The organism is Pseudonocardia hispaniensis, from assembly GCF_042658695.1.
Classification (GTDB): Bacteria; Actinomycetota; Actinomycetes; order Mycobacteriales; family Pseudonocardiaceae; genus Pseudonocardia; species Pseudonocardia hispaniensis.
This window is the reverse complement of the sequence record NZ_JBHSQW010000025.1, coordinates 101724-146960: the sequence shown is the minus strand read 5'-3', so window position 1 is coordinate 146960 and position 45237 is coordinate 101724. Positions and strand designations below refer to the sequence as shown.

The following is a 45237-nucleotide window of genomic DNA, read 5'->3' as shown; positions in this document are numbered from 1 at the left end:
GCGGGTGTTGCGGACGTTGATCGCGGAGCGGCGGCGGGCGGATCGGCGGCGGGCGGAGTTGCTGGCCGCGGCCCGCCGGCACCGCAACCACCCCGCGCCCGGGCTCCGGCGGCCCGCCGAGACACCGACCAGGTGAGGGGCGGCGCACCGGCACTTGTCATGTGCCGACCGGGCGGATCGTGCGGCAGCGGCCGGGGGACAAGCGGACGGCGGTCCGGCCGGTGCCGGGCGGCGGCACGCGGTGGCAGGACCGCTCGCCCGATGCCGGCTGCACGCCTTATGGAGCCATGATGTGCTGGGGGCTGGCCTGCGGAGCGCGTTATGGAGCCACGATGCGGTCCTTCGCGTCCGGGCCGACCTCGATCTTCTCGCCGATTGGGTGCCCGAACCCATATCGCCGGTAGATCTCGGCGCCGTCCCTGCAGAGGAACTCAATGAACGCGCCCGCCGCCTCGGCATGGCGCGCCTTGCGCGTCACGGCCGCGCTGTAGCGCCCGGTCACGTTGTGCTCCGGCGGAATCGGAACGATCTCCACAGCGGCGCCTCGCTCCTGGTGGTAGCGCGCCTCCGTGGTCCACAGCGGGCAGACATCCACCTGGCCGGACTCGAGCCAGAGCATGCTCTCGCGGTGATGAATCCGGGTCATCCGCGTCGTGCCCGCGGTGACCTTCCGCTCCATCACCTCACCCCGCAGGCCTACGCCGCCTGCGCGTTCGAGCGCCTGTGCGATCAGCTCGCCCACGCCTTCGGTCACCGGATTGGGCATGGCCACGCGGACCTCCGGACGGGCCAGGTCGGCCAGGCCGGTCACCCCGACCGGGTTTCCGGACGCGACCATGATCGCCAGGTCGTTGCTCGCGTAGACCCTGGGCGTCTCGATCAGGCCGTCGCGGTGCAGCGGCGCCAGGGCCGACGGACCGGCCGCGACGACGTCGGGGCGCACGCTCAGTACCAGCTCGCCCATCCGCAAGGCCCCGCATCGCGTCTGTTCGAGCAGCACGCCGGGTGGAATCGTCTCATAGAACACGCCGCCCACCTGCGGATGTGCTGCGCGGAACGCGGAGACGAGCTCCGGCATCACCATGAACTGGTTGCCGTTCATGAACAGCACGAGTTCCGCGGTGAGCGGATCACCGTGCAGGTCGGCGATCGCGTCCATCGGCGGCACCGTCAGCTCGACCGCGGCCTCAGACCCTGACATAAGCCCACCCCTGTTCCTGTCGCCGGACCAGCTCGCCGATGCCTGCGGAGACCGTGCCGACTCCCGCCCGCAGCGCGTTCTCCGCGACCCCGAGCCGTTTCATGGTGTTGCGGCAAGCCAGGACCTCGACGCCGGCGGCGGCCAGCTCCTCCACGCCTGCACCGAAACCCGTCTCGCCGGTGAGCAACCGCAGACCCGGGCCGTGTGCAACGAGACAGACCGCCGCGCCGGGCAGGTCATCCATGGTGTTGCGGACATTGCGCAGCGCCGTCTCATGCCCGAGCGGTTCGCCATCTGCCACGTGGAAGACCACTCTGCTACCGGCCATCCTCATCCTCTCGATCATCGGCGCGGGCGCTCGCGGCCCGCACCGGCAGGCTCGCCGAGGCCGGCGTTCAGACGCAATAAACACCCTGCACAAGTCCGCTACGCAGGTCGGACCTCAGGCTCGTCGGCCGGCTGCGCCTCGGCCTCCTGCGCACGGAGCCAGTCGACGGCGTCGGAGCGGCTCTGGACCCCGAGCTTGCGCGTCGCGTTGGAGATGTGCACCCGGACGGTGCCCTGTGAGAGGAACAGTTGCTTGGCGATGGCCCGGTCGGAATGACCGTCGCGCAGCAGCCGCAGCACCTCCATCTCGCGAGCGCTGAGCGGACCCGGTGAGCCGCGGCGCACGGTGATCTCCGCGGCGAGGCGGCGCGCGATCTCGGTCCCCGCCGCGGGATGCCGGCACGCGAGGTCGACGAGCTCACGAAGGTCCTTGTGGTGTGCGGCGCGGGTGGACCGGCCGGACTCCGCGAGCACGGCCTCGACCGTGCCACGCAACAGCCCGGCGAGCAGCCTCCGATCGCGTTCGGCGTCGTCGCGCCGCCGCTCGGCGAGCCGCAGGGCGCTGGCGGCGGTTACCAGCAGGCCGGTCAGGGCGGCCATGACCGCGATCAGCCAGACTCGGGGTTCGAGCCCGAACTGCTGGGCCCGGTGGGCCGCGCGGGCGCCGATCCCGACGGCGAGCGCGCCGAGCGCGAGCGTGATCCCGGGAAGGCCGTGTTTGAGTGCGAGTTCGAACGCCAGTAGCGGCAGGAGGAAGACCGCCGGACTGGACTCGGTGGTTCCGAGCGCCATCACGACGCCGATCCCCGCGATCGTGTCGGCCGCGCTGGTCCACAGCCCGAGGCGGGCGGCAGGTTCCCGCCGCAGGACAACTGCAGCGGCCGCGGACACCGCGAGGAGGTACAGCCCCGCGGCGACGGCGACGGGGTGGGGAAGATCGGACACCACCGGAACTACGACGGCCAGCCCGAGCCCGACGGCGGCTCTTGGCAGAACCAGGAGACGCTCGAGGCGATTCGTCATCGGATCCTGGGGAATGCGGCCCACCCTCGATCTCCTCTCCGCTCCTTCGCGAAGCAAGTTTTGCGACGACAGTGTGCGGGTCGGCGCGGCGGGTGTCGAAGGAGACGGCGGGCGGGGCGTTCAACTTGAATGCTGAACGCCCTGCATATTGCGGCTGCACGACAGTCGAAACGACCGTGTTCTGGATCACATGTCGAGTGCAGGTAGCGGACGCACGGGCGTCGGATCCGGAGGCTCAAGCATGGTAACCGTTGTCAGTAAGCCGGGCGCGCCCATTCGCGGCGAGGCCGGCAAGGAAGCACGAATCGACTTTCCGATCGGCAAGGCGGTCGGTCTCCTCCTGGCGTTCGGGGTCATGCTCGCGGCACGTTTCGGCCCGGCGTTGCCCGGACTCTCGGCGGAGGGTCAGGTCATCCTCGGGGTCTTCCTGTGGTTCGTCATCTGCCTCGCGACGGACGCCCTCCCGCAGGCCGTTGTCGGTGTCGGGGCGCCACTGTTCGCCGTCGTGCTGGGCGGCGTCCCGATCCCGATGGCGTTCGGCGCGTTTTCGGGGGACGTGTTCTTCCTTGCCTTCGGGGCATTCGTGCTCGTCGCGGCCATGATCGGATCCGGTCTGGGGAAGCGGATCGCGTTCGGGATCGTCGCGTTCGTCCGCTCGACCCGGGCGTCGCGCATTCTGGGTTCGCTGATGGGCGCGGGGACGCTGCTGCACGCGGTGCTGCCCACCGTCAGCGAGACCGCGCTCTTTCTGCCCATTTCACGTTGTCTCGGCGAGATTTCCGACGGCCAACGTTCCCGCCCGCTCGACCGTGCGCACTCCGCGACCGTGCTGACCGTTGCCGGGTTGGTGCCACTGTTCGCCGGTGTCTTCTTCCTCACCGCCGGGGTTCCGAACCTGGTGCTGACCGGACTCTTGAAGTCTTCGTACGGGATCGAGGTCACCTGGCTGGACTGGCTGGTCTTCAACCTGCCTCTGTGGGGTTTGATCCCGATCCTGTTCTTCATCATCCGGCGGTGGTTCCGCATGTCGGAGGTGGAGGTCCCGAACGCCACGACGCGGCTGCCGCAGATGCGCGCCGAACTCGGGCCCTTCAGCCGTCCCGAGATCTGGACCCTGGTGACCGTTGCGGTCGGCTTCGTGCTGTGGGTGACGGAGCCGCTGCACCACATCTCGACCGGCATGGTTTCGGTGATCATGGCGCTGCTGCTGCTCGCTCCGTGGACCGGGATCTCATTCCAGCAGCACGGCAAGCACATGATGTGGCAGGTTCTGTTCCTCATCGGTGGCGCAATCTCGATGGGGGACCTGCTCTACAAGACCGGCGGGGTCACCTGGCTCGCCGACTTCCTGGTCGGGCCGATCACACGGTCCGGCCTGCATCATCCAGTGCTGGTGGTGCTCGTGCTGGCGTTCGCGCTGCATATCGCCCGGGCCGGGGTGCTGAGCGGGGGAGCGATGGCCGCCGCGTTCGTGCCGCTGGCCATCGCGCTTGCACCCGCGCTCGATCTCAGCGTTCTGCCGTTCTCGTTGATTCTCGTGAACGCGCTGAACTTCGCGATCTTCGTGCCGATCTCGGCGGTGGCCGTCCTCGTCGCGTTCGAGGCTTCGGGGCTGAAATGGGGGGAGATGATGCGGCTTGGCGCCCTGATCTCGATCGTGGCGAACGTCTACCTCGTTCTCACTCAGAGCCTGTGGATGGACCTGCTCGGCTACCCGCTGCGATGAGACGGCGCTGTGGGCTGCGGGCGCGTTATGGCTCCATCACGCGTGGCAGGCGGGCTGGGGCCGGGATCGCCGCGGGGTGGGAACTTTTCATCCTATGTTGAACTTCGGGTCGGGCGGCGTTACCGTCAACCATGGTCAGCGCGGAGTCGCCCGTCGTCGCTGCAGCTCGCCCGCTGGTCCTGGATCTCGCCCACGTCACCGCCGCGTCGTGGGCTCAGGTCGGTGGCAAGGCCGCTCATCTCGGCGAGCTGCTCGCGGCGGGGCTGGCGGTGCCGCCCGGCTTCTGCATCACCACCGACGCGTACGCCCAGGTCGCTGACGTGGCCGGACTGAGCGAGCGGCTCGCCGGACCGATCACCGCCGGCCAGGCCACCGCGCTGCGCGAGCGGTTGCTCGCCGCGCCGATCCCGTCGCGGGTTCGCGCACAGGTTGCGGCCGCCTACGCCGGCCTCGGCCCCGACGTCCCGGTCGCCGTCCGTTCCTCGGCGACCGCGGAGGACCTGCCCGAGGCGAGCTTCGCCGGACAGCAGGACACCTCGCTCAACATCGTGGGCACGGCCGCGCTGCTCGAGGCGGTGCGGTCCTGCTGGGCATCGCTGTGGACCGAGCGGGCCGTCAGCTACCGCGCCACGGCCGGGATCGACCAGGCCGCGGTCCGGCTCGCCGTCGTCGTTCAGGTGATGGTCGACGCCCAGGTCGCCGGGGTGCTGTTCACGGCCGACCCGGTCGCGGGCACCCGCACCCGCACCGTGATCGACGCGAGCCCCGGGCTGGGCGAGGCCGTGGTCTCCGGTGCGGTCAACCCCGACCAGTTCGTGGTCGACACGCCGACCGGGCGGATCGTGCGGCAGCGGCTGGGGGACAAGCGGACAGCGGTCCGGCCGGTGCCGGGCGGCGGCACGCGGTGGCAGCACCGCTCGCCCGATACCGGACCCTGTCTCACGCCGGCGCAGATCGGGCAGCTCGTCGCGCTCGGTGTCCGGGTCCAGGAGCACTACGGTGCGCCGCAGGATCTCGAATGGGCGATCGACGCCTCCGGTGCGCTCTGGCTCACCCAGGCCCGGCCGATCACGACGCTGTTCCCGCTGCCCGAGCCCGTTCGCCCCGATCGCGTGTACTTCTGCCTCAGTCTGGCCCAGGGACTGGTCCGGCCGGTGACCCCGATGGGGATCTCGGCCGTGCGGGTCGTCGCCTCGATCGGCGCGCACCACATGTTCGGCACCCCGATCGGAGACGCCCGGCGCGGCCCCGCCGGCATCGTGACGGCGGGCGAGCGGCTGTTCGTCGATATCACCCCGGCGCTGCGCAGCCGGGCCGGGCGGGCGCTGGTACCGCGGGTGTTGGGGGTCATGGAAGCACGGTCGGCCGTGGTGCTGCGAGGGCTGTTCGGCGACCCCACCTACGCCGTCGAGCGGACCGCGTGGTGGCCCTTCCTGCGACGTGCGGCGCGGCTGTGGATGCAGTTCCGGATCCCCCTGCACCTGGTGCAGGCGCTCGCCTCGCCCGCGGCGGCCCGGCGCCGGATCCGACGAGTGGAGGCCGCCCTCGCCGCCATGGCGGAGGTTCCGCCCGGGCTCACCTCGGCCCAGCGGCTCGCGCAGGTCGAGCGGTTGTTGCGCGGGGTGTACCCGCTGGTCTTCACGGTCGTCCCGGTCCCCGCGGCCGGATTCGCCATGCTCGGGGTCGCGCGCCTGCTGGCGGGTCGGGACCTCGCGCCCGATGACGTCCACGAGGTGCTCCGGTCACTGCCGCACAACGTCACCACCCAGATGGACCTGCGGCTGTGGGCGCTGGCGGTGCGGATCCGGGTGGATGCCGAAGCGGCGGCTGCGGTCCGCGACAGGACGCCCGGTGAGCTGGCCGACCGGTATCGCCGCGGTGCGCTGCCCGCGGTCCTGCAAGAGGGTGTCGCAGAGTTTCTGCGGGCGCACGGACACCATGCGGTCGCGGAGATCGATCTCGGCATGCCGCGCTGGTCGGACGACCCGGGCTACCTGTTCGGCGTGCTGGCCGGCTATCTGCGACCGGCCGCCGATCCGGGTCTCGCCCCGGACGCCCGGTTCGCCCGGGGGGAACGAGCCGCCATCGCGGCCGTCGCGTCGGTGGTCGACCGGGTCCGGCGGCGCTCGCGGCTGCGGGCCACCGCCGTCGGCTTCGCCCTGGGCAGGGTGCGGGCGCTGGCCGGGATCCGCGAAACGCACAAGGACCTGCTGATCCGCCTGTTCGCCGCGGCCCGTGCCCAGCTGGTTCTGGTGGGCCGGGAACTGGCGGACCGGGGGTTGCTCGACGATCCGGCCGACATCGTCTACCTCGACCTGGTGCAGGCCGCCGCCGCGGTGGCGGGGGCGGACCTGCGACCGCAGGTCGAACGCCGGCGCGCCGCCTACGACCGGGAGCTGCGCCGCAGGCGGGTGCCGCGGGTGCTGCTCTCCGACGGGACCGAGCCCGAGGCGCTCCGTTCTCCACCGGCCGAGGGCGTCGGCACCCTGGTCGGCAGCCCGGCCTCGGCCGGGACCGTGACCGCCCCGGCCAGGGTGGTGCTCGACCCCGCAGACGCCGGGTTGCGGCCGGGCGAGATCCTCGTCGCGCCCTCCACCGACCCCGGTTGGACGCCGCTGTTTCTCACCGCGGGAGGCCTGGTCATGGAGATGGGCGGGGCCAACTCGCACGGTGCGGTGGTGGCCAGGGAGTACGGCATCCCCGCGGTCGTCGGTGTCCCGGACGCGACGGCGCTGCTGGCGACCGGGGAGATGATCACTGTTGATGGCGCGGCCGGGAGCGTCGCGCGCGTACCACCGCAACGCTGAGTGGATACCGGACGCACCTCACCGCCATTCCCGTGTGCTGTGAGGTCCGGTTCCGACCGCCCGCCGTCGATATCTCAGAGTATTCGCAAGCGAATGAATAAATGGTTCTCAACGATGCGCGCAACGACCGGATCCGGCTCAATGCGGCCACGGCGGTATTCGTCCGCTCGCATGTCCGAATGCCCGCTGGTGGAACCCTTCTCGTCAATGATCTTCCGGGCCGGCGCGGCCGGTGGACGGGACAGTCGGCAATGCCCCGGAGGCGCTCATGCCGTTCGGCACCGCGCCACCGCAGGTCGGAGCGCCCGCCGGACGGGAGCGCATCCGCGACGCGGCGGGCGGCGGACCGATCCCGTGGCGCAGCGCCGAGACAACGACGCCGTCCCGGACCCTTCATGCAGGAAGCGCCTGGTGGCCAGTTCGGATGCCGGCCCGAATGGATCGGTCGATGGTTCGGATCAGATGGTGAACGTGCGCCATCTGGTCGTCGGACCGCGCGGGCCCGCGCGGGCGCCTTCGGGACCGCCCGTTCCGGCGCCGCGCCGGATCGCCCGTCGTCGATATTTCACCGGAAATACGCGTACAAAATCGGCACCAGGGCATGGCGACCGGCGGCGGCAGCGGTACCACGCCGGTCAAGACCGACATCTCCCAGAGAAGGCCGACTCGGTCATTGATGGCTACTATTCTTCCCATGGCGGGCGGGCCCACGGCACGGCGGCGAGAGCGGGTAGAAGCGGCCGATTCCGTACGTGCAGCAGGGGTCGGTGGCGAACGGCCAAGTCTGCGGTCGGTCGCGGATCTTCTCGCCGACCGGCAGGCCCCCGGGGAAACGGTCGACCTGCAGGCGCTGACCACGGTCGCCAACATCCAGCGGACCGCGATGCGAATCCGGCACCACCTCGAGCAGGGTGTGCTGAAGCAGAGCGAGCTGACCTGGACCGGTTTCGTCGTGCTCTGGGTGCTCTGGCTGCACGGCGAGTTGCAGACTCGCCACCTGGCCGAAGAGGTCGGGGTCAACCGCAGCACCCTCAGCGGTGTGCTCGCCACCCTGGAGCGCCGAGGACTGCTGACCCGCCGCGCGCACGAGACCGAGGGCAGGCTCGTCATCGTCGAGCTCACCGACCGGGGCGGTCAGCTCGTCGAGGAACTGTTTCCACGGTTCAACGCCGAGGAGAGCTTCGTGGTCTCACCGCTCAGCGCCGACGCGATGCGTAGGTTGGGCAACTCGTTGCGCACCATCGGGGAGCGGCTCGACTCCGCGGAGGGGCAGCAGCGGCGCGCCCGTGGGCCGCGCGACCGCTGAGTGGGCGCCCCACCTCAGGGAGCCGGTTCGAGCAGCCGCGCAACGGCCGCGGCCATCCGCAGCGAGCCCACACCGGTGGGATGGAACGGGTGCGCAGCCGCGAGCCCCTGCAGATCGGGGCCCAGCGTGTCACCCGCCGATCCGGTGCACAGCGGGGCCAGTCCCGGCCGGGCGACGTCGAACCCGTATTTCTCGGCGCCGCTGCGCAGGATGGAGTTCAGCGCGGCGTTGCGGGCGGTCAGCAGCTCGAGTTCGTCCCGGTTGAGCCCGGCGACGCCGGGGGGACCGTGCGCGTCCGGACAGTCGGCGTCGGGGGCGAACACGTCGTACGAGGTCATGATCACGATCTGGGGCTGCCCGGGCAGCTCGGCGAGGTCCTGCAGCAGGTTGCCGTACTCGCGGTCGAACGCGGCGAGCCGGTAGTCGAACTCCCCCTGGGTGAGGTTGTCCGTGCAGTCGGGCACGCCGTAGCAGTAGGCCAGGAAGTCGGCCCAGCCCAGATCGTTGGGGCCGATCGCGACGACGACGAAGCGCACCCCGTCGACCTGCTTGAGCAGGCCGATCTGGGCGGGCACCGTCAGGTCCCCGCGCTGCTGCGGCCCGAGCAGACCCTCGGTGATCGTCGCGCCCGAGCAGGCGAGGGTGCGGACCTGGGCGGCGAGCAACCGGCCGAGCTCGTGGCCCAGCGAGTCGGCGCTGCGCTCGCAGGCGAGATCGGGCGGCGTGGCATCGGGGATCGGGGGCCCGCCCACCCGTGCCACCCGGGAGTCGCCGACCACGGCGCCGGTATAGCCGAACACCGTGGGCCCGACCGGGGCGGGCGAGACGTGGTGGGTGCCGACGAGATCGGAGAGGGAATGGACGTCGGCGAGTCCGCGCATGGTGCCCCGGTAAGCCAGTACCCCGCACGCCACCCAGGCCAGCGTGGACACGGTCAGCGCCAGCACGGTCATCCGCCCGAGTGCCCCCGCGCTGCGGTGCCAGATCTCGGTGCCGGTCAGGTGCCCGCCGCCGATCCGGCTCTGCCGCCGCAGCAGGGCCAGGATCCGGATACAGCCGACGGCGGCACTGGCCGCGAGGGTGATGGCGACCAGGCCGAGCGCGCCGAACGCGTACCAGCGCAGGAACCCGTTGATCAGCGTCGCCCGGGCGTCCTCGCGGGCCTGCCGGGTGCGGTCGGGGTCGAGCACCTCCGCTGCGGCCGCGTTCCGCTGCACCGGACCCAGCACGAGCTGCGGGCGCAGTGGGCCGTATACCTGCAGGCGCGGGATGTCGAGCTCGGTGTTGCCGATCTGGACCAGCTGCGCAGGTCCCGACACCGACGGCGTCGGCGTGCGGGCGCCGACGCTGATGTGCTGGCCGAGCGCGACGACCTGCTGGTTCGGGGTCAGCATGATCGCGGCCGGAACGCCGGCGAACAGGCACAACCCGATCAGCAGCAGCGTCGGCCAGGAACGAAGCTCGCGCAGGAGGGCGGCCGTACGCCGGAACCGACGGTGCGCACGCGACCGGCGCGGCGGCGGATCGGGATGCGGCTGCGTGGTCCTCAGCATCGGGCCGGCCCTGGAACGGCATCGGCGCGCATCACCCGACCCAGCCTCTCACGGCCGGCGGCGCCGGCTGCGCTCGTTGGCCAGGACGACGGCGACCCAGGGCAGCGGACCGGTCACGATCAAGATCGCCAGCCCGGCCCAGGGCGCCTGGAAGTACAGCACCGCGCCGATCAGCAGGCCGAGGAGGTGGACGGCCATCAGCGCTGCGTAGACCCGTTCCCGATGCCGCCGTTCCTCGGCCGGAGACATCGGCGCGTCGGTGATGACCGGTGCCCGGTGCCGCCGGAACCGCTGTCCGTGAGGGCCGTCGCATCCCACCAGCCATCCGCCTGCCGTGAGCCGCATCTCGGGTTGTGACCAGGAAAGCACAGCCCGGGGCGGAATGGGACATCGCGGCGGGTCGGACCTGCGAATCGGAGGCACCGGCCGGATCGTCGGGTGCGTGCGGACCTCGTGGTGCCTCTGCCCGCCAGGGTGCGCCACGCCGCGGCGGTCGCGTCGGCGGGTCAGCTCCACAGGGTCACGAACACCGGAGGCCGAAACCGCGACGGCGGGACCCCGGCGCCCGGAGCCCGCAACAGCTTCATCGCCTCCGGCGTGTCGAGGAAGCGGCGCAGCGCTCCGGCGGCCACCGAACGCCGGTCGGCCGCCAGGGTGGTCGCGTACCAGCTCAGCCCGACGGGGGTGCCGGCCAGCTCCACGACCTGAAGCTCCCGGCGGCGCAGCTGGTGGGTGGCCAGATGCGCGATCCCCGGTGCGACACCGCCGCCCCGGGCCGCGGCATCCCACGCCGCGGTCTGGTTCGGGTAGACACTGACCCTCGACTCCGGGATCCCGAGCGTGCGCAGCAGCCGCCCGACGTCGGTGCCGGGGTCGGTGCCGGACGGATCGACCAGCCATCGCCACTGCGTGGGGGTGCCGCGGGGCGGGTTCGCCGGCGCCGTGAGTACGACGAGCCAGCAGCGAAAGATCGGGTCGCTGACCAGGCCGAGGCCGGGGTCGGACCGCAGGGGCGGCCCGAGCGCGACGTCGGCGAGCCGCTGCGCGAGCAGCACCCCCATCTCCGCGACCCCCGCCACGCCGGAGGAGACCTCGACGCCGTTGCCGATCCGGGTGCCGAACGCCGCCGCGAGCGGGCCCGCGACGAACTCGACGATGTCGCTGGGCGCGATGAGCCGCAACTGATCGGGCGCGCCCTGCGCCGAGCGCACCGCGGCCTCGGCGTCGGCCCCCAGGCCCACCATCTGCGCGGCGATCGTGACCAGTCGCTTCCCGCCCTCGGTCAGCACCATGCCGTCCTCCCCGCGGATGACCAGGGGGTCGCCGAGGTGGCGGCGCAGGGCCGCGAGCGCCTGGGAGACCGCGGGCTCGCTCACCCCGAGCGCCGCCGCCGCCGCCCGGACCGAACCCAGCCGGGCGACGAGCACGAACGCGCTCAGCTGTGTCAACGTCACCCCGCACAGTGTGCTCGACCAGCGCATTAAGCGAAGGCTTATCCCGCTCTTGAACGCGCAGGTGTGCCGCATCACGATGACCTTGATTCGTCCAATCGGAGCACGGGAGGGCCCATGCAGGTGCCTGCCCAGTTCGAGTACGCGAGGGCGACCAGCGTCGAGCACGCCATCGACCTGCTGAGCCGCCACGGCCCGGAGTCCCGTCTCGTCGCGGGCGGGCACAGCCTCATCCCGATGATGAAGCTGCGGATCGCCAATCCCGAGACGCTGATCGACATCAACGACCTGACGGAGCTCACCCGGATCGGTGTGGACGCGGGATGGCTGCGGATCGGTGCGCTGGTCCGGCACGCCCACCTGCTGGACTCGCCGGTGGTCAGCGAGCATTTCGCGATCTTCCGGGACGCCGAGCGGGTCATCGCCGACCCGATCGTGCGCAACCGCGGAACCGTCGGTGGATCGTTGTGCCAGGCCGATCCGTCGGAGGACCTGTCGGCCGCGTTCAGCGCGGTCCGCGCCACCGCGGTCATCCGGGGCCCGCACGGCGAACGCACGGTGCCCGTCCGCGAGTTCCACGTCGGGCCGTACCAGACCGTCGTCGGCGACGCGGAGATCCTCACCGAGCTGCGGGTTCCGATCCGGCCGGGCGGTGGCAGCGCCTACACCAAGGTCGAACGCCGGGTGGGTGACTGGGCGGTGGCCGCAGCGGGCGCGGTGCTGTGGCTGGACGGGGACCTCGTCTCCGACGCCGGCATCGGGCTCACCGCCGTCGGCGCCGCCCATTTCGCCGCCGAGCAGGCCGAGGAGTTCCTGCGCGGCAGGCCGGCCACCGCGGAGACCTTCGCCGAGGCGGGCCGGATCGCCGCCGAGCACTGCCACCCGGTGGCCGACCAGCGCGGCCCGGTCGACTACAAGCGCCATCTGGCGGGGGAGCTGACCGCGCGGGCGTTGCGCCGGGCCGCCGCCCGCGCCGTCGGCGCCGCCGCCGAGACCGAGGGGGTCTGAGGATGCAGATCACGGTCACTGTGAACGGCACGCAGCACACCGCCGAGGTCGAGCCCCGGCTGCTGCTCGTGCACCTGCTGCGCGACCACCTCGGCCTGACCGGCACCCACTGGGGCTGCGACACCTCCAACTGCGGGACCTGCGTCGTCTGGCTCGACGGCACCCCGGTGAAGTCGTGCACCGTGCTGGCCGTGATGGCCGACGGGCACGAGGTCCGCACCGTCGAGGGCCTCGCGACCGCCGACGGGCTCGACCCCATCCAGCAGGCCTTCTCCGACCACCACGGCCTGCAGTGCGGGTTCTGCACCCCCGGGATGCTGATGACCGGCCGCTGGCTGCTCGACCACCACCCGGATCCGTCCGAGCAGCAGATCCGGGAGGCCATCTCCGGGCAGATCTGCCGCTGCACCGGCTACGAGAACATCGTCCGCTCGGTGCGCGCCGCGGCCGAGCTGTCGCAGGCGAAGGGAGCGCGGGCATGAGCGCGGAGATCGGGTCGACCACGGCCGCCGCGACCACACCGCGGGGCTACGGTCCGATGCGGCGCAAGGAGGACGCCCGGTTCCTGCGCGGCAAGGGCCGCTACCTCGACGACATCCGGCTGCCCGGGATGTTGCACGCGGCGATCCTGCGCAGCCCGTACGCCCACGCCCGGATCGTCTCGATCGACACCACCGCCGCCGAGGCGCACCCCAAGGTCAGGGCGGTGATCACCGGGGAGACCCTCGCCGGGCTGGGCCTGGCGTGGATGCCGACGCTCAGCCACGACGTGCAGGCCGTACTGGCCACGGACAAGGTCCGGTTCCAGGGGCAGGAGGTCGCGTTCGTCGTCGCCGAGGACCGCTACGCCGCCCGCGACGCGCTCGCCCTGATCGACGTCGAGTACGAGCCGCTCACCCCGGTCGTGGACGCGCGAAGGGCCCTTGATCCGGACGCGCCGGTGATTCGAGACGACCTCACCGGACGCACCGACAACCACATCTTCGACTGGGAGGCGGGCGACGCGGCGGCCACCGACGAGGTGTTCGCCCGCGCCGACGTCGTGTCCAGCTGCGACATGGTCTATCCGCGGACGCATCCGGCGCCGATGGAGACCTGCGGCTCGATCGCGAGCATGGACCCGGTGACCGGCAAGCTCACCGTGTACACCACCACCCAGGCCCCGCACGCGCACCGGACCGTGTACGCGCTGGTCGCGGGCCTGCCCGAGCACAAGATCCAGATCATCTCGCCGGACATCGGCGGCGGCTTCGGCAACAAGGTCGGGATCTACCCGGGCTACGTCTGCGCGGTCGTCGGCTCGATCATCACCGGCGCCCCGGTCAAATGGGTCGAGGACCGCTCCGAGAACCTGATGAGCACCTCGTTCGCCCGCGACTACCACATGCACGGCGAGATCGCGGCCACGAAGGACGGCAGGATCCTCGGCGTGCGGGTGACGGTGCTCGCCGACCACGGTGCGTTCAACGGCACCGCGCAACCGTCGAAGCTGCCCGCGGGGCTGTTCCACGTGTTCACCGGTTCCTACGACCTGCAGGCCGCGCACTGCACGGTCACCGGCGTCTACACCAACAAGGCGCCCGGCGGCGTCGCCTACGCCTGCTCGTTCCGGATCACCGAGGCGGTGTACCTGATCGAGCGGCTGGTCACGGTACTCGCGACCGACCAGGGCTGGGATCCCGCCGAGCTGCGGATGAACAACCTCATCCGGGCCGAGCAGTTCCCCTACACGACCCCGACCGGCTGGGAGTACGACTCGGGCGACTACCCGAAGACGCTCGGGCTGGCGCTGCAGCTGGCCGACTACGCGCAGCTGCGTCGCGAGCAGGCCGCGCGGCGCGCCGCGTACGAGCGCGGCGAGGCCGATGAGCTCATGGGCATCGGGCTGTCGTTCTTCACCGAGGCCGTGGGCGCCGGGCCACGCAAACACATGGACATCCTCGGGCTCGGCATGGCCGACGGCGCGGAGCTGCGGGTGCATCCCACCGGGAAAGCCGTGCTGCGCCTGTCCTGCAAGTCGCAGGGGCAGGGCCACGAGACCACGTTCGCGCAGATCGTCGCCGAGGAGCTGGGGATCTCCCCGGACGACATCGAGGTCGTTCAGGGCGACACCGACCAGACTCCGTTCGGGCTGGGCACCTACGGCTCGCGGTCGACACCGGTGTCCGGCGCGGCCGCCGCCGTGGTGGCCCGCAAGGTTCGGGAGCGGGCCCGGATCGTCGCCGCGACGATGCTCGAGGTCTCACCCGCCGACCTGGAGTGGTCGAAGGGACGCTTCCACGTCACGGGCGACCCGTCGGCGTCGACGTCGATGACCGAGATCGCGATGGCCGCGCATTCGGACCTGGAGCTGCCCGAGGGCGTGGAGGGGCATCTGGACGCCACCTGCGTCTACAACCCGCCCAACCTCACCTACCCGTGCGGTGCCTACGTCTGCGTGGTCGACGTGGACCCGGGTACCGGCCAGGTGAAGGTCCGCCGGTTCGTCGCCGTCGACGACTGCGGGGTGCGGATCAACCCGATGGTCGTGCAGGGGCAGGTGCACGGCGGGCTCGCCGACGGCATCGGGATGGCGCTGATGGAGGTGATGGCCTTCGACACCGACGGCAATCACCTGGGTGCCTCGTTCATGGACTACCTGCTGCCCACCGCGGTGGAGTGCCCGTCCTGGGAGCTGGGGGAGACGGTGACGCCCTCGCCGCACCATCCGATCGGCGCCAAGGGTGTCGGGGAGTCGGCCACGGTCGGCTCGCCGCCGGCCGTGGTCAACGCCGTCCTCGACGCCATCGGGGTGCGGCATGCCGATATGCCGCTCACCCCCGCGCAGGTGTGGCGGGCCATGCAGGGCCGCTCGCTGCGCACCGATCTGGCCATCGGATGAGCCGTGAGCGATGTCGGACTGGCCGGCCGCGCCGGCGAGCTGCGCCTCGGGCGCACCCCGTTCGTGCTCGCGACGGTGGTCCGTGCCGAGCGGCCCACCAGCGCGAAACCGGGTGATCAGGCGCTCGTGCTGCCCGACGGGACGGTGGAGGGCTTCGTCGGTGGTGTGTGCGCCGAGTCGACGATGCGGCTGGAGAGCCTGCGGATGTTGCGCGACGGCGAGTCCGGCCTGCTGCGCATCACGCCGGGGGGTGGCGGTGGGGACGCCCCGCCCGAGCCGGGGCTCCGGATCGTCGAGAACCATTGCCTGTCCGGGGGCAGTCTGGAGATCTTCCTGGAGTCGGTGCTGCCCGCCCCGCTGGTGGCGGTCCTCGGCGACGCCCCGGTCGCGCGAGCGCTGCGGCGGGTCGGCGCGGCCCTGGACTACGACGTCCGGCCGATCGCCGCCCCGGCCGGGGCGCTCCCGGCCGACGCCGCCGCGGTCGTCGTGGCCTCGCACGGACGCGACGAGGCGGCGGTGCTGACCGCGGCGCTGCGGGCCGGGGTGCCCTATGTCGCGCTGGTCGCGAGCCGGCGCCGGGCCGCGGCGGTGCTGGGCGGGCTCGACGTCGACGAAAAGCAGCGCCGACGGGTCCACGCCCCGGCCGGCCTCGATATCGGCGCCCGTACCCCGGCCGAGATCGCGCTGGCGATATTCGCCGAGTTCCGGCTCCTGACCGGCACGTCGCGGTCCGGTGATGGCGAGCATCCGCGGGCGCCGGAGGCGCCGTGAACGTCGACTCGCTGCGTCACGGACTGGAACGCACCGGCTACCTCGCCGACGACGGACTGGCCACGGCCCTGTTCCTGGCCGTGGCGCTGGGCCAGCCGATCCTGCTGGAGGGCGAGCCGGGCGTCGGAAAGACGCAGGCAGCCGTGGCGCTGGCGGAGGTGCTCGACACACCGCTGGTGCGCCTGCAGTGCTACGAGGGGCTGACGGCGGCCGAGGCGCTGTACGAATGGAACTACCCCCGGCAGCTGCTCTCGATCCGGCTGGCGGAGTCGCGGGGTGCGCAGCTCACCGACGATGACCTGTTCACCCCCGACCATCTGCTCGCCCGACCGCTGCTGGCGGCGATCAGCCATCCCGGTCCGCGGCCGGTGGTGCTGCTCATCGACGAGATCGACCGGGCCGACGACGAGTTCGAGGCGTTCCTGTTCGAGCTGCTCGCCGAGTCGGCGGTGACGATCCCGGAGCTGGGTACCCGCCGCGCGGTCGTGCCGCCGATCGCGGTGCTGACCTCGAACCGGACCCGCGATCTGCACGACGCGCTCAAGCGCCGCTGCCTCTACCACTGGATCGCCCATCCCGGCCCGGTCCGGGTCGAGGAGATCATCCGGCGCCGGGTGCCCGACGCGGCGGGCTGGCTGGCCGCGCAGGTGGCGGGGGCGGTGGCCCGGATGCGCAGGCTCGACCTGCTCAAACGCCCCGGGGTGGCGGAGGCGATCAACTGGACGAGTGCCCTGCACGTGCTCGGAGTCCGCGAGCTCGACGCGGTCGCCGCCGAACGCACACTCGGCGCCGTGCTCAAGTACGACGAGGACACCGCCACCGCCCGGAAGGCGGGCCTGGCCGCCCTGATCGCCCGTGCCTGACCCGCCCCCCGCGAGTCGGGGTATTCCCGCGACCGAGTCGGGGTATTTCCGTGACGGGTGACCTGCCGGCGCTGGCCGCCCGGTTCGCCGCCGCCTGCCACGCCGCCGGACTTCCGGTCGGACCGGACCGCGCCGAGCGGCTGACCCGCGCTGTGATCGCCGTCGAACCGGCCACGACACGCAGGCTGTACCACTGCGCGCTGGCCACCCTGGTCACCGACCCGGCCCACGTCCCGGTGCTCGACCGGGTGTTCGCCGCGGTGTTCGGCGGGCTCGTCGACGACGCAGAGTCCCGTGGGGACCCCGGTTCACCGCCGCTGGATCCCGCCCCGCCGTCGTCCGGTGATGGTGCGTCCACGTGGCCGGGCGCCGCCGGGAACGGGATCGCCCGCACCGGGCCGCGGACCGGTCAGCCCTCCGGCCGGAAGGTCCCGGTGGGCTCGGCGGCGAGCGCTGCCGAACGGCTGGCGTCTCGTGACTTCGACGCGCTGACACCGCAGGAGCTGCAGATCCTGGCCGCGGCGATGCGGCGGTTCGAGATCGTGACGCCGGTGCGCCGCTCGCGACGCACCCACCGCGCCGCGTCCGGTCACCGCATCGACCTGCGGGCCAGCCTGCGCGGGGCCCGCCGCACCGGGGGCGACCCGATCCGGCTGGTCCGGCGCCGCCGTCGGCCACGGCCACGACGGCTCGTCGTGCTCTGCGACATCTCCGGCTCGATGGAGCCCTACGCCCGCGCGCTGCTGCAACTGCTCTACTGTGCGCGCGTCGGTGCCCACGCCGAGATCTTCACCTTCGCGACCCGGCTGACCCGGCTCACCGGCGCGCTGGCGCGCACCACCCCGGCCGTCGCGCTGCAGCGGGCCGCGACGCTGCCCCCCGACTGGTCGGGCGGCACCCGGATCGGCGAGGCCGTCAAGCGGTTCCTCGATGACCACGGCGCTCGTGGGATGGCGCGCGGTGCCGTCGTACTGATCATCTCCGACGGCTGGGACACCGGCGACCCCGACGATCTGGCGGTGCAGATGGCGCGGCTGTCGCGGCTGGCCCATCGGGTCGTGTGGGCCAACCCCCGCACACGGCACGCGGACTATCGCCCGCTGGTCGGCGGGATGGCGGCGGCACTGCCGTACTGCGATGCGCTGGTCAGCGCGCACCGTCTCGATGCCCTCGGCGAACTGCTCGCGGCCCTGGCGGCCGAGCGGACCGGGAACCGTGCCTACCGGTTGCCCTGACCGCGGGCCGGGCCGGAGATGTCGGCGATCCCGTATCGGCCGCGGTAGAACAGCAGCGGCAGCCGCTGCGGGTCGGCACCGAGGTCGTGCACGTAGCCGACGGCAATCGTGTGGTCACCGCCGTCGTACTCCTGCCAGAGCGAGCAGTCGATCCACGCGCTCACCCCGTCGAGGATCGGTGCGCCCGACGGCGCGGGTCGCCATGCGACGTCGACGAACTTGTCCACTCCGGAGCGCGCGAACCCGGCGCTGTGGTGCTGGTGGTCCTCGGCGAGCACGTTGACGCAGAACCGGCCGACCCTGCGGATCTCGGGCCAGGTGGTCGACGTGCGGGCCGGGCAGAAGCTGACCAGCGGCGGATCCAGGGACAGCGAGGCGAAGGACTGACAGGTGAAACCGAGTGGTCGGTCGGCACCGCCCGCGGTGATCACGACGACGCCCGACACGAAGTGGCCGAGCACGTCGCGCATGACGACCGGACTCACCGGTCCCGGTGGGGCGCCGGCGCTCGACGGAATTCCTGACACGGGCCAAGGTTAGGCACCGCATGCTGCCGCTGCCCACGTGCCCCGGTGATCGGGGAAGGCCGGGGGAGCGTGGCGGCAGCACGCGCCGCCGCCCCCGCACCGCCGCGTCCTGGTTCCGCGGCGCCCGCGGGAGCCGGGGCCGGTCAGCATTCGACGATGTTGAGGGCGAGCCCCCCGCGGGCGGTCTCCTTGTACTTGTCGCTCATGTCCGCGCCGGTCTCGCGCATGGTCGTGATCGCCTTGTCGAGGCTGACGTGGTGCCGGCCGTCGCCCCGGACCGCCATCCGGGCGGCGGTGATCGCCTTCACCGAGGCCACCGCGTTGCGCTCGATGCAGGGGATCTGCACGAGGCCGCCGACCGGGTCGCAGGTCAGCCCGAGATTGTGTTCGATGCCGATCTCGGCGGCGTTCTCGATCTGTTCGGGCGTCCCGCCCAGGACCGCGGCGAGCCCGCCGGCGGCCATCGAGCAGGCCGACCCGACCTCGCCCTGGCAGCCCACCTCGGCGCCGGAGATCGAGGCGTTCTCCTTGAAGAGCATCCCGATCGCGGCAGCGGTGAGCAGGAACCGGACCACACCCTCGTCGTCGGCGGCGGGGCAGAACCGGCGGTAGAAGTGGAGTACCGCGGGGACGATCCCGGCGGCCCCGTTGGTGGGCGCGGTGACGATCCGGCCCCCGGCGGCGTTCTCCTCGTTGACCGCGAGCGCGTAGAGGGTGACCCATTCCATGGCGCGCAACGGATCGTCGTCGTCGGGCCGGGACTCCAGCATCGTCCGCAGGGCGGCCGCGCGGCGCCGGACCCGCAGGCCGCCGGGCAGCACGCCGCCGGTGCGGCTGCCCCGTTCCACGCATTCCTGCATCACCGACCAGATGTGCAGCAGGCCCGACCGCACCTCGTCCCCGGTTCGCCGGACGAGCTCGTTGGCCAGCACGATCTCGCTGATCGAACGCCCCGTCTCGCGGGTGTGGCCGAGCAGTTCGGCGGCGCTGCGGAAGGGGTAGGGGACCGGGGTCGGATCCGCGACGATCGCGGGCCGCCCGGTCTCGTCCTCGTCGAGCACGAACCCCCCGCCGACGGAGTAGTACTCGCGGGTGGCCACGGGGACACCGGCGGTGTCGACGGCGGTGAACCGCATGCCGTTGGGGTGGAACGGCAGCGTCGCGCGACGGTGCAGGACGATGTCGTCGGCCACCGCGAAATCGATCTCGCGCCGACCGGCGAGCCGCAGCCGTCCACCGGTGCGGACCGCCTCGACGCGGGGCGCCGCGGCCACGGGGTCGACGAGCTCGGGCCGCTCGCCCGCCAGCCCGAGCACCACCGCGCCCACGCTGCCGTGTCCGTGCCCGGTGGCGCCGAGCGAACCGAACAGCTCGACCCGTACCCCCGCGACCCGCTCGAGCAGCGCGAGGTCCGCGAGCCCCGTGACGAACCGGTACGCGGCGCGCATCGGGCCGACCGTATGCGAGCTGGACGGGCCGATCCCGATGCTGAACAGGTCGAAGACGCTGATGGTCATCGGCTGTCGTCCGCCCGCGCGGCGCCGGGATCGGTGCTGAACTCCGTGGCCGCGTCGAGCAGCCAGGCCGCGAGATAACCGGCGAACGAGGCCCGGATCAGGATCCGGTAGTCGGTTCCGTGCTCGTCGAGGGCCAGCAGGATCACCCCGGCCTGCCCCAGCACCGTCTGCGCGGCGCTGCCCGCGGCGAACACCCGCGGATGCAGGTCGATCGCGCAGCCGGTGGCCAGCAGGTCGCGGGCGTGCGCGCCGCGCAGCCGCAGGGTGGTGCGCTGCGCGGAGACGTCCACGACCGCCCCGGCGCCGGGCCCGACGGCGGCGCGCAGCAGGGCCTCCAGGTCAGCGGGCGCCACGGCCGGGTCGGTGACGAGCCATTCGTCGGGGCCCAGCCACACCACCGTCGCCGTGGTGCCGCGCACCCACCGCGCCGGGCCGGGCAGGGCGACCCCGAGCCGTTCGGCGACGTGCGCGGCGGCCGGCCCACCCGGGGCGACCCGCAGACCGGCCTGCGCGACGAAGGCCTCCTCGGCCAGCTCCACCCCGTCCGGCAGCCCGGCGAACCGGCTCGACACCCGCGCGAGCGGGCTGGTGCGGGCCAGCTGCTCAACCGTCACGACGCGCTCCTTCCGGGTCGACCAGGACGGACCCGGTGACCTCCACGGGGACCAGGGTGCCGCCCACCGGCACGCCCACGGTGTCGCCGACCCGGGACCGGCCGGCCTTGAGCAGCGCCAGCGCGAACGTGCGTCCCAGCTCGGCGCTGCGGTAGCTCGACGTGACGTGGCCGAGCATCGGGACCGGCGGGGGCGCCGGCTCACCCTCGCCGAACTCGACGATCTGCGCGCCTTCGGGAAGCAGCAGGTCGCGGTCGACCGGGAGCAGCCCGACGAGCTGCTTGCGCTGTGGGTTGCGGTTCTCCGCGCGGCTGAACGAGCGCTTCCCGATGAAGTCCGGCTTGCGCTTCGACACCGCCCAGGCCATCCCCAGATCATGCGGGCTGACGGTGCCGTCGGTGTCCTGGCCGATGATCGGATACCCCTTCTCGGCGCGCAGCACGTGCATCGTCTCGGTGCCGTAGGGGGTGATGCCGTGCGGTTCCCCCGCGGCGAGCAGCCGCTGCCAGACGGCGGGCGCGAACCACGCGTTCACGTTGACCTCGAAGGCCAGCTCACCGGAGAAGCTGATCCGGGCGATCCGCACCGGCACGTCACCGATGGTGGTGTCCCGCCAGGTCATGAACCCGAAGGCGTCGTTCGCGACGTCGAGGCCGGGGGCGACGGCCGCGATGACATCCCGGGAGCGCGGCCCGACGACCGGGAAGGTCGCCCACTGCTCGGTCACCGACGTCAGATGCACCCGCAGCTGTGGCCATTCGGTCTGGAGCCACTCCTCCATCCAGTCGAGGATCGTCGCCGCCCCGCCGGTGGTGGTGAACAGCAGGAACCGGTCCTGCGCAAGCCGCATCACGGTGCCGTCGTCGATGACCATCCCGTCGAGCCCGCACATCAGGCCGTAGCGCACCGCGCCGACCGTGAGGCTGCTCATCAGGTTGGTGTAGATCCGGTCGAGCAGCACCGCGGCGTCCGGGCCCTGCACATCGATCTTGCCGAGGGTGGAGCCGTCGAGGATGCCGACGCCCGTGCGGGCCGCCGCGCATTCGCGCAGCACCGCGGCGTCCATGTCCTCCCCCGGGCGGGGGTAGTAACGCGGCCGGCGCCATTGCCCGACGTCCTCGAACACCGCACCGTTGGCCACGTGCCAGTCGTGCAGGGCGGTGGTGCGTTCGGGGTCGAACAGCACACCGCGGTTGCGCCCGGCCAGCGCGGCGAAGGCGACGGGGGTGTACGGCGGGCGGAACGTGGTGGTGCCCAACGCCTCGACCGGTGCCCCGAGCAGCTCGGCGATGATGCCGGACGCGATGATCCCCGACGTCTTGCCCTGGTCGTGTGCGGTGCCGATGGTGGTGTAGCGCTTGACGTGTTCGACCGAGCGCATCCCGGCGCCGACGGCGCGGGCGATGTCGGCGACCGTCGCGTCCCGTGCCACGTCGACGAACTGGGTGTCCGGCGGGCCCGGTACCCGCCACAGCACCAGCGGCGGGGTCGGCTCCGGCGCCGCGGCGACGGCGGGGATCGGTGCGCCCCCGGTGGCGGCGGCCCCCTCGCGCAGACAGCCGGCGAGGTCGAACGTCCCGTTCGCGGCACCGGCCACGCTCACCCCGGCCAGCCGTTCGCCGGGCACGAAGGCACTGCGGCCCGCGTCGTAGCGCAGCCGCCCGCGGGCCTGGCTGAACAGGTGCGCCGCCGGATTCCAGCCCCCGCTGGTCAGCAGCAGGTCGCAGGCGAGCCGCTCGGACTCGCCCCCGGCCCGCGCGGCGACGTGGGCGTGGGTGATCCGGTCGGTTCCGTCGGTGCCGGTCACGACCTGACCGCGCCGCACCGGGATCCCGCGGCGCTCGCATTCGGCGTTCCCGTGCGCCGGGATCTCGGCGCGGGCGTCGACGACCGCGTGCACGCGCGCCCCGGCGTCGGCGAGGTCGGCCGCGGCGGCGTATGCGGCGTCGTCGGTGGTGAAGACGACGACGTCGCGTCCGGCCAGCACGCCGTAGCGGTGCAGGAAGGTGCGTGCGGCGCCGGCGAGCATGATCCCGGGCCGGTCGTTGTCGGCGAACACCACCGGCCGCTCGTGCGCGCCGGTGGCGACCACGACGTGCCGGGCCCGGATCCGCCAGACCCGCTGCCGCGAGCGGTGGCGCGGCGCCGCCGTGCCGAGGTGGTCGGTCCGCCGCTGCAACGCCAGGACGAAGCCGTCGTCGTAGTGGCCGAAGGCGGTGGTGCGCTGCAGGTGCAGCACCTCGTCGTGTCCGGCGAGCTCCTCGGATACCGCGGCGACCCAGTCCAGCGCCGGGGCGCCGTCGATCTCCTCGCGGGTGCCGAGCAGGGCGCCGCCCGGATCGGACTGGTCGTCGAGGAGCACGACGCGGGCGCCGGACCTGGCAGCGGTGCGCGCGGCCATCAGCCCGGCGGGCCCGGCGCCGACGACGAGGACGTCCGCGTGCGCGTGCGTGCTGTCGTAGCGTGCGGTGTCGGGGACGTCGGCGAGCCTGCCCTGGCCGGGGACGCCGTGCGCGACGAGCCCGTCGAACAGCTCGACCGTGGTCGCCTGCAGCATCGGCTCGGGGAACGGCTCCTCGATCTGCACCAGGGCGGACGGGTCCTCGGCCCAGGCGGCGGTGACGCCGCGGGGACGGCCGAGCCGGATGCTGGTGGCGATCTGGTGCACCCCGTGGGCGAGCAGCGCCGAGGCCAGGGTGTCACCGGGGTGGCCGGTGTAGGCCCGGCCGTCGAAGGTGAAGCCGAGCGTGGTGGTGCGGTCGACCCGGCCGAGACCGGGGACGCGGAACGGGGCGGTCACGAGATCACCGGCTGGGGCTCGTCGGGCCGGTAGACGGCGAGGAACCGGTGGCTGGCGGTGTCGCGCACGGCGTTGAACCAGCGGCGGCATCCCGCGGCGTGGCTCCAGCGCTCGGCCAACGGGCCCTTCGGGTTCGCCCGGAAGAACACGTAGTGCGCCCATTGTTCGTCGGAGAGCGCGGCGGGGTCGTCCGGATAGGCCACGTGGGCCTGCCCGCCGTAGTGGAACTCGACCTCTTCGCGGGGGCCGCACCAGGGGCAGTCGATGAGTTGCATGGGCTCTCCTAGTGCGCGACCGCGGCAGCGCCGTGCTCGTCGACGAGCGCCCCCGTGACGAAGCGGTCGAGGGTGAACGGGGCGACGTAGGGGTGTGGTTCGCCGTGGGCGATGGTGTGCGCGAGGCACCAGCCGACGCCCGGGGTGGCCTTGAAGCCGCCGGTGCCCCAGCCGCAGTTGAGGTAGACGTTCTCGTAGGGCGTGCGCCCGACGATCGGGGACGCGTCCGGACAGACGTCGACGATGCCGGCCCAGGTCCGCAGCAGATGCGCCCTGGCGAACACCGGGAACAGCTCCACCGCCGCGGCCATCTGCCGTTCGATGATGTGGAACGCGCCGCGCTGGCCGTAGCCGTTGTAGGCGTCCACGCCCGCACCCATCACCAGTTCGCCCTTGTGTGCCTGCGAGACGTACACGTGTACCGCGTTGGACATCACCACGGTCGGGTGCACCGGTTCGAGCAGCTCGGAGACCAGGGCCTGGAGCGGGTGGCTCTGCACCGGCACCGGGATGCCGAGAAGGTCGGTCAGCACCGAGGTGTGTCCGGCGGCGCACAGCGCGACCCGGCCGCAGGCGATGTCGCCGCGGCTGGTGCGCACCCCGGTGACCCGCCCGCCGTCGGTGGTGAAGCCGGTGACCTCGCAGTCCTGGATCAGGTCGATCCCGGCCTCGCTGGCCCGGCGGGCGAAGCCCCAGGCCACGTAGTCGTGCTTGGCGATCCCGGCGCGCGGCTGGTAGGTGGCGCCCAGCACCGGATAGCGGATCTCGGTCGAGGTGTTGACGATCGGGCAGACCTTCTTGACCTCGTCCGGGCCGAGCCATTCGGCGTCGATCCCGTTGAGCTTGTTGGCCTCCACCCGGCGCACGCTGTCGCGCACGTCCTGCAGGGTGTGGGCCAGGTTGAGCACGCCGCGCTGGCTGAACAGGATCGGGTAGCCGAGGTCTTCCTCGAGGCCCTCCCACAGCCTGAGCGCGTGTTCGTAGATCGCGGCGCTCTCGTCCCACAGATAGTTGGACCGGATGATCGTGGTGTTGCGGGCCATGTTCCCGCCGGCGAGCCAGCCCCGCTCCAGCACCGCGACGTCGGTGATCCCGTGGTTGCGCGCCAGGTAGTGCGCGGTCGCCAGCCCGTGCCCGCCCCCGCCGACGATCACGACGTCGTAGGAGCGGCGCGGCTCGGGGTTGCGCCAGAGGAAGTCGGGGTGGTCGGGCAGGTCGGCGCCCGGGGTGGCCGGGGGCTTCACGCCGTCTCCTGCAGGGCCGGGTAGAGCGGGTAGCGGACGGCCAGCTCGGTCACCCGGTTGCGCAGCTGCCCGCGCCCGGCGTCGTCGAACTCCGGGCGCAGCGTGCGGGCGATGATCTCGGCGACCTCGGCGAAGGCGTCGAGGTCGAAGCCGCGGGCCGCCAGCGCCGGGGTACCGATGCGCACCCCGGAGCTGATCATCGGCGGGCGCGGGTCGAACGGGACCGCGTTGCGGTTCACCGTGATCCCGACCTGGTGCAGCCGGTCCTCGGCCTGTTTGCCATCCAGCTCGGCGGACCGCAGATCGACCAGCACGAGGTGGACGTCGGTGCCACCGCTGACCACGCCGACGCCCGCGGCACGCGAGTCGTCGGCGAGCAACCGGTCGGCGAGCAGGCGGGCGCCGGCCAGCGTGCGCTGCTGACGTTCGACGAACGCGGGCTCGGCGGCCAGCTTGAAGGTGACGGCCTTGGCCGCGATGACGTGTTCGAGCGGGCCGCCCTGCTGCCCGGGGAACACCGCTGAGTTGATCTTCTTGGCCAGTGCCGGATCGTCCTGGCCGGTCAGGATGATCCCGCCCCGGGGGCCGCCGAGCGTCTTGTGCGTGGTGGAGGTGACCACATGGGCGTGCGGCACGGGGGAGGGATGCAGCCCCGCCGCGACGAGCCCGGCGAAATGCGCCATGTCGACCATCAGGTAGGCGCCCACCTCGTCGGCGATGCGCCGGAAGGCGGCGAAGTCGAGGTGGCGCGGGTAGGCCGACCATCCCGCGATGATCAGTTTCGGTCGGTGTTCGCGGGCCAGCCGCGCGACCTCGTCCATGTCGATGAGGTGGTCGGACTCGCGTACGTGGTAGGCCGCGACGTGGTAGAGCCGGCCGGAGAAGTTCAGCCGCATCCCGTGGGTCAGATGACCGCCGTGGGCGAGGTCGAGGCCCAGGATCGTGTCGCCCGGCTCCAGCAGCGCGGCCATCACCGCGGCGTTGGCCTGCGCCCCGGAATGCGGCTGGACGTTCGCGTACCGCGCGCCGAACAGCGCGCGCAGCCGCTCGATGGCGAGCCGCTCGACGACGTCGACGTGCTCGCAACCACCGTAGTAGCGACGGCCGGGGTAGCCCTCGGCGTACTTGTTCGTCAGCACCGAGCCCTGCGCGGCCATGACCGCGAGCGGCGCGAAGTTCTCGCTGGCGATCATCTCCAGCGTGGTGCGCTGCCGGGTGAGCTCGGCGGCGACGGCCGCGTGCACCTCGGGGTCGGTCTGGGCGAGGGTGCGATCGAGGACACCGGCGAGGCTCCCGGTCTGGACGGTCATGGCGCTCCATCCTGCGATGCAAGTGATCGATGACTGATATATCAGTCGGCGTGTACATTAGGCCCGGTACTGGAGCGCGGTCAAGGGCCGCCGGAGGTCGAGGAGATTCAGGTGAGCGCAGTCCCGCAGCTGCCCAGCTCCGGAGCGATGCCGGGATCGCTGGCCGACCGCGCCTACGCCGTGATCCGTGACCGGCTGGTCATGCTCGACATCCGGCCGGGTGAGCCGATCAACGACGACCAGCTGGCGAGCGAGCTGGGGACCGGACGCACGCCCGTCCGGGAGGCGCTGAAGCGGCTGGAGGGTGACCGCCTGGTGGTGGCCTACCCGCGGCGCGGCACGTTCGCGACCGCCGTCGACATCACCGACCTGGCCCACATCTCCGAGATCCGGGAGCAGCTCGAACCGCTCGCTGCGGCGCGGGCCGCGCGCAACGCCTCCGCCGCCGCGCGCGAGGAGCTCGCGGCATTGGCCGACGAGATCGCCGCCCTGGTCCCGGACGGCCCCCGGGCCACGACGGTGACGCCCCGCGACCTGCTTCGCCGCGACCTTCAGGTGCATCGGGAGATCTACCGGGCCACCGGGAACCCGCATCTGGAGGACATCCTGGTCCGCCAGGACAACCTCGCGACCCGGATCTGGGGCCTGTTCCTCGATCGGCTGCCGGCGATCGGTGGCCACGTCGGCGAGCACGCCGACCTGTTGCGCGCGATCGTCGAGGGGGCGCAGGAGAAGGCCGCCGAGTTGGCGTTGCGGCACGTGGTGGGCTTCGAGCGAGCCATCCGGGCCCTACTCTGAGCCGACGCGTCGGCGACCAGTGTTGCTTTAATAGCAACTCTGTTGCAGTAGCTGAGGCGATATTTGCCGCTATCTGAGGGTTGACGGGCCGATTGTGAGGCTCTACGTTGCTCTCTGCGCAACTTAGTTGTGTGGATCACAACACCATTCAGCCGTGCGCCCCTCGGGTTCCTCGGCGGCCATCCGGCCCATCAGCTCTGCCGCGACCTGTACCCCGGATTCGGTATGCGGCAACCCATTCTCCTCAAGAACAGGTGAGGGTCATGTCCAAACAGGTCTCAGCGGAGTCTCCGTCCCCGGCACCGCCCATCGAACCCTCGGCCGTCGATCCGCGACTGCGCCGGCGAGTCATCGGCGCCGCCTTCGCGGGCAACTTCGTCGAGTGGTTCGACTACGCCAGCTATGGCTACCTCGCCGTGACGATCGCCGCCGCGTTCTTCCCGGCGACGGATCCCGCTACCGGCCTGCTGGCCACCTTCGGAGTCTTCGCCGTCTCGTTCATCGTCCGGCCGCTCGGCGGCATCGTGTGGGGCCGCTTCGGCGACCGGCTGGGCCGCAAGCAGGCGCTCTCGCTGTCGATCCTGATCATGTCGGTCTCGACGTTCGCCATCGCGCTGTTGCCGACCTACCACCAGGTCGGATACCTGGCCCCGGTCCTGCTGTTGCTCGTCCGGCTCGTGCAGGGGTTCTCGGCGGCCGGTGAGTACGCCGGTGCGGCGGCCTTCCTTGCCGAGTACGCCCCGGCGCGCCGGCGCGGGCTGCAGACGAGCGTCGTGCCGGCAAGCACCGCGGCCGGCCTGCTGTTCGGGTCGTTGCTCATCACGGTACTCACGACCGTGCTGTCCCACGAGCAGATGGCGAGCTGGGGCTGGCGGCTGCCGTTCCTGCTCGCGCTGCCGCTCGGGTTCATCGGCTGGTACATCCGCAACCGGCTGGAGGACACCCCGCTGTTCCAGAATCTGGAGCAGACCAAGCACGTCGCCGCATCGCCGGTGAAGGAGACCCTGCTGCACAACCGGAAGGCGATCGTCCTGGCGTTCGCGGCGACCCTGCTCAATGCGGTCGGCTTCTACACGATCCTCAGCTACATGCCGACCTACCTGTCCGAGCAGGTCGGTCTGGACCAGGCTCGCTCGTTCCTCGCGACGACGATTGCGCTCGTCACCTACATCGGGTTCATCTTCGGTGCGGCGGCGCTGTCCGACCGCTTCGGCCGCAAGAGGGTGCTGATCGCGGGGGCGCTGCTGTTCATCGTCGGAGCCGTGCCGCTGTTCGCCGTTCTCGATACCGCGACGTTCGCGGCGATCGTGGTGGTCCAGGTCCTGCTGGGCGCGTTCCTGACCCTCAATGACGGCACCCTCGCCTGCTACCTCACCGAGTGCTTCCCGACCCGCGTGCGCTACACCGGGTTCGCATTCAGCTTCAACACCGCGAACGCCCTGTTCGGCGGAACCGCACCGTTCATCGCCACACTGCTGATCTCGACGACCGGGAGCAACCTGGCGCCCGCCTTCTACCTCACCGTGGCCGCGGTGGTGACCCTCGTGGCGATGCTCGCCAGCCCGGAGACCGCCGGTAAGCCGCTGACCTGAGTGGTCCGACCCTTCGACCGAGAGTGGAGAAATGGATCTCGAACGCCTCAAGGACATCCACAACGGCTCCAAAGTCGCCCCGACGTTCTCCGACCTGGAGATGGAGCGGCGGGTCACTCTGCTGCGCAAACACATGGCCGAGGCAGGCATCGGCGCGGTGCTGTTCACCAGCTATCACAACATCAACTACTACAGCGACTTCCTGTACACCGCGTTCGGCAGGCCCTATGGCCTCGTGGTCACCGAAGACGACCACGTCACCATTTCGGCCAATATCGACGCGGGCCAGCCCTGGCGGCGCAGCTTCGGCGACAACATCGTCTACACCGACTGGCGGCGCGACAACTATCTGCACGCGATCGCCACGGTGCTCGAACGAGCCGGAGTACGCCGCGGCCGGCTCGGCGTGGAGGACGACCACATACCGGGCCTGCTGCGTGCACAGGTCGCCGATGTGGTCGGCGGCCTCGAACTGGTCGACATCTCGCAGCCGGTCATGCGGCAGCGGATGGTCAAGTCCGCCGAGGAGATCGAGCTGATCAGGCACGGTGCCCGGATCGCCGACCTCGGCGGCGCGGCCGTGGTCGCCGCCGTGCGCGAGGGCGTTCCCGAGTACGAGGTGGCGCTGGCCGGAACCCAGGCGATGGTCCGCGAGATCGCCCGCACCTTCCCCGACGCGGAGCTGCGCGACACCTGGGTCTGGTTCCAGTCCGGGATCAACACCGACGGCGCCCACAACTGGCCCACGTCACGGCCGGTCCAGCGCGGGGACATCCTGTCGCTCAACTGCTTCCCGATGATCGCCGGGTACTACACCGCGCTGGAGCGAACGCTGTTCTACGGGCAGCCGTCCGCTGAGCACCTGCGGTACTGGGAGATCAACGTCGAGGTGCACCGCCGGGGACTGGAACTGATCCGTCCCGGCGCGGTGTGCAAGGACATCGCCGCCGAGCTCAACGAGATCTACGACGCCCACGGGTTGCTGCCGAACCGGACCTTCGGATACGGCCATTCCTTCGGCGTGCTGTCGCATTACTACGGCCGGGAGGCCGGCCTCGAGCTGCGGGAGGACATCGACACCGTGCTCGAGCCCGGGATGGTCGTCTCGATGGAGCCGATGATCATGATCCCGGAGGGTCGTCCGGGCGCGGGCGGCTACCGCGAGCACGACATCCTGGTCGTCGGCGACGACGGTGCCGAGAACATCACCGGGTTTCCCTTCGGCCCTGACCACAACATCCTGTGAGTGCGTAACAGTGTTCTAACACTGTTACGCACTCACAGGGCGTCATGACCGGGCCGGTCGTGCTCCTCATCCGGGTACGGCCGGTCCGGTCCACTTGTAGGCTCGGCCGAACGGTTGAAAGGAGGCGTGGCCATGACCGGCGACGCCGATCGCCGCGAGCCTGCGACGGTCCGCAACTCCACATCGGTCCTGCTCAACGGCCTGCGCGTGATGGCGGCGTTCTCGATCGAGGAGCCGGTCCTCGGCGTCACCGAGATCGCTCGCAAGGTCGACATGCACAAGAGCAGCGTGTCGCGGATCCTGGCCACCCTCGAACACGCCGGGTATGTCGAGCGCGACTCTGCGAGCGGCCGTTTCCGGCTCGGGCTCGGACTGTTGACACTCGCCGGTCCGCTGCTGGCGGACCTCGATGTGCGCCGGGCCGCGAGTCCCGCGCTGGAGCGGCTGACCCGGCGCAGCCGGGAGACCTCCGCGCTGATGGTGTGGAACGGCCACGAGGCCGTGGTCGTGGAGCAGGTGGCCAGTCCTCAGCAGGTCAAGCACACCGCGGCGATCGGGACCCGCTACGACACCTACGAGAGCGCCTCGGTACAGGTCTTCCTCGCCGGGTTACCGCCGGGCGAGGTGCGTCAGCTCATCGAGCGGGGCCTTCGCGGCGGCGCCGGCGACGAGCAGGCCATCGAAGGGGTCCTGCGCGGCCTGGACGAGGTTCGGGTCCAGGGGTATGCGGTCAACAACGGCCGCACCTCGATCGAGGAGGTGGGTATCGCCGCGGGCGTCCGCGACCACCGTGGCGAGCAGGTGGCCGCGGTGCTGCTGTCCGCACCGCGGTTCCGGATGTCCCCGCAGCTGATCGAGGCGGTCGCCCACGACGTTGTCGACGCCGCCCGGGAGGTGTCGGCGCGGCTCGGGAACCCCGGCTGAGCGCGCTCCCGCTCGGCCGACGCAGACCGGCTCAGCTGGCGTAGGCGCGCAGCCGGTCGGCGCGTTCGCCGATCCGCAGCTTGGCCATGACCTCGCGCTCGATCTGCCGGACCCGCTCGCGGGAAAGCCCGAACGTGCGACCGATCTGGTCGAGCGTGCGCGGCTGGCCGTCGTCCAGGCCGTAGCGCAGCCGAATCACGTTCTGCTCGCGCTCGTCCAGCGTGGACAGCACTCGCCGCAGGTCGTCGTGCAGCAGGTGGGAGATGACCGTGTTCTCCGCGTCGGTGGCCTCGCTGTCCTCGATGAAGTCACCGAGCGGGGCCTCCTCCTCCGAGCCCACCGGCATGTCGAGGCTCACCGGGTCGCGAGCGTGATCCAGCAGGTCGGCGATCTTCTCCACCGCCAGGCCCGACTCCGCGGCCAGCTCCTCGTGGGTGGCCTCGCGGCCGAGGCGCTGGTGCAGGTCTCGCTTGATCCTGGCCAGCTTGTTGACCTGCTCGACCAGGTGCACCGGCAACCGGATCGTGCGGGCCTGGTCGGCCATGCCCCGGGTGATGGCCTGGCGGATCCACCACGTGGCGTAGGTGGAGAACTTGAAACCCTTGGCGTAGTCGAACTTCTCCACGGCGCGGATCAGCCCCAGGTTGCCCTCCTGGATGAGGTCCAGCAGCGGCATCCCGCGGCCCGTGTAGCGTTTGGCCAGGCTCACCACGAGGCGCAGATTGGCCTCCAGCAGGTGGTTGCGGGCCCGCTCCCCGTCGCGGGCGATGGCGCGCAGGTCGGCGGCGTACTCGGAGTCGAGCTCGGTGTCGTTCTCGGCCGCGCGGTCCAGCACGTGCTTGGCGAACACGCCGGCCTCGATCCGCTTGGCCAGCTCGACCTCCTGGGCGGCGGTCAGCAGCGGTGTCTTTCCGATACCGTTGAGGTACACGCGGACGAGATCGGCGGCCGGGCTCTGGGCGTCGAGGTCCTCCGCGGACAGCTCGGCGGCCGGTGCGTTGTCGAGCGCGTTGCGCTGTCCGGGAATGGTCTTCGGCGCTGTCATCTGGTTCCTCCCCCTGCGCGACCGGACGGAACGCGGTAGCGAGCACGGTCCGGGCTCTCACCCGAATGAACGTGCACCGGCGGGGAAACGTTCCCGTTCCCGGCTCATCCGCTCGACGTAATGCCGTGGAACTCGTCACCCCCGCCTCAGGGCAGGGACATCCGGTGGATCGCCGCAAGCATCGGCGGCCAGTCGTGCGCCAGCGCGTCGCGTCCCATGAACAGCCCGAGGTGTCCACCGTTCGCGGTACGCAGCAGGATCTGTTCGCGCGGGGTGCGGACGGCCTCGGCGGCGGCGAACACCTGCGGCGGCGGCGTGATGTGGTCGGTCTCGCCGGCCAGCAGGAACAGCGGACAGGTGATCGCGGCGAGGTCGGCCCGGTGTCCGTCGACGACGAGGTCGCCGGAGATGAGCCGGTTGCGCCAGAAGAGCTGCTCGACCAGCCACAGATAGAACGCGCCCGGGATGTCCTGGGTGTACTTGAACCAGTCCTCGAAGTGGCGGTAGCGCTCGACGTGGGCCGGGTCCTCGATGTTCTCCAGCAGCTGCAGCTGCCGGGCCAGCTCGGTATGGGGCTGGATGTGGATGAAGCTGCCCAGCACCGCGCGGCCGGGCATGTTGCCCCCGCCGAGCCCGACCAGCGCCCGATAGGGCGCCAGCCCGAATGCGCGGGTGAGCGCAATCGTCGAGGCGGCGATGACGGAGTCGCCCGCGTGGAAGTCGATCGGAGCGCCTGCGAGGGTCAGGGTGTGCACCCGATGGGGGTACAGCGCGGCATAGATCGCGGCGAGCCAGCCACCCTGACAGTCGCCGATGAGATTCGCCCGACCGCCCATCCGGTCCACCGATCGATCGATGACCTCGAGATAGTCGGTGATGGTGATGTGCCGGGTGGCGGACGTCGCCGGTCGCCACTCCAGGGCGTAGAGCCGGGTCAGCCCGGCCGCCCGGATGACCCGGAGCTGACTCTGCTGCGGCGAGAAGTCGACGACGGTGGAGGAGTGGCCGGCCTGCGGCGGCAGCACCAGGGTGGGGACCACGGCGTCGCTGCGGTGGTTGTCGGCGGTGAAGTCGCGGAGGTGTGCGAACGGGGTGCGCAGCACGATCTCGTTGGCGAGGTTCCAGGTCGGGCACCGGCGGTCCAGCATTGCCGTCCACCACCGAACCCCGCGGCTCGCGGCGTCGAGCGGCGTGCCGGCCCGGGTGAGCGCGTCCACCCAGGCGGCTGCCGCGGCGCGGGAGATCTCGGTGATGCTGCGGGCGGCGTTGGCGGTGTGATAGCCGAGCAGAAAATGAAGCGGCTCGCGTGCCTCGAGGCGCGGAGCTGCCCCGGTTTCCTCGGGAAAGTCCACGATTCTGGTCATGTGATCGCCTCATCGTCGGTCATGCCTGATTGGCTGGATGTCCGGGTGTTCAGACAGTAGATTTGGTTTGTATCTCAAGCAATAGGGGAAGTTACCGGGGAGTAGAGGTTGGCTGTCGGGTCGCCGCGAGTCGGTGCCGCGACGGGCCGCAAGCCCGGGGCGACGTCGTGGTGGGCAGGGCGGGAGAATCCGGTCATGGGTCAGGGTGGCGCAGCATGAGCAAGTCGCGAGCCGAGGACGAGGCGGCCAGGGCGGCGGACCAGATGTGGTCGGCCCAGGTCAATGCCCTCGGCGGGTTCATCCGTGCGCAACGACAGATGGCGAAGCTGTCGCTGCGTGAAATGGCCTCGATGACCAGCGTGTCCAACGCCTATCTCTCGCAGATCGAGCGTGGGCTGCACCAGCCGTCGCTGAAGGTCCTGCACTCGATCGCGGACGCACTTCAGCTGACCACCGAGCAACTGCTCAAGCAGGCCGGCTGGGTCGGAGCGGAGCGAACGCAGGGCAACGGCGCGGCCACGAGCGTCGGGGAGGAGACGGCCGCGAGCGTCCCACGGTCCACGGAGGATGCCATCCGGGCCGATCCGCGGCTGTCCGAGGATCAGAAGGCCGCACTGCTCGGGGTGTACCGCAGCTTCGTCGAACGACCAGGGTCACACCCGGCGTGATTGACATACTTATCACGGGTGCATACTTTTGGCAGCGGACACCCACTCCGAGCCAGAAGGGACGAGTAGATGATCGTGGCTACCGACCAGTTCATCGGCCTCGCCAAGCGCAGCCAGGAAGCCGTCACCACGGCCGTGCACGCCTGGGCCGACACCGTGCAGTCCTACACCGGCAACCTGACCGGTACCCAGCCGTCGCTGCCGGACGCGCATGCCATGGTCGACTGCACCTTCGACTTCGCGGAGAAGGTCCTCGCCCGCCAGCGGCAGCTCGCGCACACCCTGTTCAGCGCCAGCGCGGACGCCGTCGAGGCCGTCACCGACCAGGCCGCACGGGCTGCTGAGTCGGTCACCGCCCAGACGGTGAAGGCCGACGCCCCGCCGAGGACGGCGACCGCCACCGAGAAGCCGGCACCGGCCACCGACGGGACCGGCGCCAAGGGCGGCGCGGCGCGGACCGCGCAGGCCAAGAGCTGACGTTCGCCGGCGGCCCGCGGCCCCGCTCGTCCGTTTCCCGGACCGTGCGGGGCCGTTGTCGTGCCAGCCGCTGTGGCGCGCGGCGCTAGGGTCTGGCATGTGGCGCGTGCATTGGTGAGCGGGTCGGGAGAACGAGCCAAGCGGGTGGCCGAGCGGCTGGCGGCCGAGAACCTGGAGGTCGTCACGGCGGCGAGTGTGGCCGAGTTCGCCGCGCTCGACCTCGAGGCCGGTGTCGACTACTACGTCCAGCTGCCGGTGGTCGTGCAGCCCGCCGGAGAGAACCTCGTCGGGCGGGTGCGCTCGTTCCTGTCAGTGGGTCTGCTCGGCCGGTTCGCGCTGGTCGAACGGTTGGTGCCCGTGCTGACCAGGGCGACGACCGTCGTGCTGGTCTCGGGGAACACGCCCAGGTCCGGCGCCCTCCCGGATGACGAGCGCTCGCGGCTTGCGCTGCTGCACGTTCTCGCCCATGCGACGCGGGCCGAGCTCGCCCCGTACGGAGTGGCCGTGACGGTGGTCAACGGGGCCCGGACCGATCTCGAGATCGTCCGCTTCGCGCTCCGCGGCGGGGAGGATCCGACGGCCCGGCCGGTCGTCGAACCGGGCGAACAGGTGAGCGCGAAGCAGTACGAGGACTGGCGCACCGAGGTGATGGGCCTCGTGCAGGTCGACGCGTGATCCCCGGTGAGTGCGTGCCGGTGTCCCGGCACGGTCACGCACTCACCGGGCCGCACCCGTCGACGGGAAGCAGTACGCCGTGCCGGACGAACTCGCGCACGGCGGGCAGCGTCGCGGCCACCATGGCGTCGTACGGCCGGTCGAGGGCGAACGACAGCAGCGCGATCAGCTCCGAGAGCGGCAGCTCGCCGCGACAGCCGGCCAGCAGCGCGGCGGCGGGCTCGTCGACCTCGTGGCGCCAACGCGGTCCGTCGCCACGAACGAGCGTCGCGCCGGCGTCGGCCCAGCCGGTATCTCCGCCCGGGGTGCTGTAGCGCTCCAGCACGGCGGTCGGGGTGAGGGCCAGGCGCGCCCCGAGCAGCGCCTCGTCCGAGCGGTGCAGGCGCAGCCACTCCACCCGGTCCAACCAGCCTGCGGCCTCGACACCGAGCGGGTCGGCCAACTCGCCGGGCAGGTCCTCGACCACGACGGTCGGGGTCGCGTCGGTGCGGCGCAGCAGGATGTGACCGAACCCGATGGCCTCGACCCGCTCGCGTTCCAACCAGTCCAGCCAGTCCGACGCCAGCGCCCTGGCCTGCGGCGAGCCGAGGTCGAGCCCCGCGTCGCGCTGCCAGGTGCCGACGTGCATCGCCGGGTCGACGACCTCGCGCTGCAGGATCCAGGCGTCGCAGCCGGGAGGAAGCCAGTCGCGCACCCGGTCGGGCCAGCTCTGTCCGCGCACATGCAGCCACGACCCCAGCAGCTGGGCGATGCCGCCCGGGACGAGCCTGCTCGACAGCGTGCCCAGCAGGACGGCCAGCGCGGCGTCTCCGGCCTGCCCGGAGTCGCGGTAGACGTAGTCGACGCGTGCTGGTCCCGGGACGAACGGCGGGTTCGACACGATCTGGTCGAACTTGCGGTCGGCGACCGGTTCCAGCCACCGACCTGCGAGCAGTTCGACCTCGACCGCACTGAGCGCGAACGTCGCGGCCGCCATCGCGAGTGCCCGCGGCGCGATATCGGTGGCCACGACGACGTCGGCGTGCCGACTGGCGTGCAGCGCCTGCACCCCGCATCCGGTGCCGAGGTCGAGCACGCCGCCGACGCGGCGGCGCACGGTTGCCGTCGCAAGGCTCAGCGACGCACCGCCCACGCCCGTGACGTGGTCGCGGTCCTGCCGGGCGGAGGGGGCGTCGAGATCGGAGACCACCCACCATGCGTCCCCGCCGGGCGCGTTGTCGTCACCCGCGTCCTCACCGTAGGGGCGCACGTCCAGGGCGGCGACCAGGCCGTCTGCGGTCTCCCGCAGCAGCCCGGCCGCCACCAGGTCGGACGGGCGACCCAGCGCCGCGGCGACGGCGGGCTCCGGCTCCGCGCCGCCGAGCAGCAGGAGCCGGACGAGCACCCCGAGCTCGCCCCCGCCGCGGGTGGCGCGGAACGCGGCCTCGGGCTCGCCGCGGCTCAGCGCCGCATGCGCCTGCGAGCCGAGCAGCGCGTGAACGCCGCCGATCGTGTAGCCGTGGTCGAGAAAGAGGCCGCGCAGTCGATGCGCGAGACCGGACGACAACCGGGGGAGCACCGTGTCATCCTCCCTGATCGGGGGCGGATGGTCCCGGGCGCCTCGATAGGCTCGCGATCGTGAGCCTCTGCCTGGCCCAGGACGCCGACGCCGACGCCCTGCTCGACCGCGACCCGCTGGCGCTGCTCATCGGAATGCTGCTCGACCAGCAGGTCCCGATGGAGCGCGCCTTCGCCGCGCCCGCCGAGCTCGCTCGCCGGCTCGGCCGCGATCAGCTCGACGCACATGAGCTCGCCGGATACGACCCCGAGGGCCTGGCCCACCTCTTCCGCACCCCGCCCGCGCTGCACCGCTACCCGAGGTCGATGGCCCAGCGCGTCCAGGCATTGGCCGTGGCCCTGATCGATCGTTACGCCGGCGACGTCACCGCGATCTGGGCTGCCGTCGACAGCGGCCACCAGCTGGTGCACAGGATCGCCGCGCTGCCCGGGTTCGGCACCCAGAAGTCGCAGATCTTCACCGCGCTGCTGGGTAAGCAGCGCGGGGTCACGCCGCCGGGTTGGCGGGAGGCCGCGGGTGACTACGGCGAGGACGGCGTGCACCGCTCGGTCGCCGATGTCGTCGATGCGGACACGCTCGTTCGGGTGCGCGAGTACAAGCAGGCCGCCAAGGCCGGGTCGGTCTCGGCCGGGAGCACCGTTCGGAAGAGATAACATCATGGTCGTGCACAGGGTCCCGACCACACGCCGCGGGCTCCGGGTCATCGACCCGGATCAGGTGTGCGACGCCACTGCCGTGCTCGCCGACGGGGAGCGGTTGCAGCAGGCCGCGACCGTGCTGGACGCGCTGGGTGAGGTCAACCGGCTGAGCATCCTGCTCGCGCTGCACCATGCCGGTGATCTGTGCGTGTCGGATCTGGCCGTCGCCGTGGGGATGAGCGACAGCGCCGTCTCGCATGCGCTGCGGCTGCTGCGCGCGCACGGGATGGTCACCGCGCATCGCGAGGGCCGGCTGGTGCGCTACCGGATCGCGGGCGGGCTGGCGAAGCTCCTGCTCGAGGTCGTGTCCGCCGAGGTCGTTCGTCCGATGCGGCTGCACGCCCACGGGCCCGTCGACGATCATGCCGAGGACCATTCCGATGTTCCGGAGGAACACCTCGCGTCCTCCTGACCGCTCCCGCGTCGCCCGCATCTGAGGACAACTGATGAGATGTTCATTCTTGAATCCCGGGCGGTGTGCGTCGTAGGGTCCGGGCCGGGCGACATCGTCGCGGACCTGAGGAGTACCCATGCATATCGCCGAGGGCTACCTGCCGCCGCTGCACGCCGTGGCGTGGACGGTGGCCGCGGCGCCGTTCGTCGTTCACGGCGCCCGCGCGGTGGTCCGCCAGGTCCGCACCGATCCCGAGTCGAAGCTGTTGCTCGGTGCCGCCGGGGCGTTCAGCTTCGTGCTGTCCGCACTGAAGATTCCGTCGGTCACCGGCTCGTGCTCCCATCCGACCGGAACCGGACTGGGCGCGGTGCTGTTCCGGCCACCGGTGATGGCCTTGCTCGGCACGATCGTGTTGTTCTTCCAGGCCACCCTGCTGGCACACGGCGGCCTGACGACTTTGGGCGCCAACGTCTTCTCCATGGCCATCGTCGGTCCATGGGTCGCCTACGGCACCTACCGGCTGACCCGGCGGCTCGGTGGCGGCCTCGCCGTGGGGGTCTTTCTCGCCGCGGCGCTGGGCGATCTGGCCACCTACTGCGTCACGAGTATCCAGCTCGCACTCGCATTCCCGGACCTCACCTCGGGTGTGCCGGGCGCGGTGGTGAAGTTCGGCTCGATCTTCGCGATCACCCAGATTCCGCTGGCCATCAGCGAGGGCCTGCTCACGGTGCTCATCGTCCGGCTGCTGACCAGGGTCAGCCCGGCTGAACTGACTCGGCTCGGCCTGCTGCGGCCCGCCTCGGAGAAGAAGGTCGTGGCGTGACGCGCGCAACGCTGGTCAACTGGCTGCTGGTGCTCGGGGTCATCCTGCTGGCCGCGGTGCCGCTGATGGTCGTGGGCGGTGAGTTCGGTGGCGCCGATGAACTCGCCGCGCAGCGGATCGCCGCCGACCACCCGGACTACCGGCCCTGGGCCACGGCGCTGTTCGAGCCGTCGGCGGAGGTGACCTCGGGGCTGTTCGCGTTGCAGGCCGCGATCGGCGCCGGGGTCCTCGGCTACTACTTCGGTGTGGCACGCACCAAGCGGCGGCTGCGTCGCGAGTCCGACACGACCGCCGAGAGCTGATGCTGCCGCTCGACGCCGCCGCCTACACCAACCGGTGGCGGCCCCGTCACCCGGGGGAGAAGGCGTTCCTGTCGCTCGGGCTGCTCGCCTGCGCCGTGGCACTGCCGCCGTGGCCGGGGGCGCTGATCGTCGGTGTCGTCGCGGGTGCACTGCTGCTCGGTCCGGCCGGGGTGCGGCCGCGGCAGGCGTGGCGGGTGCTGTCGGTGCCACTGGGGTTCGTCGCGGTCGGCTCGCTGCCGCTGCTGGTCGCGGTAGGGGGCAGACCGTGGATCCGGTTCGAGCCCAGTGGGCTGCCGATGGCGCTCGGGTTGGCCGCGCGGGCGACGGCGGCACTGCTGAGCCTGCTGCTGTTCGCCGCGACGACGCCGCTGGCGGACACCCTGCCCCGGCTCACCCGGCTCGGCGTGCCGGCGGCGGTCACCGAGGTCGCGGCCCTGATGTACCGGATGCTGTTCCTGCTGCTCGACTCGGTGCACGCGGTGCGTGAGGCACAGGCCAGCAGGCTCGGATTCCGGACGTGGGCGACGTCGTACCGGTCGCTGGCCGGCCAGGGCGGCGCGATCTTCGTGCGGGCCTTCGACCGGGCGCGGCGGCTGGAGGCCGGTCTGGCGCTGCGCGGGTACACCGGATCGCTGCGGATCGAGGTGGAACAGCGACCGGTGTCGCGCCCGTTCGTCGCGGGCTCCGCGGTGCTGCTGGGCACGGTGGTCGCCGCGACGCTGGCGCTGCGCGGGGTGGTGGCGTGACCCCACCGGTGCTGGCCGCGCGCGGGCTGCGCTTCGGCTACGACCCCGACCGGCTGGTCCTCGACGGAGCCGACCTGGCCCTGTACGCCGGGCGGCGGCTCGCCGTGCTCGGCCCGAACGGGGGCGGCAAGACCACGTTGTTCCGCCTGCTGGTCGGTGCGCTCGCGCCGACGGCCGGACAGGTGCTGCTCGACGGCGTCCCGATCCGGCGGACCCGCCGGGGCCTCGCCGACCTGCGCAGCCAGGTCCAGCTCGTCCTGCAGGACCCCGACGACCAGCTCTTCGCCGCGAGCGTGTATCAGGACGTGTCGTTCGGGCCCGTCAACCTGGGGTTGCCGGGTGAGCAGGTGCGCGCCCGGGTCGCGGCCGCGCTCGACGCGCTGGGCATCGCCGACCTCGGCGACCGCCCCACCCACCTACTGTCGTTCGGCCAGCGCAAGCGGGTGGCGATCGCCGGTGCGGTGGCGATGCGCCCGCGGCTGCTGATCCTCGACGAGCCGACCGCCGGCCTCGATCCCGCCGGCGTCGAGGAACTGATGACGACCCTCGCGGAGCTGCATGCGGCCGGGACCACGCTGGTGCTGTCCACCCACGACGTCGACCTCGCCTACCGATGGGCCGACGAGGTCGCGGTGGTGGCGGAGCGGCGGGTCCAGGTGGCCGGGGTGGAGGAGGCACTCGGCGATCCGGTGCTGCTCGCCGCGGCGCGGCTCGGGCCTGCCTGGGCCCCCGCGGTGCGCCTGTTGCTCGAGGGCCTGGGCCTGCCCGGTCGGCCGCGGACCGCCGCCGAGCTCGTCGCCATCCTCGCCGCGACGGGTACCCAGCCTGCGCGACGGGGCGGCGGGTGACACGATGGTGTCCGGTACGTCGCCGGTAGGGCCGACCGGTGCGGCACCGTCGATCACAACGCCGAGAAGCGTCAGCGAGGAGGGGTCGTGTCCGACCCGCAGCGAAAGCCTGAAGCAGTCCTGATCACGGACGCGGCGATGTCCCACGAGGAGGAGATCGAGGTCCGCAAGCACCGGTACAAGATTCTGTGGGGCCTGCGGCTACCGTTCATGATCCTGGCCGCGGTCTTCTACCAGATCCCGTGGCTCGCGGTGACCCTGCTGGTGCTGTCGATCCCGCTGCCGTGGATCGCGGTGATCGTCGCGAACGACCGGCTGCCGCGCAAGGCCGAGCGGCCGAGCCGCCTCCGCCGCCACCGCCCCGAACTGGAGTCGCGTCCCGACGGCGCAGTCGAGGGCGGCCTGTGAGTGCGTAACAGTGTTCTAACACTGTTACGCACTCACAGGGCGAGCTGACGAGCGACTTTCGCGGCGAGTTCGGCATTGGCGCTGACCAGCGCGAGGTTCGCCGCTTGACTTGCCCCGCCGCTACCGGTGTGGAAATGCCGAAGCAGCGCCGGCGTGACGTCCTTACCGGTGACTCCGCGCTCGGCGACCAGGGCGAGCCCCTCGGCCAGCAACCGGTCGTGCAGCGCGCCGTCGAGCTCGGATGCGGCGGGGACGGGCTGGGCGAGCACCAGGCCTGACCCGAGCGCCCGGTGCGCCCGCCACACCGCCGCCACCTGCTCCGGGGTGTCGACCCGGCACGGCACCGGATGACCGGAGTCGCGCCGGTAGAACCCGGGGAACGCATCGGTGCGGTAGCCGAGCACCGGAACGGACTCGGTCTCCAGCACCTCCAGGGTCGCCGCGACGTCGAGGACCGACTTGACCCCCGAACACACCACGAGGACGGGGGTGCGGGCCAGCGCGGGCAGATCGGCCGAGATGTCCCAGGATCCGCGGTTGGTACCGCCATCGCGATGCACCCCGCCGAGCCCGCCGGTGGCCAGCACCTCGATACCGGCCGCAGCGGCGAGGGTGACCGTCGCCGCGACGGTGGTCGCGCCGCTGCGGCCCAGCCCGACGGCCGCCCCGAGGTCACGGACCGAGAGCTTGTCCAGGTGGCCGGCGCACACCCGGTCGAGCTGGGTCGCATCGAGCCCGACCCGGGGCTGTCCATCCAGGACCGCGATCGTCGCCGGGACAGCGCCATGCGCTCGGACCGCGGCCTCCAGCGCGTCCGCGGCGGATCTGTTCAGCGGTGCCGGGAGACCGTGGGCGAGCAGCGTGCTCTCGAGCGCGACCAGTGCGCGGCCCTCGGCGAGCGCGGCGGCGACCTCCGGAGCGAGGGCAGGCGAGGTGACGGGCGAGGGGACGGAGCGGGGCACGTACGGCATCATGGACGACATGGCTACCCAGACGCTGCCTGATGTCGACACCCGCCCCGAGGGCACGGATTCGACGGGTGACGACGAGCCCACGATGTTCCACTACGTGAAGAAGGCGAAGATCGCCGAGAGCGCCGTCATGGGTAACCTCGTGGTGGCGCTGTGCGGAGAGACCTTCCCGGTCACCAAGTCGCCCAAGCCCGGCTCGCCGGTCTGCCCCGACTGCAAGAAGATCTACGAGTCGATGCCGCCCGGCGACTGAGCCATCCGTGCCAGGGTCGACCGGCACGGCCCTGGCCCGTCACTGACCATCGTCGCCCGCGCCGGTCAGCAGGGGCTCGCCCGTCGGCGTGACGCGGGCGGGCGGGGCCTCGCGGGGCATCTGGAGGGTCTGCGCCGCCGCACGCCGGGCGGCGATCCGGCGCATCGACAGCAGCCGCTGCAGGCGGCGCTGGCGCCGGGTCGGCCGGGCAGGCCAGATCTCCTCGATCGCGTTGTTGAGTTGCGCGCCGAGCACGATCGAGAACCCGAGCAGGAACGCGAACAGCAGGAACGCGATGGGCGTGGCCAGCGCCCCGTAGGTGTAGCCGGTGCTGGTGATGACGGCGATGTAGATGCGTAGCCCGGTCGTCGAGACGATGAACACCACCATGGCCAGGAGTGCACCGGGCAGTAGTCGCCGCCACGGCAGGCTGTGCGGCAGCGCGGCCTTGTACAGCGTGGTGAGCACCAGCACGAGCAGCAGCCCGACACCGGGGTAGTAGAAGGCGTCGACGATCGAGACGGCCGTCGGCCGCCACGACTCAGGGAGCACCTGGGGCAGCAGATCGGGACCCAGCGCCACGAGCGGCAGCGTGAACACCGCGACGACGAGTGCGAACAGGTAGATCAGCAGGGAGAAGATGCGCTGCCAGACCGGATGTCGCACCTCGTTCTGGTTGTGCGCCTGGGTGATCGAGTCGACGATCGCGGAGATCGCCGAGGATCCCGCCCACAGCGAGATCACAAAGCCAATCGAGACGACGTCGGCACGGCCCTTGGTCAGGATGCTTGCCGCCGTTGGCGCGATGATCTGGTCGACGACCTCGGGGGTGAACACCCGCCGCGAGAACTGGATGATCTTGCCTTCGACGATCTGCACGGTGGCCGGGCCGAACCAGCCTCCCACGTAGCCGAGTGAGCCGAGCAGCGCCAGCAACAGCGGTGGCAGCGACAGGGCCTGCCAGAACGCGGTCTGGGCGGACATCGAGAAGATGCCGTCGTCCCATGCCTTGACCACGGTGCGCCGAAGGACCCGCAGCAGGCCGCGCTTGCGGCGCCACGGCGGGGACAGCCCGTCGGCCCGCCCCTCGGCGGTCGGGCTGCCGGCCGTGTCCGGGCTCGTCTCGGTCGCCATCGCCTCTCCAGGATGGACCACCGCCGGTGGTCCGCTGCGCCGCGGCCGGGTCACGACACGCCGGAAGATCCGTCCGGCTACCCTGACCACGGCCTGTGTGCCGACCCCCCGGGTCGACCGCGCGGAGCCCGTCGAGCCCCGCGCCGTCGCGTGGCCGGACTCAGTGATGTATCCGTCCGACCAGGGAGTTGTGTGTCGCAGGCCGCCGAGAACAGTAGCGCGAGCACCGTCGCCGACCGTCCCCTGCGGGCCTGGCAGCGCAGCGCGCTCGCCCGGTACCTGGCCAGGCGGCCGCGGGACTTCCTGGCGGTCGCGACCCCGGGTGCGGGGAAAACCACATTCGCGCTGCGGGTGGCGGCCGAGTTACTGGCCGATCGGACGGTCCATGCGGTGACCGTCGTCACGCCGACCGAGCACCTCAAGTACCAGTGGGCGAGCGCGGCGGCGCAGGCCGGGATCGCCCTGGACCCGGAGTTCCGCAACTCGGCGGGTGCGACGTCGTCGGACTACACGGGTATCGCGGTGACCTACGCGGGCGTGGCCGCCCACCCGATGCTGCACCGGGCGCGTACCGAGACCCGGCGCACACTGGTGATCCTGGACGAGGTGCATCACGCGGGCGACGCCCGGACCTGGGGGGACGCGGTCCAGGAGGCGTTCGACCCGGCCAGCCGTCGGCTCACCCTCACCGGGACGCCCTTTCGCAGTGACGACAACCCGATCCCGTTCGTCGAGTACGAGGCCGACGCCGAGGGGGCGCTGCGCAGCCGTGCCGACCATTCGTACGGCTACGCCGAGGCGCTCGCCGACGGCGTCGTCCGGCCGGTGGTGTTCCTCGCCTACTCCGGGACGTCGAGCTGGCGGACCAGCGCGGGGGAGGAGGTCACCGCCCGGCTTGGCGAGCCGATGACCGCGGAGCAAACAGCGCGGGCGTGGCGGACCGCACTGGACCCGGGGGGCGAGTGGATCCCCGCGGTGCTCGAGGCCGCGGACAGGCGGCTGTCGGGGCACCGGGCGGGCGGCATGCCCGACGCGGGTGGCCTCGTCATCGCGTCCGACCAGGCGACCGCGCGGGCGTATGCGGAGATTCTCCACCGGGTGGCCGGCGCGCCGCCGGTGGTCGTGCTGTCCGACGAGCGCGGCGCCTCGGACCGGATCGCCCGCTTCGCCGACTCGGATGACCGGTGGATGGTCGCGGTCCGGATGGTGTCCGAGGGGGTCGACGTCCCGCGGCTGGCCGTCGGGGTGTACGCGACGAGCGCGTCGACGCCGCTGTTCTTCGCCCAGGCGATCGGCCGATTCGTCCGCTCACGTCGGCCGGGGGAGACCGCGTCGGTTTTCCTGCCGAGCGTGCCGGTGCTGCTGGGGCTGGCCAGCGAGCTGGAGGTCGAGCGCGACCACGTGCTCGGCAGGCCGCAGCGAGCCGACGAGCGCTGGAACGACGAGGAGCTCGCCGCCGCGCAGCGTCGTCAGGACGAGCCGGGGGAGGAGGAGAAGCCCTTCACCGCGCTGCACGCCGACGCCGAGCTCGACCAGCTCATCTACGAGGGCACCTCGTTCAGCGCCGACGAGGAGGACTATCTGGGACTGCCGGGGTTGCTCGAGCCGGAGCAGGTGCGCACGCTGCTCAATCAGCGGCAGCGGGAATGGTTGGCGCGCGGTGCGCGGTCGGGTGCGCGGGCCGGGTCGATGCCGACGCCCGAGCCGCAGGCGCCGCGCCGGGAGGTCTCGGTGCGCGAACGGCTGCACAGCCTGCGCAAGGAGCTCAACACGCTCGTCGCGATGTACCACCACCGGACGAACAAGCCACACGGCGCGATCCACAACGAGCTACGCCGCGCCTGCGGTGGTCCGGTCACGGCCATGGCGACGAT

At 71.8% G+C, this 45237-nt stretch carries 43 protein-coding genes; 25 read left to right on the top strand and 18 right to left on the bottom strand.

Annotated features, from left to right (window positions below):
* Positions 1 to 319 precede the first annotated feature (319 nt).
* The 3 genes from ACFQE5_RS11370 to ACFQE5_RS11360 all read right to left on the bottom strand — a co-directional run bounded on the left by ACFQE5_RS11370 (position 320) and on the right by ACFQE5_RS11360 (position 2473).
* Positions 320 to 1159, bottom strand: a complete 840-nt coding sequence (locus ACFQE5_RS11370; protein WP_379584829.1) for a molybdate ABC transporter substrate-binding protein — start codon at positions 1157 to 1159, stop codon at positions 320 to 322.
* Positions 1160 to 1187: 28 nt separating this feature from the next.
* Positions 1188 to 1529 (bottom strand): DsrE family protein, encoded by a 342-nt coding sequence (locus ACFQE5_RS11365; protein ID WP_379584828.1) that lies wholly within the window; start codon positions 1527 to 1529, stop codon positions 1188 to 1190.
* A gap of 98 nt (positions 1530 to 1627) precedes the next feature.
* Positions 1628 to 2473: a helix-turn-helix transcriptional regulator gene (locus ACFQE5_RS11360; RefSeq protein WP_379584827.1), complete on the bottom strand. Its 846-nt coding sequence runs from the start codon at positions 2471 to 2473 to the stop codon at positions 1628 to 1630.
* A 319-nt stretch (positions 2474 to 2792) separates the two neighbouring features.
* Here ACFQE5_RS11360 and ACFQE5_RS11355 point away from each other — a divergent pair, with 319 nt between their 5' ends.
* From ACFQE5_RS11355 to ACFQE5_RS11345, 3 genes are all read left to right on the top strand, one after another.
* Positions 2793 to 4277 (top strand): SLC13 family permease, encoded by a 1485-nt coding sequence (locus tag ACFQE5_RS11355; RefSeq protein WP_379584826.1) that lies wholly within the window; start codon positions 2793 to 2795, stop codon positions 4275 to 4277.
* A gap of 131 nt (positions 4278 to 4408) precedes the next feature.
* Positions 4409 to 7084 (top strand): PEP/pyruvate-binding domain-containing protein, encoded by a 2676-nt coding sequence (locus tag ACFQE5_RS11350; protein WP_379584825.1) that lies wholly within the window; start codon positions 4409 to 4411, stop codon positions 7082 to 7084.
* A 694-nt stretch (positions 7085 to 7778) separates the two neighbouring features.
* The gene (locus tag ACFQE5_RS11345) at positions 7779 to 8390 is read left to right on the top strand and encodes a MarR family winged helix-turn-helix transcriptional regulator (protein ID WP_379584824.1); all 612 of its coding nucleotides are present in this window, start codon (positions 7779 to 7781) and stop codon (positions 8388 to 8390) included.
* Positions 8391 to 8404: 14 nt separating this feature from the next.
* Here ACFQE5_RS11345 and ACFQE5_RS11340 read toward each other — a convergent pair whose 3' ends face one another.
* The 3 genes from ACFQE5_RS11340 to ACFQE5_RS11330 form a co-directional block, all read right to left on the bottom strand.
* On the bottom strand, positions 8405 to 9943 hold the full coding sequence (locus tag ACFQE5_RS11340; protein ID WP_379584823.1) for a GDSL-type esterase/lipase family protein: 1539 nt from the start codon (positions 9941 to 9943) through the stop codon (positions 8405 to 8407).
* 48 nt (positions 9944 to 9991) lie between these two features.
* Complete coding sequence (locus ACFQE5_RS11335; RefSeq protein WP_379584822.1) at positions 9992 to 10288, bottom strand: DUF3099 domain-containing protein; 297 nt, start codon at positions 10286 to 10288, stop codon at positions 9992 to 9994.
* A 161-nt stretch (positions 10289 to 10449) separates the two neighbouring features.
* Positions 10450 to 11397 (bottom strand): LysR family transcriptional regulator, encoded by a 948-nt coding sequence (locus ACFQE5_RS11330; protein WP_379584821.1) that lies wholly within the window; start codon positions 11395 to 11397, stop codon positions 10450 to 10452.
* Between the two features lie 114 nt (positions 11398 to 11511).
* Between ACFQE5_RS11330 and ACFQE5_RS11325 the strand changes: the two genes are divergently transcribed.
* The 6 genes from ACFQE5_RS11325 to ACFQE5_RS11300 are packed head-to-tail and all read left to right on the top strand — an operon-like array spanning position 11512 to position 18152.
* Positions 11512 to 12402, top strand: a complete 891-nt coding sequence (locus ACFQE5_RS11325) for an FAD binding domain-containing protein (protein ID WP_379584820.1) — start codon at positions 11512 to 11514, stop codon at positions 12400 to 12402.
* A 2-nt stretch (positions 12403 to 12404) separates the two neighbouring features.
* The gene (locus tag ACFQE5_RS11320) at positions 12405 to 12884 is read left to right on the top strand and encodes a (2Fe-2S)-binding protein (protein ID WP_379584819.1); all 480 of its coding nucleotides are present in this window, start codon (positions 12405 to 12407) and stop codon (positions 12882 to 12884) included.
* Entirely contained in the window at positions 12881 to 15283 is a 2403-nt protein-coding gene (locus ACFQE5_RS11315) for an aerobic carbon-monoxide dehydrogenase large subunit (RefSeq protein WP_379584818.1), read from the top strand. Before ACFQE5_RS11320 ends, ACFQE5_RS11315 begins: the two co-directional genes overlap by 4 nt.
* Before the next feature lie 3 nt (positions 15284 to 15286).
* A complete protein-coding gene (locus ACFQE5_RS11310) occupies positions 15287 to 16054 on the top strand; it encodes an XdhC family protein (protein WP_379584817.1) in 768 nt (255 codons plus the stop codon).
* Entirely contained in the window at positions 16051 to 16917 is an 867-nt protein-coding gene (locus ACFQE5_RS11305) for an AAA family ATPase (protein ID WP_379584816.1), read from the top strand. Before ACFQE5_RS11310 ends, ACFQE5_RS11305 begins: the two co-directional genes overlap by 4 nt.
* Before the next feature lie 50 nt (positions 16918 to 16967).
* Positions 16968 to 18152 carry a vWA domain-containing protein gene (locus ACFQE5_RS11300; protein ID WP_379584815.1) on the top strand — a complete coding sequence of 395 codons (1185 nt, stop codon included), beginning with the start codon at positions 16968 to 16970 and terminating at the stop codon, positions 18150 to 18152.
* On the opposite strand, the gene ACFQE5_RS11295 is transcribed toward ACFQE5_RS11300, so the two are convergent.
* The 7 genes from ACFQE5_RS11295 to glyA all read right to left on the bottom strand — a co-directional run bounded on the left by ACFQE5_RS11295 (position 18137) and on the right by glyA (position 26439).
* The gene (locus ACFQE5_RS11295) at positions 18137 to 18622 is read right to left on the bottom strand and encodes a flavin reductase family protein (protein ID WP_379585063.1); all 486 of its coding nucleotides are present in this window, start codon (positions 18620 to 18622) and stop codon (positions 18137 to 18139) included. The genes ACFQE5_RS11300 and ACFQE5_RS11295 overlap by 16 nt on opposite strands.
* A gap of 200 nt (positions 18623 to 18822) precedes the next feature.
* A complete protein-coding gene (locus ACFQE5_RS11290) occupies positions 18823 to 20196 on the bottom strand; it encodes an L-serine ammonia-lyase (RefSeq protein ID WP_379584814.1) in 1374 nt (457 codons plus the stop codon).
* Positions 20193 to 20810 carry a sarcosine oxidase subunit gamma gene (locus ACFQE5_RS11285; RefSeq protein ID WP_379584813.1) on the bottom strand — a complete coding sequence of 206 codons (618 nt, stop codon included), beginning with the start codon at positions 20808 to 20810 and terminating at the stop codon, positions 20193 to 20195. Before ACFQE5_RS11285 ends, ACFQE5_RS11290 begins: the two co-directional genes overlap by 4 nt.
* Positions 20800 to 23610, bottom strand: coding sequence for a 2Fe-2S iron-sulfur cluster-binding protein (locus ACFQE5_RS11280; RefSeq protein ID WP_379584812.1), 2811 nt, complete (start codon positions 23608 to 23610; stop codon positions 20800 to 20802). The genes ACFQE5_RS11285 and ACFQE5_RS11280 overlap by 11 nt, the downstream gene beginning before the upstream one ends.
* Entirely contained in the window at positions 23607 to 23885 is a 279-nt protein-coding gene (locus tag ACFQE5_RS11275) for a sarcosine oxidase subunit delta (RefSeq protein WP_379584811.1), read from the bottom strand. The genes ACFQE5_RS11280 and ACFQE5_RS11275 overlap by 4 nt, the downstream gene beginning before the upstream one ends.
* An 8-nt stretch (positions 23886 to 23893) precedes the next feature.
* The gene (locus ACFQE5_RS11270) at positions 23894 to 25129 is read right to left on the bottom strand and encodes a sarcosine oxidase subunit beta family protein (RefSeq protein WP_379584810.1); all 1236 of its coding nucleotides are present in this window, start codon (positions 25127 to 25129) and stop codon (positions 23894 to 23896) included.
* Positions 25126 to 26439, bottom strand: coding sequence for a serine hydroxymethyltransferase (glyA, locus tag ACFQE5_RS11265; RefSeq protein ID WP_379584809.1), 1314 nt, complete (start codon positions 26437 to 26439; stop codon positions 25126 to 25128). The genes ACFQE5_RS11270 and glyA overlap by 4 nt, the downstream gene beginning before the upstream one ends.
* Before the next feature lie 147 nt (positions 26440 to 26586).
* On the opposite strand from glyA, the gene ACFQE5_RS11260 reads away from it, so the two are divergent.
* The 4 genes from ACFQE5_RS11260 to ACFQE5_RS11245 all read left to right on the top strand — a co-directional run bounded on the left by ACFQE5_RS11260 (position 26587) and on the right by ACFQE5_RS11245 (position 30999).
* Positions 26587 to 27237 carry a GntR family transcriptional regulator gene (locus ACFQE5_RS11260; protein ID WP_379585062.1) on the top strand — a complete coding sequence of 217 codons (651 nt, stop codon included), beginning with the start codon at positions 26587 to 26589 and terminating at the stop codon, positions 27235 to 27237.
* A 263-nt stretch (positions 27238 to 27500) separates the two neighbouring features.
* Positions 27501 to 28829 (top strand): MFS transporter, encoded by a 1329-nt coding sequence (locus tag ACFQE5_RS11255; protein ID WP_379584808.1) that lies wholly within the window; start codon positions 27501 to 27503, stop codon positions 28827 to 28829.
* A gap of 31 nt (positions 28830 to 28860) precedes the next feature.
* The gene (locus tag ACFQE5_RS11250; protein WP_379584807.1) at positions 28861 to 30075 is read left to right on the top strand and encodes a M24 family metallopeptidase; all 1215 of its coding nucleotides are present in this window, start codon (positions 28861 to 28863) and stop codon (positions 30073 to 30075) included.
* 132 nt (positions 30076 to 30207) lie between these two features.
* Complete coding sequence (locus tag ACFQE5_RS11245; protein WP_379584806.1) at positions 30208 to 30999, top strand: IclR family transcriptional regulator; 792 nt, start codon at positions 30208 to 30210, stop codon at positions 30997 to 30999.
* Positions 31000 to 31030: 31 nt separating this feature from the next.
* On the opposite strand, the gene ACFQE5_RS11240 is transcribed toward ACFQE5_RS11245, so the two are convergent.
* Together ACFQE5_RS11240 and ACFQE5_RS11235 are read right to left on the bottom strand one after the other, a co-directional pair.
* A complete protein-coding gene (locus tag ACFQE5_RS11240; protein ID WP_379584805.1) occupies positions 31031 to 32044 on the bottom strand; it encodes a sigma-70 family RNA polymerase sigma factor in 1014 nt (337 codons plus the stop codon).
* A 146-nt stretch (positions 32045 to 32190) separates the two neighbouring features.
* Entirely contained in the window at positions 32191 to 33408 is a 1218-nt protein-coding gene (locus tag ACFQE5_RS11235; RefSeq protein WP_379584804.1) for an alpha/beta fold hydrolase, read from the bottom strand.
* Between the two features lie 215 nt (positions 33409 to 33623).
* On the opposite strand from ACFQE5_RS11235, the gene ACFQE5_RS11230 reads away from it, so the two are divergent.
* The 3 genes from ACFQE5_RS11230 to ACFQE5_RS11220 all read left to right on the top strand — a co-directional run bounded on the left by ACFQE5_RS11230 (position 33624) and on the right by ACFQE5_RS11220 (position 35228).
* Positions 33624 to 34076: a helix-turn-helix domain-containing protein gene (locus ACFQE5_RS11230; protein ID WP_379584803.1), complete on the top strand. Its 453-nt coding sequence runs from the start codon at positions 33624 to 33626 to the stop codon at positions 34074 to 34076.
* Between the two features lie 69 nt (positions 34077 to 34145).
* Entirely contained in the window at positions 34146 to 34553 is a 408-nt protein-coding gene (locus ACFQE5_RS11225; protein ID WP_379584802.1) for a hypothetical protein, read from the top strand.
* Positions 34554 to 34652: 99 nt separating this feature from the next.
* Positions 34653 to 35228, top strand: coding sequence for a hypothetical protein (locus tag ACFQE5_RS11220; protein ID WP_379584801.1), 576 nt, complete (start codon positions 34653 to 34655; stop codon positions 35226 to 35228).
* A 34-nt stretch (positions 35229 to 35262) separates the two neighbouring features.
* On the opposite strand, the gene ACFQE5_RS11215 is transcribed toward ACFQE5_RS11220, so the two are convergent.
* Positions 35263 to 36786 carry a DUF7782 domain-containing protein gene (locus ACFQE5_RS11215; RefSeq protein ID WP_379584800.1) on the bottom strand — a complete coding sequence of 508 codons (1524 nt, stop codon included), beginning with the start codon at positions 36784 to 36786 and terminating at the stop codon, positions 35263 to 35265.
* Positions 36787 to 36845: 59 nt separating this feature from the next.
* On the opposite strand from ACFQE5_RS11215, the gene ACFQE5_RS11210 reads away from it, so the two are divergent.
* The 7 genes from ACFQE5_RS11210 (at position 36846) to ACFQE5_RS11180 (ending at position 41005) form a co-directional block, all read left to right on the top strand.
* Positions 36846 to 37439, top strand: a complete 594-nt coding sequence (locus ACFQE5_RS11210) for an HhH-GPD-type base excision DNA repair protein (RefSeq protein ID WP_379584799.1) — start codon at positions 36846 to 36848, stop codon at positions 37437 to 37439.
* A gap of 4 nt (positions 37440 to 37443) precedes the next feature.
* Complete coding sequence (locus ACFQE5_RS11205; protein WP_379584798.1) at positions 37444 to 37896, top strand: ArsR/SmtB family transcription factor; 453 nt, start codon at positions 37444 to 37446, stop codon at positions 37894 to 37896.
* 118 nt (positions 37897 to 38014) lie between these two features.
* The gene (locus ACFQE5_RS11200) at positions 38015 to 38701 is read left to right on the top strand and encodes an energy-coupling factor ABC transporter permease (protein ID WP_379584797.1); all 687 of its coding nucleotides are present in this window, start codon (positions 38015 to 38017) and stop codon (positions 38699 to 38701) included.
* The gene (locus ACFQE5_RS11195) at positions 38698 to 39003 is read left to right on the top strand and encodes an energy-coupling factor ABC transporter substrate-binding protein (RefSeq protein WP_379584796.1); all 306 of its coding nucleotides are present in this window, start codon (positions 38698 to 38700) and stop codon (positions 39001 to 39003) included. Before ACFQE5_RS11200 ends, ACFQE5_RS11195 begins: the two co-directional genes overlap by 4 nt.
* The gene (gene cbiQ / locus ACFQE5_RS11190; protein WP_379584795.1) at positions 39003 to 39749 is read left to right on the top strand and encodes a cobalt ECF transporter T component CbiQ; all 747 of its coding nucleotides are present in this window, start codon (positions 39003 to 39005) and stop codon (positions 39747 to 39749) included. Before ACFQE5_RS11195 ends, cbiQ begins: the two co-directional genes overlap by 1 nt.
* Entirely contained in the window at positions 39746 to 40597 is an 852-nt protein-coding gene (locus ACFQE5_RS11185) for an energy-coupling factor ABC transporter ATP-binding protein (RefSeq protein WP_379584794.1), read from the top strand. Before cbiQ ends, ACFQE5_RS11185 begins: the two co-directional genes overlap by 4 nt.
* 87 nt (positions 40598 to 40684) lie before the next feature.
* On the top strand, positions 40685 to 41005 hold the full coding sequence (locus ACFQE5_RS11180) for a DUF3099 domain-containing protein (RefSeq protein ID WP_379584793.1): 321 nt from the start codon (positions 40685 to 40687) through the stop codon (positions 41003 to 41005).
* A 32-nt stretch (positions 41006 to 41037) separates the two neighbouring features.
* On the opposite strand, the gene ACFQE5_RS11175 is transcribed toward ACFQE5_RS11180, so the two are convergent.
* Positions 41038 to 41976 (bottom strand): pseudouridine-5'-phosphate glycosidase, encoded by a 939-nt coding sequence (locus tag ACFQE5_RS11175; RefSeq protein ID WP_379585061.1) that lies wholly within the window; start codon positions 41974 to 41976, stop codon positions 41038 to 41040.
* A gap of 10 nt (positions 41977 to 41986) precedes the next feature.
* On the opposite strand from ACFQE5_RS11175, the gene ACFQE5_RS11170 reads away from it, so the two are divergent.
* On the top strand, positions 41987 to 42229 hold the full coding sequence (locus ACFQE5_RS11170; RefSeq protein ID WP_379584792.1) for a DUF3039 domain-containing protein: 243 nt from the start codon (positions 41987 to 41989) through the stop codon (positions 42227 to 42229).
* 39 nt (positions 42230 to 42268) lie between these two features.
* On the opposite strand, the gene ACFQE5_RS11165 is transcribed toward ACFQE5_RS11170, so the two are convergent.
* Positions 42269 to 43363, bottom strand: coding sequence for a YihY/virulence factor BrkB family protein (locus ACFQE5_RS11165; protein WP_379584791.1), 1095 nt, complete (start codon positions 43361 to 43363; stop codon positions 42269 to 42271).
* A 192-nt stretch (positions 43364 to 43555) separates the two neighbouring features.
* On the opposite strand from ACFQE5_RS11165, the gene ACFQE5_RS11160 reads away from it, so the two are divergent.
* Positions 43556 to 45237, top strand: a 1682-nt coding sequence (locus ACFQE5_RS11160) for a DEAD/DEAH box helicase (RefSeq protein ID WP_379584790.1), incomplete at its 3' end; no start/stop codon positions are given.

Excerpts from the sequence above, each read along its gene's own strand:
- ACFQE5_RS11370 (WP_379584829.1), bottom strand. The coding sequence starts at position 1,159 with ATGGACGCGATCGCCGACCTGCACGGTGATCCGCTCACCGCGGAACTC.
- ACFQE5_RS11365 (WP_379584828.1), bottom strand. The coding sequence starts at position 1,529 with ATGGCCGGTAGCAGAGTGGTCTTCCACGTGGCAGATGGCGAACCGCTC.
- ACFQE5_RS11355 (WP_379584826.1), top strand. The coding sequence starts at position 2,793 with ATGGTAACCGTTGTCAGTAAGCCGGGCGCGCCCATTCGCGGCGAGGCC.
- ACFQE5_RS11350 (WP_379584825.1), top strand. The coding sequence starts at position 4,409 with ATGGTCAGCGCGGAGTCGCCCGTCGTCGCTGCAGCTCGCCCGCTGGTC.
- ACFQE5_RS11345 (WP_379584824.1), top strand. The coding sequence starts at position 7,779 with ATGGCGGGCGGGCCCACGGCACGGCGGCGAGAGCGGGTAGAAGCGGCC.
- ACFQE5_RS11340 (WP_379584823.1), bottom strand. The coding sequence starts at position 9,943 with ATGCTGAGGACCACGCAGCCGCATCCCGATCCGCCGCCGCGCCGGTCG.
- ACFQE5_RS11335 (WP_379584822.1), bottom strand. The coding sequence starts at position 10,288 with ATGCGGCTCACGGCAGGCGGATGGCTGGTGGGATGCGACGGCCCTCAC.
- ACFQE5_RS11325 (WP_379584820.1), top strand. The coding sequence starts at position 11,512 with ATGCAGGTGCCTGCCCAGTTCGAGTACGCGAGGGCGACCAGCGTCGAG.
- ACFQE5_RS11320 (WP_379584819.1), top strand. The coding sequence starts at position 12,405 with ATGCAGATCACGGTCACTGTGAACGGCACGCAGCACACCGCCGAGGTC.
- ACFQE5_RS11315 (WP_379584818.1), top strand. The coding sequence starts at position 12,881 with ATGAGCGCGGAGATCGGGTCGACCACGGCCGCCGCGACCACACCGCGG.
- ACFQE5_RS11295 (WP_379585063.1), bottom strand. The coding sequence starts at position 18,622 with ATGCGCGACGTGCTCGGCCACTTCGTGTCGGGCGTCGTCGTGATCACC.
- ACFQE5_RS11290 (WP_379584814.1), bottom strand. The coding sequence starts at position 20,196 with ATGACCATCAGCGTCTTCGACCTGTTCAGCATCGGGATCGGCCCGTCC.
- ACFQE5_RS11275 (WP_379584811.1), bottom strand. The coding sequence starts at position 23,885 with ATGCAACTCATCGACTGCCCCTGGTGCGGCCCCCGCGAAGAGGTCGAG.
- glyA (WP_379584809.1), bottom strand. The coding sequence starts at position 26,439 with ATGACCGTCCAGACCGGGAGCCTCGCCGGTGTCCTCGATCGCACCCTC.
- ACFQE5_RS11260 (WP_379585062.1), top strand. The coding sequence starts at position 26,587 with ATGCCGGGATCGCTGGCCGACCGCGCCTACGCCGTGATCCGTGACCGG.
- ACFQE5_RS11255 (WP_379584808.1), top strand. The coding sequence starts at position 27,501 with ATGTCCAAACAGGTCTCAGCGGAGTCTCCGTCCCCGGCACCGCCCATC.
- ACFQE5_RS11250 (WP_379584807.1), top strand. The coding sequence starts at position 28,861 with ATGGATCTCGAACGCCTCAAGGACATCCACAACGGCTCCAAAGTCGCC.
- ACFQE5_RS11245 (WP_379584806.1), top strand. The coding sequence starts at position 30,208 with ATGACCGGCGACGCCGATCGCCGCGAGCCTGCGACGGTCCGCAACTCC.
- ACFQE5_RS11240 (WP_379584805.1), bottom strand. The coding sequence starts at position 32,044 with ATGACAGCGCCGAAGACCATTCCCGGACAGCGCAACGCGCTCGACAAC.
- ACFQE5_RS11235 (WP_379584804.1), bottom strand. The coding sequence starts at position 33,408 with ATGACCAGAATCGTGGACTTTCCCGAGGAAACCGGGGCAGCTCCGCGC.
- ACFQE5_RS11230 (WP_379584803.1), top strand. The coding sequence starts at position 33,624 with ATGAGCAAGTCGCGAGCCGAGGACGAGGCGGCCAGGGCGGCGGACCAG.
- ACFQE5_RS11225 (WP_379584802.1), top strand. The coding sequence starts at position 34,146 with ATGATCGTGGCTACCGACCAGTTCATCGGCCTCGCCAAGCGCAGCCAG.
- ACFQE5_RS11205 (WP_379584798.1), top strand. The coding sequence starts at position 37,444 with ATGGTCGTGCACAGGGTCCCGACCACACGCCGCGGGCTCCGGGTCATC.
- ACFQE5_RS11200 (WP_379584797.1), top strand. The coding sequence starts at position 38,015 with ATGCATATCGCCGAGGGCTACCTGCCGCCGCTGCACGCCGTGGCGTGG.
- cbiQ (WP_379584795.1), top strand. The coding sequence starts at position 39,003 with ATGCTGCCGCTCGACGCCGCCGCCTACACCAACCGGTGGCGGCCCCGT.
- ACFQE5_RS11175 (WP_379585061.1), bottom strand. The coding sequence starts at position 41,976 with ATGCCGTACGTGCCCCGCTCCGTCCCCTCGCCCGTCACCTCGCCTGCC.
- ACFQE5_RS11170 (WP_379584792.1), top strand. The coding sequence starts at position 41,987 with ATGGCTACCCAGACGCTGCCTGATGTCGACACCCGCCCCGAGGGCACG.
- ACFQE5_RS11165 (WP_379584791.1), bottom strand. The coding sequence starts at position 43,363 with ATGGCGACCGAGACGAGCCCGGACACGGCCGGCAGCCCGACCGCCGAG.